Raw genomic sequence first — 49,852 nt, 5'->3', positions numbered from 1 at the left:
GGGACAGGGCTGCGCGGACTGCGCGAGCGCCTCGCCGCCCACGACGGCGAGCTGACCGTCCCGGACACCGGGACGGGCCGGTTCCGAATGCTCGCCAGCGTCCCGCTCTGACCCCCGCCGGCCCGCCGGGCCCGGGGCCGCTGCCCGTTCATCTCGCCGGTCACTCAAGAAGACCTACGAGAAACTCCCCGAACCCGACCTCGAACCGGGTCCACGGGTCGGCTCCATACCCTGGCTGCCGCTTGAAGACAACGATCTCCCAAGTCTCGGGGTCGACTGACTCGCATATCCAGAACGCCACATCCCCATTGACGGTGGTTGCGAAGGGAAGCAGCCTTGCCTCCGAGAGGCTCGGCGAAGGACCTCCGCCCCCAGACAGTGGCTCGTCCCGCGGTTCGAACCCCAATTCGTCGCCAGTGCGCCGGACCGGATCAACTGACCCGCCCCGGGGACAGGATCCACCCTCGACCCTCTACCAGTCACACCCGGGGGACTCCCGCCCGGTAGGGGCGGGTCAGTCGACGTCGATCGGCGCGGCGAAGATCCCGCGGGGCCGAAGTCGGTGTACGCCGCGGTGCTGACGGACGAGGCGCCGTCAACGGGACCTTCAGGGTCTGCTTCGCGACCAGGACGGCAGGTCGGCCAGCGTCACCGCGTGCAACGCCGCCCCGACGTCCTCCTCAGCCCGCTACGGCAGCGCGGGTCGGCAGCAAGCGCCGGTGCGGTGCCGGCGGAGTGCCGCGGCCAGCACCTCGGGATCGATCGCGGGTGTGCGCCCGAAGTCCGGGTCGTGGCTGGTGGGCAGGGCCGCGAGGGCCTGGCGGACGTCGGCGCACAGGCCGTGGCCGGGCCGGAACCCGGCGAAGGCGGCCAGGACCGCCGAACGCACGTCCCGCACCCCCGCCAGCCGGCGGGCCTGGTCCTGCCAGTGCCGCGCCTCGCGCTGGTCCCCCCTTCCGGCACACAGACAGGCGAGGGCGTAGGCGGCCTGGAAGCATCCTGCCCCGGCCCCGAGCTGCCACCACGTCCGCGGCCCGTCCGCCAGCGCCCGGCGCATGACCGCGCCGTCCTCGTCCTCCCCCTCGTGGACAGCCAGGTGGCACAGCGCTCCGAGAACGAGCGCCCCGTACGGCTCGATCGCCGACGCGTCCGTCAGCGCCGCGATCCACCCCGGCGACCGGGCGTCCTCCAGCACCAGGTGACACAGCGCCAGCAGCTCGAACCCGGCCCGGTCCAGACGGACCGCGACCGACGGTGAAGGCCGCTGCGAGGCCCACGTCCGCGCCGCCAGGCGCGCCGCGACCCTGGCCGGCGCGCCGTCGAGACAGGCGGAGGCCCGACCCCTGGCCTCGGACTGCGGCAGACGCACTGACGCGAGCGGCGACCAGGCCGGGCCCGGGTCCGAGGCCCCGCGGACGGCGCCGGACTGCGCGTCGACGGCGCCGTGGATGTCGATCACTGCTCTTCCGCCGTCTCGGCGCTCTGTTCGTCCAGACCCAGCGCCGAGGCGAGCCGGCGGCGGGCGTCGCGGCGCAGGCTGTACACCCCGCTCTTGGTGATACCCATGATCCGTGCGGCGGTGACGACCGGATAGCCGAGCACGTAGGTCAGCACGACCACGTCGTGCTGCCTGTCCGGCAGGTCGCCGATCGCCGCGAACAGGCCGATCCCGCTCTCCAGCGCCCGGAACGCCTCCCGGGCGTCGGCCATGGCGAACGCGAACGCGGCGGAGGTGAAGGCCGACGGCCGGACGACACGCTCCGGCGTGTCGTCGACCGTCGCCCGCAGCACACCCCAGCAGAACTGCCCCGCGTTCTCCTGGCGCAGCACCAGGTTCCAGTTGGCGGCGAGGTCCGCGAAGACGTCGTCGACCAGCGCGTCGGCGGCGTCGGGATCGCCGAGGTGCAGGCGCGCGTACTCCCAGTACGCCTCGCCGTGCATCACCATCAGGGCGACCAGGTCGTTGGGCAGGGAGGTCTCCGGTACGAGGTCCCCGCCCTCGGGTACCTGCTCGGGAGGGTCCTGGTGATCCTGAGGGATCGGGGCGTCATCGTGCGCATCAGCGCGACCGCCGCCGTCGATGCCGACCATGTGGCGTCCGTCCTCCCGCCCCGGAAGCCTGGGCCGACGGTCGGTCCCGGCCTCGTGGCCTGTTCGGGACCAGGAAACCGGCTGGGCACCGTGGATCTGCAGGCCGGGCAGAAGTTGACCGGATCTGCCGCAAGAGCACGCACCTTGACCGGCTGCCTGGTATTAAGCCCGATCATTCGGTCACCAAGCGTCCTGCCCTGCCTCCGGGAGCGTGCCCGGCGACGCCCCGCGTCCGGGGCCGCATCCCACGCCTCCGCCTCCCGACCCGGGCGTCCGGAGCCGAGGGGATGCCGCGCCCGATGGTGGACTTGCTCCTGCCCCTGGGGCAGGGGGCACAGTGATCCGCGTGCAGGAACAGACGATCACCATCGGGGAACTCGCCGCCGCGACCCGGCTCAGCCCCAAGGCGCTGCGGCTCTACGACGCACGGGGGCTGCTGCCGCCCGCCCACGTCGACCCGCGCACCGGGCTTCGCCGCTACGGCCCCACCCAGGTGGAACGCGCCCGCCACATCGCGCTGCTGCGCGCCTTGGGAATGCCACTGGCCCGGATCGCCGCAGTACTCGACGCGGACGCAGCGGATCGCGTCCCCCTGCTCGACGCGTACTGGCACGAACAAGCGCGCACACACGCAGCCCGCCGCGCCACGGTGACCTACACCCGGGCGGTCCTGGCAGGAAGGCCGCAGACCATGTACGAGATCGCCGAACGGGACGTCCCCGAGCAGAAGGTGCTCAGCATCCAACGCCACGTGAGCGCCGCGCACCTGCCGGCCTTCCTCGCCGAAGCGGCCGAACTGCTCCTCACCCACCTGCGGCATGCCAACGCCTGCCTGTCCGGACCGCTCTTCGCCGTCTACCACGGACTGGTGGACGACGACTCCGAAGGCCCGGTCGAAGTCTGCGCCCCCACCGACAGTCCGGTCGAACCGGCAGGGCACATCGGGGTTCGCATCGAGGCCGCGCACCGCGAGGCGTACACCGCCCTGACGAAGCGCGACGACGCTCCCGCGTCGGGCGCCGCCGTCCACGACGCCGTCGGTGCCTGGCTCGCCAGCCACAGGCACACCCGCAGCGCCTCCAACCGGGAGGTCTACTACCCGAACTGGGCAACCGCCGAGCCGGGCGAGCACGTCATGGACGTCGCCGTACCCTTCCACCCGGGCTCCGCCACGTAGAAGCCCGGGCGACCTCCGGGCCCGTGGACGGCCCGGCCATGGCCGCCCCGGACCTGGTCCGGGGCGAGCCGCCGGAGGCGGCCCCGGCCGACCGGGGCCGGGGCCTGGGCCTGGGCATGGGCCGCTACGGGCCGACCTACTTGAACGTGTCCAGCGCGGTGTCGGTGTTGTCGAGAGCGGTTACCAGTAGCTCTCGGCCCGCCCTCAGCATCCCGCCCTGGTTGATGATGTTGACGAAGTCGACGGCCGGGTCCGCCTCCTCAAGTGTGCCGATCACGCCCAGCATGATGTGCAGCGCCTCGGCAGCCTTCGCGGCCGCGTCCACGATGGCCCCGGTGTCCGGATCGTTGGCGAGGAGGAAAAGCGGGATACCCACCCGCCGGACCTGCCAGCCCAGGAACGATATCTGCCTGACCGGGTCGTCCCCGGCTCCAGCCCCGTTCAGCTGCTCCAACCATGCGGTGAAGAGGTCCTCGCCGTCCTCCTCCGCCTCGTCGGCGAGCTTCGCCTGTCCCTGCACCGCGCCCAGCAGGGTGTTGAGCAGACGCAGCCGGTAGACGTCGGGGCTGGCGAACTGCGCGGCCCTTTCGACGTGCTCGACCGGCGTGTTGTTGCCCTCGTAGACGCCCAACGCGGCCAGCGCAGCGCCGATCTGTTCCACCGTCACAGGAATGTCATCACTCGTCATACCGGCAAGCTACCCGCCCGGCCCGGACGCGGGGGCCGAAGTAAGGACAATCAGTGCCTGGCAGCGAACTCGTCACGAGTCCCGACGGCTGATCAGGAGCCCTTCCGGGCTCTGTGGGGCCGGCAGAAGCGCAGGCAGAGCGGGTCCTGGCCGCGGGTGGTGCAGATCCGCGCGAATCCCCGGCTCAGCCCGACTCTGCCGTCGCGGCCAGATAGAGCTCCTCGGGATCGACGGCCTCCGTCGGCGGGTCGAGGATCACGTCCGTCAGCACCGCGGTCTCGGGGAAGGGTACCGGGCGAAGAGGTCCTCGAAGGGGGTCTTCGTGCCGGCGGAGTGGAGCTCGATGTGGACAGGACGGCGGGTCCACTACCGCCCGAGTTCTCACGGCGTGCCACCGGCGGACCACTCGTCGATGATCTACCAGGCAAGATCGAAGGCGTGCTGGATTCCATGGTCGCGACGACGGGCGAGCCGGTCGAGGTGGCGCCGGGCTCGGAGGACCTCGGGCAGGTGAGCTCGTCCGTGCACGCGTGCGGCGCCGGGCCGTTGAGAGGTCTCACTCGCGATGCCGCGCGGGCCTCGTCCCCCGAAGGGGTCGAGGCCGTTGAGGGCGACTTCGCCGAGCCTGCTTCGCTCAAGCGCGCGCTGGAGGGGGTGCGCTCGCTGTTCCTCGTGTCGCGCATGGGCCCAGATGCCGACATCCTCGACGCCGCCCGGCAGGCAGGTGTGGAGCACGTGGTGCTCGTGTCGTCCATTACCGTCCAGACCCATCCGCACCTGGGCCCCGCCGACGAGAACCTGGCTGTCGAGCGACTACTCAAGGACAGCGGCATGGCCTGGACGATTCTGCGGCCGACGCAGTTCGTCTCGAACGCCCTGTGGTGGGCGGCGTCCATCCGCGAGCACCAACCGGTCAGGGTGCCGTATGCGGACATCGGGCTCCCCACGATCCACCCTGCGGACATCGCGTCGGTGGCGCGGGTGGCGCTGATCGAGTCCGGTCACCGGAGCCGGACGTACGCCCTGACCGGTCCGGAGCGGGTGACCGCCCGGCAGCAGGTGGCGGCCATCGCGGCAGTACTGGAGCGGGAGGTGCCGTTCGTTGAGATCAACAGGGAGGAGGCCCACCGTCACATGGCCGCGTTCCTGGGAGACGAGGCCGCGGATGCGGTGCTCGATGTGACGGGCGGGGACATCGACGACGAGCTGCTGAAGGTGCGCGACACGGTCTCGCGGGTGACCGGCTCCCCGGCCAGGCCATTCCGTCAGTGGGTTTCGGAGAATGCCTCCGCCTTCCGTTGAGCCCCGGTGCCGGCCTCGTTCATCTGTACTCAGCTGGGGCTACGACCTCGGCGCGAGCCTTGAGGGCGTCCTCGGCGTTCGGTGCGCGTTCGGTGCACGTTCGAGCCAGGTCGCCTCGGGCTCGCCGTAAAGGAAGGTGCGCCACCTCGCCGCCCTCATTACTCCCTCGCCACCAACATGAGCTGCGCGTCATCAAGAGGCGGCCCCGGAAGAAGCACCCCTTGGCAGGAATTGGCCCACTAAACTCACCGCACGTCCTCTGGTCAGACAAAGTCTCGGGATCCTTCGGAGTGCTAGCCACGCTCTCCAACGCTCCTCTCCCACTCCGAAAAGTCATTGGCACAAGTCCGCCTGTCAATCCAGTCACCCTCGGGCAAGGAGACCGTCAAAGACAGCAGACGCCCGGACCGGTTCAGCGCGAGGACGACTTCACAGCTTGCAAGCAGATCCAGAAACTCCAGAACCCTATGGACAGGCACGGCATCGAACAGGTAGTCCTCGAAGAGGATCCGGGCCTCACCCCTGTCCTCTCGCACCATCACAATGAACTCGTGTCCGGCAGAGTGCTCCAGATGAATATCAACCACCCGAGGATTCGCGACAGCCTCGGCCGTATCAATCTCCAAGAATTTTCCGGAACGAGCGGCCGCAGCGATGAAATCCTCTACCGAACGCATAGAAAAACCCTCTGGCCGAATTAGTCACACTACCTCCATTGACCACTGCAGAGATCGATCTTACGCCCACCGCACCCAGGGACGATCTGCTCTTCCTCACCGGCAGCCCCGGCCGGCCCGGCGGCCCGGCGATCAAGCGGACGGCAACCAGGCTGGAGGCCGTTCTCAAGGACTACCGCCTGGTGATGTTCGACCAGCGCGGCACCGCGGGGACGAACAACCGCGGCCGGTGCGCCGGGCGCGCTTTCGGTGGCGGGCGTGCGTGCCCGGTGGTGGACTGGAGGACGGACGAAGCGGGCGGGCGCGCGTCGCCGGGAAGCACCTGCTGGAAGGAGCGCTCCGGTGGAGCCATTGATCGCGCTGGTCGTCGGGTTCACCGCGGCCCGACTGGCCGGTCTACTGGGAGCGGACGCGCTCGCCGGCTGGCAGCCTGCCCTGCGGGCCGGGCTGGTGGCCATGTTCCTGCTCACCTCGATCGCGCACTTCGCCCCTGCCCTGCGGCCCGATCTCGTCGACATGGTCCCGCCGTGGATGCCCCGCGCCGGCCTGCTCGTGACGATCACCGGCCTGCTCGAAGCCGCCGGAGCGATCGGCCTGATCATCCCCGCCACCGCGCGATGGGCAGCCGGCGGACTCATCGCCCTCATGATCGCCGTGTTCCCCGCCAACGTCTCCGCCGCCCGCAGGAACACCGCCCAGGGAGACCGCCTCGGCCCGCGCACCCTCCTCCAGATCCTCTACATCGCCGCAGCCGCCGCTATCCTCGTCCGCACGCCACGACACCCCGCGGCCGCCATCCGCACCGCATGACAGCTGATCGACGACCGCCGACCGCCGATCGCCGGAACGGATCACAGAACGGCGACACGAGGAGATCAGCATGGGCACCTGGGGCATCGGCCCTTTCGAGGACGACACGGCGGCGGATTTCGCCGACACCCTCGACGAGACGTCCCTGGACGAACGCGAGAACCTCATCCGCAGCACGCTGAAGCGCGCCGTCGAGGCCCAGGACTATCTCGACGCTTCCGAGGCCGTGGAGGCTGTCGCTGCCGCTGCCCTCATCGCAGCGCAATGCCCGGACGGCGAGCCGGTCACAAGCAGCTTCGGCCCCGACGAGGCCCTGCCGCTCCTCGCCACCGACCTCCGGACACTTGCCGCCGAGGCACTCGACCGAGTCCTCGCCGAGGAGTCCGAGCTCGCCGAACTCTGGGACGACACCGATGACGGCCCACGATGGCGCCAGAGCATCAGTCACCTCCGGGGAATCCTTGATCCACCGACCAAGCCTCAAGAAGACTCGCTGTTCGAAATCTGATCTGCTGACTCAGCGTCACCCATCACGAGAGATATGAGAAGCCGTCGTCGTACCGATCTTGGTGAGTACGGGCTCGGATGCGGCGGCTCAGTCGGGTGACCTTGGGGCGTGCCGTGCGCGGACGGTTCGAGTGATCGTTTCGAGCCGACGGGTTCACCAATGTCTCGTCATCATTACGCAGCGTAACCAAGCGGGAGCATGCCAGAGGTCAGACGTACCGGACACGGCAAAGGAGTGGCGACGTGGCGGAAGGTCAGCAGAGGTTGGAGACCAAGCAGATCAGCGGGCAGGTCATCACGCACGCCATCGTCAAGCCGACCGACGACTACGCCCTCTCCGAGAAGGAGTGAGGAGAAGCGTGCTGCTGCGCTGGACGAGGCGGACACCACCTCGGAGTGACGGTGGGTGATGTCCGACGCCGCACGGCCGCCCGCTTCGTCGGTCAGATGCCGAAGCGGCGCTTGCGCAACTCCTCGGCCGGGCCCTGGTACGGGTCGGGCCCGGCGTGCGGGGTCATCCCGCCGACACCCGGCAGGGGCTCCGGCGCGGCGACGACGGCCAGGACCTCCGCGTACTTGCGCCCAGCTGCTTTCGTCACAGCCCTGGATTAGGGCGGTCCGACCTGGGGGCCGTCCACCGCTGCACCCCGAACAGCAGAAGTACCCGGCACGACGAGCCGGCCGGGGTGCGACCCTCCCCCGTCTGTGAGCAGGTCGGGACGAAGGAGAATGGACGAAGGAGAATGTCAGCGTCCGCGCCGGGGGTGGGGTGTGCCGGTCCGGTCAGGACGGCGTGCCGCGACGATGGACCGGCGGGCAGCAGGGGTCGCGGCTGCGGAGTGGGAACGGCGCGCGCCGGCCGTTCCGCGCATGCCCCATTGGTATAGACATATCCGCTCCGCCGCTCCATGATGGAAGGCACTTCCCGAGGTCGCACACACCCCGTCGCCATCCTCACCCGAAGCCACCGTGTGACACCTGGCCGTAGCCGATCCCACCCCGGACGAATGCGCGGCCATCGCGCACCGAGCCGTCCAGGGCACCGCCCGGCGGCGTGCGCCACACGCCTGCCGTACCGGCGAGGAGCGACGATGACCATCATCCACGAGCAGCCCACCCTGATCGGGAGCAGCGCGGTCTACCTGCGCTGCTACCCCTACGACCACTGGGACATGGCCGCTCACCGGTGGGCGCTGGAGGACCACGCCCGGCAGCTCGGCCTCGGCACCCCCAGGCTCTACCTGGACAACGGCACCTCGTCCTCCGCACTGCGCCCCCAGCTGCGCATCCTGCTCGCCCGGGCCTCCAAGGGTCTCGTCGACACCGTGCTGGTGCCCGGCCTCTGGGTCTTCTCCCTGGAGGGTGCCACCGCGGACTCCGTCGCACAGTTCCTCCGTGCGGCCGGCACCCAGGTCGTGGAACTCCCCCGGCGCCGGACCCGCGCCGAAGCCCGCGCCTGACCGCACCGCCCGGAGGAGACTTCGGGGGCGCCCTGGGGCCCCCTCTGGACACGTCCCGAACCCTTTCGGTGATCCGGGCGCGCGACCCGCACGCTGGCGACTGCGACCGACCGGACCCTGATCGTCTCCGCCCGCGCCGAGCCGTTCGGAGCGTCCTCGGCCGCGGGCGGTCAGTCGCCGGGGTGGGCCATGGCGTCGATGGCGATGGCGGCTGCCAGAACGGTGGCGTGATCGGTGTCGGGACCGATGCCGAGACCGTAGGTGTCGCGCAGCCGGAACCACTTCTTGGAGACCTCGGCGACCTTGTAGCCGTCCCGTTCGATCGTGTACTCGTGGTCGACGATGTTGCCGTTGACGGTCAGGTCGCCGCCCTCCTCCTGCTTGATCCGCCAGTGGTCCCGCACCGGCCCCACCAGGCCCTTCTTGACCAGCGCGATCCGGTGGCCGTCGGCGTCCTCGATCTCCATCGAGTCCTTGATCCGCATCGGCCGGCTCTGCACGGCGGCGACCCGGTGGCCCTCGCGGTCCTCGATGGCCCACGTCCGGCGCAGGCGCAGTGCCTTGCCGTTGACCTTGTAGACGTGGTCACCGGCCTCGTCGTCGATCCAGTAGTCGTCCCCGATGGAGAAGACCTTCTGCTGCATGCGGTAGCGGGTGACGCCCTCGCCGTCGTCGAAGGCGTTGTTGGCCCGGTGGCGGGCCCGTCGTTCGCCGAACATCCTCGGCTCCCTTCCCCGGTGGGCGGGCGGTTCACCCCGCCTCGGCGCCGGTCGTGATCAACGGCCGCTCGCCCCCGCCGGCCGGCAGGTCCTTCCGGTACTGCCATCGCACCCCGCCGGGACCGGCCGGGCCACCGACGGCCGGGCGCGCTGCGCCGTACAGGTGAACGGCGTGCGCATGGGACCGGGGCTGCCCGGCCCGCAGCCGGGCGGCGGGGGCCGGGCCGGTCCCGGCGGGGCGGCGCCCGGCCTCCGGGGCGCGAGGCGGACGGGGCGCGAGGCGGACGGGGCGGGCGCCAGGAGAAGGGGGCCGAGCCGACGCGGGCCCGCGCCTGGTTAGGCCGCCGGTGGGAGCTCCGGCGGCCGAACGGGTTCGGGACGCCGAGCCTGTCCGGCGGTTCGCCGCGGGGCTGTTACTGCTGCCGCATGGACGATTTCGTACGCAGGGCGGCGTTCCCCGTCGCCGGGGCGGTCACGGCCGCCGGCCTCGCCAGCGTGGTGCTCCTCGGACAGGGCCAGACCCCCGCAGCGGCAGCGCTCCCACCGGGCGCGCTCGCCGGCGCGAAGCTGGTGCAGCTGACCACCCCCTCGGTGCCGCCCCTGGGCTTCACCCCGTACAGCGGGACCTACGGCACGGCGCTCAGCACGTTCGTCGGCGACACCGACGACGGGGACTTCAGCGACCCGGACGGCATGCTCAGCCGCATCACCATCAGCACCATGACGACCCGGACCGCCGCCGACGCCGCGAAGTACTACGCCCAGGCCCAGCTCACCGACCTCGTCGTCCGGCTCGGCAGCAAGGACCTGATCCGCATCGCGCCCAGCGGCACGGTCGCCTCCATGGACTCCTACGCCGAGTGCGTGCCGCCGCCCGTCGGGCCCTACGCCCTGGCCTACAACCGGACGGACGCCGGCCGGATCACCGTCCTCGGGCAGCTCGTCCCCATCGGCACCTCCACCCTCGCCGTCACCGGCGCCGACCTCGACAGGCCCGAGATCGGACCCAGCACCCTCACCGTGACCGTCGCCCCCCATCAGGACCCGGCCGCACAGAACCGGCAGGACACCGCGGAGGCCTGGCTCGACATCGACGTCCGGGGCACGCTCAACGACACCGGCGGCAACCAGCTCTACCAGGGCGAGGTGACGAATCTGCGCCTGGGCGCGGTCGAGGTCAGCTGCCGGGTGGGCACTCCCTCACCCACCCCGACACCGTCGCCGAGCCCGTCCCCCACACCCTCACCCTCACCCACCCCGACGCCGTCGCCGAGCCCGTCCCCCACACCCGCACCGTCTCCGTCTCCGTCACCGTCCCCCTCGCCCTCCGGGTCGCCCACTCCCCGTCCGACGCCGACACCGGCCCCCACCCCGACCCCGACCCGGGTCCCGCATCCGTCTCCGAGCGGGGAACTACCGGAGACCGGAGCCGGGCCCGGTCTCCCCCGGGTCGCAGGCGCCTCGGCGTTCCTGCTGGTGGTCGGCGGTGCCGCGGTCCTGGCGTCCCGGCGCCGTCCACGCCACTGAGCCGAGCGGCCGCGCGCCGGGGTCCGCCCGGCGCGCGGTCGTCCGGTCGCTGACGACACCGGGGGCGTCGTCCCGGGGCGAGAGGGGAGCGCCGGGCACCGGGCGGCCTGCTCGGCGAGGGGCAGCACGCCCGGGCGGTCGCGTAGGCTCGCCCGGGTGCCGCCCGGGGCGGGGATGGCCGGGGGAACGGGGGTGGGCTGGGTGTTGTCGGATCGTACGCGGGCCGAGTCGCTGCTGCGGGGCGCGGCGGCCACCTGCGAACCGCAGTTGCGGCACTGGGTCGGGCAGTTGGGCGGTGCGCTCGGGGAGGTGGCGGCGTACCACTTCGGATGGTCCGGCGGATTCCCGGCTACAGGGCGCGGCGGCAAGAACGTCCGGGCGGCCCTGACGCTGAGCTGCGCCCGGGCTGTGGGAGGGGAGCCGGACCTCGCGGCACCCGCCGCCGTGGCGGTGGAGATGGTGCACAACCTGTCGCTGCTGTACGACGACGTCCTGGACGGCGATGCGGTCCGTCGTCACCGCGCCTCCGCCTGGGAGGTGTTCGGGCCTGCCGCCGCGACCAGGTCGGCCGACGCGCTGCTGATGGTGGCGTTCGAGGTGCTCGCGGGCCCCGGCGGCGAAGCGGTCTCAGGCGGGGCGGTCTCGGGCGGGGCGGTCTCGGGCGGGGCGGTCTCGGGCGAGGCCACGGCAGCCCTGCTGGACACGCTCGTCCAACTCGCGGTGGGTGAGGGCCTGGACGTGCTGTTCGAGGGTGAGCCGCGCATCGGGCTGCCCGAGTGCCTGGAGATGGTGTCGGGCAAGACGGCGTCCCTGATCTCCTGTGCCTGCCGGCTGGGCGCCCTCTACGGCGGCGGCGGACCGGCGCAGGTCGAGGCCCTGGCCGCGTTCGGTCACGACCTGGGCATGGCATTCCAGCTGGTGGACGACGTGCTCGGGATCTGGGGCGACGGTGCGGTCACCGGAAAGCCGGTCTTCGCGGACCTGCGGGCGCGCAAGCTCTCGGTACCGGTGGTCGCCGCGATGGCCTCGGGCACCGCGGCGGGCAACGAACTGGCCCGCCGCTACTCCCTGCCGGCCTCCCCGGACCGCGCCGAGGAGGCGGCGCTGGCTCTGCTGGTGGAAGAAGCCGGCGGCCGGCGCTGGACGGTGGAGCGCGCCGCCGGGCACGCGGAGGAGGCCCGGCTCCGGCTGCGGCAGCTCGCCGACGAACCGGGCACGGTACCCGGAGCCGTCGACGACCTCGACGCGCTCTGCGAACTGATCGTCACCCGGTCGTACTGAAGCGGTCCTCCCCCGCGCGGGAGGACCACGGCGGCGGGGTGTCGAGGATGTGCGCCCGGCCCTGCCGGTAGAGCGCGGCGTCCACCTCCTTCAGCCGGCGGAGCTCCTCCGCCTCGTACAGGGCGTGGACGACGGCCGGCTCACCGCCGTGACCAGCGGCCCGCAGCAGCGCGTTCGTCGCCGCCCGGCCGCTCTGGTTCGCGCCCTCCATCGTGGCCAGGTTGACCGGGCAGCGGACGAAGTCGCCGGCCATGAACAGGTTCACCGCGGCCGTCTCCGCCGTCGGGCGCAGCTCCCAGGAGCCGGTGGTGTTGATCAGCAGGGCCTCGTCGTTGGTGGCGGGCCCGGGGCCGTCGAGGTTCCTGACGGCCGGGTCCAGGTGCCAGGAGTGGAGCAGGCCCCCGTGGAGGGTCCGCCGACGCCCGTCGTCGAGGGCGTCGGTGAGCTGGGCCCAGACCTCGGCGACGACCTCGGCCCGGGTGCACTCGCGGGCCGGCTTGCCGTAGAGGATGCCGGGGGTGTCCCAGGAGGAGATGTCGACCGACAGGCAGTCGGCGACCGTCCCGTCACCGTAGGTGGCGCGGAAGTCGGTGTCCCAGAACTGGGCCTGGCTGATGGAGGTCAGCGCCCACGGGGAGTCCTGGTAGATGACGTGGCCGCGGGTGATCGGGGTGGGTTCGGTGAGGTAGAACTGCAGGCCGACCATCCAGTCGGTACGCAGGCCCGCCGTCTTCTTGAGCTCGGGGTCGGCCTCGGCCAGGCCGCGTTCCAGCAGCGCCCCGATCCGGTCGACGGGGAGCGCGCACACGTACCAGTCGGCGTCCACCTCCCGCCGCCGCGTGCCCGGGCCGCGCAGCACCGCGCCGACTACGGCGCGCCCCCGCACCCTCAGGCGCTCCACCCGCCAGCCGAGTTCGAGCCGCACCCCCAGCCGCTCCAGGTGCCGCACCCAGGGGTCGATCCAGGCGGTGCTGGTCGGCGCGTTCAGGACCCGGTCGGCGGCCTGTGCCTCACCCCGGCCCAGAAACCCGTAACCGAAGGCCTCCAGGAACCCCCCGACGGTGTGCGCGCTGCACACCTCCGCCCTGGCCGCCACCACCGTGCGGGTCGCCCCGACGACGCACACCTTCCGGTACTCCTCGGAGGCGCCGTCCGCGGCCGTGAAGTCCCACCAGGAGGTCCGTTCCCACTGTCCCAGCCGCCGCTCGGCGCTGCTGGTCATGTAGACCAGCATGCGGTTGGCGAAGTACAGCAGCTCCTCGTTCAGCTCGCCCTCGGCGCCCAGCCTCATGCCCCGGGCGCGGAGGATCTGCAGGGGTGTCCTCGGGCCGGTGGCCATGGACACGTCGGCGACCGTCTCGCCGATCCTCCCCGACCGTGCGGACAGCATCTGCGGCGCTTCCCGCAAGTTTCCCTCCACGCCCGAGGACGAGCCCTCCAGAGGGATCCGCCGCATCGTGTCGGGCAGGCTCCGGTAGAAGCCGGGGAAGAACCGGAACCCGTGCTCGCTGGGCAGGTCGAGCCGCCCGCCGGTCCCCGTCCCGGGGACCGAGGCGCTACGGGCCTTGCCGCCCCACCCGGAGGGTTCCACCACGGTCACCTCGAAGCCGCGCTCCGCCAGCTCCATGGCCGCCGTCAGCCCGGCCACCCCGCCACCCAGCACCACGACCGTCCGCCCCGAACCCCCCGACACCCCGCACCCCTTCCGGCCGGCCACCACTCACCGGCCCCACCCGACCCGTACGGGAACGATAGAGCAGACGGTTCGTCAGCCGTCCGCCCGGCCCGCGACCCGCGGGCGCGCGCGACGGGACGAGTGGACACGGTCGCCGCGTGGGAGTGCGGGCGCCGGGGCAGGCGAGGGCGCCTCTCCCGGCCGTCAGGCCGCCGTCCCTGGCGCTCGGCGGGTGTCAGAGCTGTATGGAAGGCTTCTTCGGACAATTCCGGTTCGTGGGAGAGGCGACGGCTGTGTTGCTGGTGGGCGAGATCTGGCAGCTGCTGAAGAAGGGTGAGGTTGTCGGCGAGATCGTGATCGAGGACGCCGACTTCCCCTGGTTGTCAGGCCGCTTCCTGCCCGCTCCCGGCTTCGCCGCGGTGAAGCCGTTGTTCGATCGCGAGCTCGTGCTGGTCGAGGAGGAGGAGATGGGCGAGTGGGAAGCCGTCACCGATGAGATCCGCCGGACCCTGGAGCTGGCCGCCCCGGCGGGCCCGGTGGCCGAGTTCCTGCTCCATGTCGACGGTGACCGTGCCTGGTTCCGCTGGAGCGATGAGCCGTTCGAGCAGGAAACGTCGTAGTGCGAAGCCGGGCTTCTGTCCTTCCGGAATCCCAAGCCGGCCCACGAGCAATCGGGCGATCATGGGGGGATGACTGAACCGCGCACGGTCCGACCGCCGCTCCAGCCCGATCCGAAGCTCTGTCCCCGTACACGGACCTGGAGATGATCCGCGGACGCCGTGCAGGACCAGGCGGCCCCCGCCCGGTAGCTCCCCACCACTGGTACGTCCGCCAGGACGCCGGCATTCTGCCCGACCAGCAGGCCGCGCGGTGAGCGCGGTGGTCCGGCGCACTGAGGGGCGGTCTTCCTGAAACCGCCCCGCGCGGCGTGCGGCCGGCGAGGGCACGTCGACGGTCACCTCTGTGCGCCCTGGGACTGGCGGTGACTCTGAGTAGTCGCAGCCGGGCTGAAGGAGGAAACGCCGCACCGCCGGGACCTGTGGTTCCCGGTCGCCCCGCTCCGGCGTTTCGGGCGCCGCGCGGCCGGTCTCCGCCGACGGGGGTGGCGAGGCGGTGGAACGCTTACCGGAGGGCGCCCGGCCGGGTTCGGGGCCGGTGGCGCCGTCCGGCACCTCACGGCCCACCGGGGTGTCTCGGGCGGGGCGGTTCCCGCTCCCGGTGCGCGTCGATCGCCCCGTTCCTCGGCCGAACCGTGACGAGAACGATAGCCGGTGGGGCTGGCCCCGGCGGGTCCCCGAGCGGTTTCCTGTCGCCATGACCGATTCCGGGGCACTGTCCCGGATTATCCGGATTCCCGGGGCGTGACACATGAAACCGGTTCGCACCGATACTTCCGCAGCCGTCTACCTGCGCTGCTACCCCTTCGACCCGAGCGGGATGGGAACGCACCTGCACGCACTGCGGCACCTCGCGAACGAGCTCGGGTTCGCGCCTCCGGCCGTGTTTCTCGACAACGGCTGCCGCTCCCGGGGCCCGCTTCCCGCCCTCCAGCGTCTGATCGGGCTGCTGACCGCGGGCGCGTTCCGCGCGGTGCTCGTCCCGGGCCCGTTCGTCTTCTCCCTCTCCGACCTCGAAGCGCGCTCGATCTGGTCCCAACTCACCAGTTCGGGAACCCGTGTGATCGAACTCCCGGCGTCTGCGCTGATCGCCCAATGGGGGTGGGGGCGGTGATCACGAGCTCGGATCCGGCCTGGTCCCGCTGGGTGGGGCGCACGGTCGACCTGCCCGGCGGCGGCCCCGGAATCGTCCGCATGGCCCGGCGCGAGGTCGCCGCGGACGTGCTGTGGGCCGTGGACGCACGCGGGACCGTACACCGGATCACCCGGCACCACACTCCGCCGGGCCCGTGCATCCACGCCGCCCACCCGCCGGCCGCCCGGCCACCCGCGCACGCGCCGCCCGCCGAACCCGGCGTGGAGTGCGCGTGAGGCGCGCGCAGTGTGGGCCGGGGCAGAGGCCGACCCACCATGGGGTGGGTCGGCTCTTCGGTCATGCTGGTGGTGTTGCTGGTACCGGCATTGTTTCCGTCGGTGCTGGTCAGGATCTGGTAGTCGGCCATGGTGCCGTTGGTGCCGCCGTCTTGGCGTGGAAGGTAGTCGAGCCTTCCCACGGTTCGGGACCGGCCCAGGTCGATGTCGATCCAGTGCGGCATGGGGGTGATGCCGGTGCCGTACTGCGTGTGCCGGATGGTGGAGTCGTTTCCGTCGATGGCGTTGGTGGCTTGGCCGTTCTCCCGTACGGTCTCGATGCTGTCGGCGGTGGCCGTCCAGCCGTCGCGCGGGATGGCGGTGTAGGCGGTGGTGCCGGTGATGGGCGCGGCCTCGAACACGGCCACCTCGTGCGGCTGCAGTGTGATGCCGGCCGGTGTGCCGCGTTGAGCGGTGAAGGCGGCGCGCAGGCCGTCCTTCTCGGTGAAGCGGTACGTGCCCTGGGTGCCGCCGGGCAGTTCGAAGATCTGCTGAGGGTCCACCGCGAAGGTCTTCGGTGTGGCTGAGGGATTGCGCAGCATCAACATGCCCTTGGACGTGCCGGCGGTGGACTTCCAGGCGGCGGTGCCGTAGATGTCGCCGGCTGCTGCGTCGCCGCCGATCCAGCGGACGTCGGCGAGCAGGTCCTGGTTGGTGCGGGCCCACTTGGCGTTGGCGGCCAGGGTGTCCCAGAACCAGGGTGCTCCTCGCAGGTTGGGGCGGACCAGTGTGTTGCGGACGTAGAGTTCCTGCAGTCCCATTCCTTGTGCGAAGTAGGAACGGATGTCGTTGGAGACCTCGTTGCGGACCGACTGCTTCGTGAGGTCGTGGTCGGCGCTGAACTGTGGGGCCCGGTCGGAGAAGATGATGCCGTGGTTCATCACAGAGGGGATGGGGAAGAGGGGGTTCTGGTTGGCGATGTTCCGGAATGTCTGGGAGTCGCGGTAGTTGACGTACTTCTCCTGGGGGGAGCCGTCGCCGGTCTGGCCCGCGTCCTCGCCGTCGCGCCAGATGGAGTCCACGTACCAGAGCCAGTAGGGGGATCCCAGGTTCCTACGGTGGCGTTGACCCAGACGTCCTTGTTGCGGCCGCGAAGATCCGTTGGGAGATCCAGCAAGGCTTCGTAGTCGGTGAGGTAGTTGCTGTTGGGGCCGGACTGGTTGAGCCGGCTGAACAGGAGCAAGCCGGCCGCACAACAGTACGAAACCCACAGCAGCGGCAGGTTCAAACTCGGTGACCCCGCCTACGACGACCGCTTCCGTTCAGTGGCCATCGACATGATGGACAACCAGGGCGTCAGGGGCTTCAAGTTCGACGGCATCGGCGGGGGTGTCAAGAGTTGATAAAATCCAAAGCATTACGAGCAACTTCGAGCAATCCACTGCGTGGTCATGCGCATTGTCGAGTTGCACAGTTCACCGGAGCCCGGCGTGGGCGACGCCTCGGTGGTACGGCCCTCCGCGGCGGGCCGTCAGGAGGACGTCGGAAGGCTCCGGCCTCCGGCGCGGACGCGCTGGGCGGAAGCCTTGCCGCAGATCCACGAAGCTCTGCCGCATCATGAACGGGTCACGGAGGGAGATTCATGCCGCAGCCTGGTCCACGGAGCGGCGGATGGCGCCCCTCGGCACCTGCACTCCCCGGGCTCGCCGTGCTCAGGGGCTACCGGCGCGGCTGGCTGCGCGGTGACCTGCTGGCCGGCGGCACCGTCGCGGCGTACCTCGTGCCGCAGGTCATGGCCTACGCGGGCGTCGCGGGTCTGCCACCGGTCGCAGGGCTCTGGGCGATCCTCCCGGCGCTGGCCGTGTACGCCCTCCTCGGATCCTCCCGGCTGTTGTCGGTGGGGCCCGAGTCGACGACCGCACTGATGACCGCCACCGTGGTCGGCCCGCTGGCCGGCGGCGACGCGGACCGCTACGCGGTGCTGGCCGCCACGCTCGCCGTGGTGGTCGGCGTACTGTTCGCGCTGGCGTGGCTGGCGCGGCTGGGATTCGTCGCCGACCTGCTCTCGCGGCCGGTCCTGATCGGCTACCTGGCCGGGGTGGCGCTGATCATGATGGTGGACCAGCTGTCCAAGCTCACCGGCGTCGAGGTGGAGGGCGAGGGGTTCGGTCCGCAGCTGAACTACTTCGTGGGACACCTCTCGCAGGCGGACACCGCCACCATGGTCTTCAGCGCGGCGGCACTGCTCTTCCTCTTCGCCCTCGACCGCTTCGTTCCCCGCTTCCCCGGGCCGCTGCTGGCCGTGGTCGCCGGCACCGCGGTGGTGGCGGTGTTCGGACTGCAGGACCACGGAATCGCCGTGATCGGCGAGATCCCGGCCGGGCTGCCCAGTCCCTCCCTGCCGGACCTGGGCGAGGTGCACCACCTCGTGCTGCCCGCGCTCGGGGTGCTGCTCGTCGGCTACACCGACGTGATCCTCACCGCGCGGGCCTTCGAGTCCCGCGCCGAGGGCGAGCAGCTGGACGCCAACCAGGAGCTGCTCGCCCTCGGCGGGGCCAACCTCGGCGCCGGACTCCTGCACGGCTTCCCGGTGAGCAGCAGTGCCAGCCGCACCGCGCTCGCCCAGTCGGCGGGCGGGCGCACCCAGGCGTACGCACTGGCGGCCGGCGTCGCGGTGCTCGCCGTGCTGCTGTTCCTGAGCCCGCTGCTGAGGTACACGCCGGCGGCCGTGCTGGGCGCGCTGGTCGTCTTCGCCGCGATCCGGATGATCGACGTGGCGGGGCTGCGCCGGCTGAAGGGGTTCCGGCGCCGGGAGTTCCTGCTGGCCGTCGGATGCCTGGTCGGGGTACTCGCGCTCGACATCCTGTACGGGGTGCTGGTGGCCGTGGGGCTTTCGGTGGCGGAGCTGCTGAGCCGGGTGGCCCGCCCGCACGACGCCGTCCAGGGAATGGTGCCCGGTGTTCCCGGGATGCACGACATCGACGACTACCCGCAGGCGCACACGGTCCCGGGTCTGGTCGTCTACCGCTACGACTCGCCGCTGTTCTTCGCCAACGCGGAGGACTTCCGCAGCCGGGCGCTGGCCGCAGTCGCCCAGGAGGCCGGGGCCGTCCGCTGGTTCGTCCTCAACGCGGAGGCCAACGTGGAGGTCGACATCACCGCGCTCGACTCGCTGGAGGCGCTCCGGGCCGAGCTGGCCGGACGCGGCGTCGTCTTCGCCCTCGCCCGGGTCAAGCAGGACCTGCGGGCCGACCTGGACGCGTACGGGCTGACCGACTCCGTCGGCACGGACCGGATCTTCCCCACGCTTCCCACCGCCGTCACCGCCTACCGTGTCTGGGCCTCCGGCGGCGGCCCCGGGCCGCGGACCACCGACCGGCCGTGAGGCGGGCGGCTGCCCGGACGGCGGCGCCCGGTTGGACAGGCCCTCCGGCCCGCCGAAGGGTGACAGGTACCGGTGTCCACCGGACCGGCCGGGTCGCCGTGCCGGCGTCGGCGCACCGGCCAGCACCGGGCCCGGCGCCCGCACCGGACGGACGATCCGAACCCGAACCCGTGACCGTGACCGTGACCTGGAGGAGGCGGTGTCGGCGATGACACACAAGCAGGCCAGGCGGATCGCGAAGTTCATCGAGCCGCTACGCGTGGAACCGGGCTCACGGGTCGACCTCGCCGAGGACTTCGACCCCCGCTACAAGGCCCGGATGAAGAAGCGGGACGGCGTCGAGCTACTCCGGACCGGCGTCGGCCTGCTGGCCGAGTACCAGGCGAAGCTGGCCGCGCAGGACAGCTACGGGGTACTGCTCTGCCTCCAGGCGATCGACGCGGGCGGGAAGGACGGGACGATCCGCCACGTGATGAGCGGGGTCAACCCGCAGGGCGTCCACGTCAGCAGCTTCAAGGTGCCCTCCACCGAGGAGCTCGACCACGACTACCTGTGGCGCTACGCGCGGCGCCTGCCGGCCCGCGGGGACATCGCGATCTTCAACCGGTCGCACTACGAGGAGGTCCTCGTGGTGCGGGTCCATCCCGAGAACCTCGACCGGCAGAGGCTGCCCGGGTCGGCGAAGGGTCCGGACGTCTGGGACCGCCGCTACCGCGAGATCAACGACTGGGAGCGCTACCTCTGCGACAACGGGTTCAGGATCGTGAAGATCTTCCTGAACCTCTCCGAGGAGGAGCAGCGCACACGCTTCCTGAAGCGGATCGACCTGCCGGAGAAGAACTGGAAGTTCTCCGCGGCGGACCTGCGGGAGCGCGAGCGCTGGGACGACTACCAGCACGCCTTCTCCGAGATGCTCTCCGCCACGAGTACTCCGTGGGCGCCGTGGTACGTCGTGCCGGCCGACCGCAAGTGGTTCGCGCGCATCTGCGCCGCCGCGGTCCTCGCGCACACGCTGATGGAGATCGACCCCCGGTACCCGACCGTCGGCAAGAAGGCCCGCAAGGAACTGCGGGCCGCCAAAAGGCTCCTGGAGCAGCAGGCCCCGGAAGGCGCCGAGCGCGACCCGTACGAGGCCGAGCACCGTGACTGAAGGCCGGAGGGGCCTCGCCTCCGCGACGAACGGGATGGTTCGGAGGTACGGACATGGCGCCGCAAGCTGACCGGTCCGACACGGGCCCGGCCATGCGGCCCTGGTACGCGACACCGCCGGACGAGGTGGCGGCACTGCTCGGCGTGGATCCGGAGGCCGGACTGCCCGCGGCCCGGGCGGCGGAACTGCTGGCCGCGGACGGCCCGAACGCGCTGCCGGAGGAGAGTGCGCGGCCGGGCCGGCTGCGATTCCTCGACCAGTACCGCAGCTACATGCAGATCATCCTGGTCGCCTCCGCCGTGGTGGCGCTGGCGATCAAGGAGTGGAGCACCGCGGTCCTACTGATCGTCCTGACGCTGTTCAACGCGGTCGTCGGCCTGAGGCAGGAGGGCAAGGCCGAGAGCGCGATGAACGCGCTGCGGTCGATGATGAAGACCACCGCCCGGGTCCGGCGGGACGGGGCCGAGGCGGAGATCCCCGCCGAACAGCTGGTGGTCGGCGACGTCGTGCTCATCGCCGCCGGCAACACCGTCCCCGCGGACGGGCGGATCGTCCGGGCCAGTTCGCTGCAGATCGACGAGTCTGCGCTGACGGGCGAGAGCGTGCCGGCGGTGAAGGGTGCGGGAACCCTGACGGGCGACCGGCTCGGCCCGGGCGACCAGTCCACCATGGCGTTCATGAACACCCCGGTCACCCACGGCAGCGGTGTGCTGATCATCACCGGCACGGGCGCCGGGACGGAGCTCGGCAAGATCGCCGGGATGCTCTCGGCGACCGAGAAGGAGCAGACGCCGCTCACCCGGGAGCTGAACACCCTGACGCTGTGGATCGCGGCGGCGGCCGGACTGACCATGGTCGTGATGTTCGCCCTCGGCCGCAGCCGCGACCAGGCCTGGGACGCCCTGTTCGTCAGCGCCGTGTCGCTGGCCATCGCCGCCATCCCCGAGGCCCTGCCCACCGTCACCCAGGTGATCCTCTCCGTGGGCAGCCTGAACCTCGCCAAGCGAAACGCCATCGTCAAGGAACTGCCGTCCGTGGAGACCCTGGGCTTCACCTCGGCCATCAACTCCGACAAGTCCGGCACCCTGACGATGAACCAGATGACCGTCGTCGAGGTCCTCACCCCCACCGACCGCTACACGGTCTCGGGCAGCGGCTACGGCCCACCTTCGACAGCAGGCCGATGAACCTGGCGGCCCTGGGCGAATTCGTCCTCGCGGTCCTGGTGACACAGACGGACGCCTTCCGGCGCATCCTCGGCACGACCGAGCTCACCCTCGCCCAGTTCGGCTGGGCGCTGCTCGCCCCCCTCGCCCTGCTGCTCCTGTGGGAGCTGGGCAAGGTCGCGGCCCGGCAGGGCCGGTCCGCACTGTGACACCAGGCCGGGGCCGGCGTTGCCCGCTCTGTCGTCAACGGCAGACATCCCGTCCCCGCCCGGCGAGTACGGCCTCCGCCACGTCGGCCATCGCGCGGGCGTGGCTGTCCTGCTTCGCCCTGTCCGTCGGAAGCAGGTCCATGTTCTCGTACACGAAAGAGCCCGCCACCCGGGTGCGGTCGTCGGAGCAGTACTCGATCGCCGACGACCCACTGGAGCTGACCACCGTACGACCGACCAGGTCCTCCAGGGACAGGTCACCCTCGGGCTGGTCGGGTTCGACTCCGGTCATCTCGAACATCGAGATCGAGAGGGCCTCCTGGCCGTCCACCGTGATCTGGCAGGACCAGCGGATCCGCCCCTCGTCCCCCCGCGGTTCCACCGCCCATTCCCCCAGACCCGGACGACCGGGCGGCAACAGGGTGCTCAGCGGAGTGCCGGCCGCCCGTTCCAACCCACAGATCGACTGCTCGACCACCGACTCGTCCTCACCGAGCACCAACACTGTCGCCACAAGGGCCGCCGACAGCGCGGCGGCGCCGCCGAGCAGCCACCAACGCCCCCAGCGCCTGCCCGCAGGACTCTCGGGCGCCGCGACCGGCCCGGCGGCCTCCGTCGGCCTGACCTCCGCATCCGATCCCGCAGGATCGGACTCGATTGCCTCGTTCATCGGTCATCCCTCACCCCGGGTCGCACCCGAACATCCGTACTGATCATGATTCTGGCAGCGAGAGCGTAGCGTTTCCGAGGGGTGGTCGGTCTCCGGTCAGGGGCCGCCGGACAGGGGTGCCCCCGGCGGTCCGGGACCGCTTTGAGACCGGGAGTCTCCCGGCCGCCTCGCTCAACGGGGACGGGACCTGCTGCGGAACTCCATGTACGACACGTCAGGATCAACGCCTGGAGGGTGGCGGGGGTCGGTGCCGCCGTTGCCGAGGTCGTCGATGACCCAGTCGTACACGGCTGGCGGGGGTCGGCCTGCACTATGTTCCCTATTGAATCTTCGTGTTGCAGCGGTACGTGTTGCGAGCGGAGAGGAACATGTTGAGCAAGACCTGGCAGGTGCATTGGGTAACGAGGGGCCAGTCCGCAATGGTGAGTGATCACCCTGTGTTACGAGGCTGGATCGACCTTGATCAGCGGAAGGAGGCCAGCCGGATCGACCCTGGGACGTCTTCATGACGGACCCGAACTACAGGGTGGACCCACGGCTGACGCACTTCCTGACGCGCTCTTCCTTCGCGCATCTGGCCAAGGAAGCGCGGCGGAACGACGCCGGGGACTGCTGCCTGTTCTTCAACTTCCTTTGGCAGCACGAGAGGAACTGGTACGGGGCCGATTCCGAGGACCTGCTCAACTTCGAGGACTGGCGACGCTGGTCGCCCCGGAACCCGCAGCGGATCGGTGGGGCGAAGTGGAGCCGCGAGCTCGCGGCGCTGACCCGGCTCTACAAGTGAGCCGTGGCCAAGGGGTACATGGCCGTCAACCCAATCGTGGAACACGAGGTGATGGGCCGACGCGGCGACGTGAGGAAGGTGCCGGCGGCCCGGGCGAAAGACGTGCGGTCGAGCAACGTGAAGTGGCTGGCGCCCCGGGCCTACCGGCTCTGGAGGGACGTGGGTCTGCGTGGCTACACCGCAGACGGCCGCCGTGATCCGTCGTGGCTAGGCCGCAACGACGACCGCAACGCGGCCTGCTTCGACCTGCTGTTTTCTTCGGAGATGCGGCGCTCGGAGGGCCGATCGCTGCTGACGATCGAGGTCCCGGTGCTGGAGGAGAGCGTCAAGCGCTATCTCGACGGGCGTCTGGCGAGGGCGACGACGAAGAGCCGGCGCGAGCGGACGTCCTACGTCGCGGTCGAGTGCCTGCGGGCGATCGACGCCTACGTGAGGACGACGCGGCGGGCAGTGGTCGCCGGGCCCAGGCCAAGGGGCGCTACGAGGCGATGGACGGCATACGGGTGGTGGAGAAACGTTCCGGCTGGCGCCCGGTCCGCTCTGACGCAACGTACTTCGTCGCCTTTAATAATGCACACGGAGTACCTCCGTGCAGTCAAAATGTAATGGCGCTCTGCCTGGGTGCACTCGAGTTCTAGCGTTCCACTGGCTGACGGCTGCCGCAAACTGACGGCTGGGGTGCGACAACGGCGCCTGGTGTCGGACCGGCCGCGGAGAAAGAACCGTGTCGCCAACGCCTGCTCCCGGCATCAGGCCAGGTCAGGCAGCGACCCTGAGCTCCTGACGCGTTCGGTGGACGAACTCCCGAACGGCCGTCTCCCGGCGCCAGGGGGCGAGGGCCGCGGTGAACTCGCGGACGTAGTCCAGAGCCCGGGAGGACTGCACGCGGGCAAGGATCTCGACGGCCTGGTTTCCGAGCGCGAGGCCTTGGTCGAGGTTGCGGCCCTGGAGATGGGCGGTCCCCACGATGGCCAGACGCATCCCCACTGAGCGGGTGAACACGCCCGGCTGCATGGCTGCGGCCTGCGCGTTCCAGACGAGAGCCTCCTTCGGCCTCCCCAGGTCGCGGAAGACCTCGGCGGCGTCCGCCGAGAGCCGGGCGTGGTGATAGAAGTCGATCCAAGCCGGTTCGCCAGCGCCGCCGCGGGCCTGGTCGAGAAGCGTCTCGGAGGCGGTCAGAGCGGCGGAAGCCGCCTTGGCGTTGCTGTCCCGGGCATGGGCCCGGGCCTCGATGAGCTTGCTGAAGGCCAGCACCCTGGGGGCGGCCCGGCCCTTGGCACGCTGGAAGGAGCCCTGAGTCATGTCGATAGCCTCGCTGGCGAAACCCCGCAGCAAGGTCTGCATCGCCATGGTCGTCAGCACATAGCAGCCGAGCTCGATGTCACCACCGGCCCGCGCGAGACGGAGGGCCTGGATGAAGTGCCGCTGGGCGGCGTCGTGCTGGCCGACGTCGAAGGCGGTCCAGCCGGCCAGACGGGACAACTCGGCGGTCACCGAGAACAGCTCGCGACCCACCCCGTCGCTGAACGAACCGTTCAACAGCGGCACCGCGCGTTCCTGTAGGCAGGCCGTGACGGAGTTGGCCTTCCAGTTCCCGCCGCCATACTTCGAGTCCCACCGCCGAGCATCATCGGCAGCCTCCCGCAGCTCGGCGAGGTCCGCGGCACCGACCCGGCCACGGCCTCGGTGGGCGGCATCGTCATCGGCGGGCGTGACCAGCCAGCGGGTGACCGGGGTGGTGAACGCGGAGACGGCGAAGCCCGTTCCGGTGAGGAAGTCGCGGCGGTCCACAGTGCTCCAGAACGAAGTGGCGACGCGCACGGCGTCGGCGGGGTCTCGCGGGAAATCCAACCCCACCGCAGAGTCCGGTGTCTCCGCATCCGCCATACCGATCTCCGCCAACTGCACAGGCCGGCCGAGGCGTTCGCTGATGGCCTGGGCCAGGAGCTTGGGCACCGGCCACTCGGGGACCATGCCGCGGCGGCACCAGTTCGCGACCGAGGTATGCGTATACGTCGTGGTCAGCCCGGCTTCGTGGGCGAGCTGGTTCACACGGAGGGCCAGCGACTTGTTGCTGGCGCCCTCGCACTTGTCGATCATCCGGGTCAGAGCGTCGTTCGGCGGCTTGGCCCGGCGCGTGGTCAACGCCACAGCGTCCCCCTCAATCGGTCCCCGACTGGGCACGGGGAGTCGTACTCGACTGGGCACGAGAATTCGTACACCCGGCACCTGACGCCGGATCACCGAGGGTATTGCCTTCGCTGCACGCAGCGAACCGCTTTCGCGAGTTGTGGGCCCCCCTGCGAGCCCTGCCCCGGCCTGACCGGACGCGGTTGTCTGATGCCCCGGGCCTCTGCCGGACCGGACCACAGACCCTCCGGCGGGGGCCTCCACCGATTCACGCTCGGGGGTGACAACCAGATGTGCGGACTCGCAGGACTGGCCGGCGCTGACGCCGTCCGCCACCACACGACCGTCGCCGCGATGGGGCTCGCTCAGCACCACCGCGGCCCCGACGGCACCCGCCACCTCACCTCGGCCGACGGCCGGGCGGTGCTGTCCATGAACACCCTGCTGATCGTCGACACCACCGCCCAGCCCGGCCCCTACCAGGACCCGGCCAGCGGTGTCGTCCTCACCTTCAACGGCGAGATCTACAACTACCTTCAGGCGGCAGCCGGTTGGGGCATCCAGCTGGAGGCGGGCGAGACGGACGCCCACCTGGTCCTGCGGGCCTGGGTCAAGCTCGGCCCCGGCTGCCTGGCCGGCCTGGACGGCATGTTCGCGGTCGCCGCCTACGACCCCCGTGAGGGCCGGCTCTTCCTCGCCCGGGACCGGCTCGGCGAGAAGCCCCTCTACTGGCGCTTGGACGGCGGCCGCCTCGCGTTCGCCTCCGAGGTCACCACCCTGACCGGCTACGGCACCGCACCCCTGGTCGTCCGACCGGAGATACTGTCCATCGAGACGCCGACCGGCGTCGACACCCCGTTCCAAGGTATCCAGCTCCTGCCGCCGGCCGGCCTGCTGGCCTTCGAGATCGCCACCGGATCGCTCGTCCAGCGGACCTGGTGGCAGTTGGAGGGCCTGGAGCCCTGGCAGGGCGACTACCGCACGGCACTCGCCCGGTTCTCGGCCCTGTTGGCCGATAGCCTCCCCCTGCGAGCCCCCGGCTCGGACTTCGCACTCCTGCTCTCGGGCGGGTTGGACTCCTCGGTGCTGGCCTACCTGATGCGGCCGCAGGTCTGCGTCACGGTCCGCTACCAGGGCCAGGACCGGCTGGACGAGTCCGCGACAGCGGCCGTCGTCGCGCGGGACATCGGCGCCGAGCTGGTCGTCATCGAGCCGACCGCCGCCGACTTCGCCCGCTGCCTGCCGGAGATCATGCACGCGCTGGACTACCCGATGGGCAACGCAGCCACCTTCTCCGAGCACATGGCCTACCGGGCGATCGCCGAGCGAGGGCTCCGGGTCGTGGTCGGGGGGCTGGGTCCGGACGAGTTCCTGATGGGCTACGTCCGCCACGCGCTCGTCCTGTTCGGTCCACAGGCGGTGCTGGACGCCGGGCTGGAGACCTACCGGCCGCTGGCCTCCAAGCTCCTGAACGCGGCGGGCGGCCCGCTGGATCCGGCCGAGGCGATCGTGAAGCTGATCCTTCGGGGCTCGGACCCGGACGGGTGCATGCGCGAGGTCGTTGCCGACGCGCTCCGGCGGGCTGGCGGGGACTTGGCGCGCGGGCTGACGCTGGCGGACCTGGCCACCGCCTGGCGCCCGCTGGTGATGACGAGCGACAAGCTGGCGTCGGCGTTCGCGCTGGAGCGGCGCTCGCCCTTCCTGGCCCGGGACCTGGTCGAGTTCTGCTACCGGCTGCCGGTCGAGCACAAGATTGGTGACCCGGCGGCCGGCAAGCGGATCCTGCGGGACGCCGCGAAGGCGCTCGGGCTTCCGCCGGAGGTCTGGGGCAGCCGGGACAAGCTCGGTTTCGCCTCCCCGGTCCCGAGCTGGCTGACCGGCCCACTGGAGCCCTGGGCGACCGCCCAGATCAGTGCCGCCTTGGACCAGGCGCCGCGCTCGCTGCGACCGCTGCTGGCCGGCGGCCTGAGGCCCGGCGGGCGGTTCGACCGCACTCGGATGCAGTCGCTGATGGCGGCCGCCTGGTTCAACGACCAGCCGGTGGAGACAGCGGTATGACGGCCCGTCGGCTCACTACGGTGAGGGGATGGACTCCCAGACTCTCCCCGACGAGCCGTCCGCCGCCGAACCGCGCGGAGCGGTCGCGATCATCACCAACCGGCGCGGCGAACTCCTCCTGCACCTGCGCGACGACATCACCGGCATCGCCTGGCCCGGCCACTGGAGCCTGCTGGGCGGCGGCTGCGACCCCTGCGAGGACCAGGCCACCGCGATCGTCCGCGAACTCGACGAAGAGGCGGGCCTGGCCGTCGACGACCTGGAAGAGCTCTTCGAGACGAAGGACACCGTCGGCTCCGGCCAGATCATCACCTTCTTCGCCGCCTCCTGGGACGGCGACGAACAGGCGCTGCCCCTCGCGGAGGGCGTCAAGCTCCAGTTCTTCGCCCCCGAGCACCTGCCCGTCCTGACCGTCCCGCCGTTCATCCGCCACGGCATCCACCGCTACCTCGCCGCCCGGCCCGCCTGACGCCCCGCCCTCCAGAGGGTCGGGGGCGCCGGCCGGGCGGCCCCACCCCTTCCGGAAGGACACGTTCGTGAAGCTCACCGTCATCGGCTGCGGCTACCTCGGCGCGACCCACGCCGCAGCCATGGCCGAACTCGGCCACCAGGTCCTCGGCATGGACATCGACCCCGACAAGGTCGTCTCCCTCAACGCCGGCCGGGCCCCGTTCTTCGAACGCGACCTGGACGACCTCCTGGCCAAGCACACCGCCACCGGGCAGCTGCGGTTCACCACGTCCTACGCGGAGACCGCCGCCTTCGCCGACTTGCACTTCATCGGCGTCGGCACCCCGCAGAAGCCCGGCGAGATGGCCTACGACCTCAGCCACCTCTTCTCGGCCGTCCGCCAGCTCGCCCCCCGCCTGACCGGCCCCGCCGTGATCGTCGGCAAGTGCACCGTCCCGGTCGGCACCGCCCCCCAGGTGATCGACATCCTGCGCGAGTTCGCCCCGGCCGGTGACCAGGTCGACGTCTGCTGGAACCCCGAGTTCCTGCGCGAGTCCTACGCGGTCGAGGACACCCTCCACCCCGACCGGATCGTCCTCGGCTTCACCGGCCAGGGCACGCGCGCGGAGTCAGTGATCCGCCAGGCCTACGGCAAGATCATCGAGTCCGGAACCCCGGTCATCGTCACCGACCTGGCCACCGCTGAGCTGGTGAAGTCCGCCGCGAACGCCTTCCTCGCCACCAAGATTTCCTTCATCAACGCCATGGCCGAGGTCTGCGAGACCTCCGGCGCCGACGTCCAGCTGCTGGCCGAGGCCCTCGGCCACGATGCCCGGATCGGCCGCCGCGGCATGCGGCCCGGAATCGGGTTCGGCGGCGGCTGCCTGCCCAAGGACATCCGCGGCTTCATGGCCCGCGCCGGCGAACTCGGAGCCGACCAGGCCCTGACCTTCCTGCGCGAGGTCGACGTGATCAACAACCGTCGCCGCGAGCGCATGATCGACCTCGCCCGCGAACAGTGCGGCGGCGTCATCAACGGCAAGAACATCGCCGTCTGGGGCGCCGCCTTCAAGCCCGACACCGACGACATCCGCGACTCCCCGGCCCTCGCCGTCGCGCAGAAACTGCACCAACTCGGCGCGACCGTCACCGTCTTCGACCCCAAGGCTCTGGACAACGCCCGCAAGGCCCACCCACAGCTCGAATTCACCGACCATCCGCTCGGCGCCGTCTGCGACGCCGACCTGCTGCTTCACCTGACCGAGTGGCCCGAGTTCGCACGCCTTGACCCCAAGGCCGTCGCCGCCCGCGTCGCCGTTCCCCGCGTCATCGACGGCCGCAGCACCCTCGACCCCGACCGCTGGCGGGCCGCCGGCTGGACCTACCGCGCCCTCGGTCGCCCCTGACTCCAGGGCCTCAGCGGGCGGTCACGAAGCGTCGGGCCGCCCCTCCTTTGGGAGGGGCGGCCCGACGTAAATCACAGGCCAGTCGAACCGCGCTTGGGAAAAAGCACGGCAGGGACGCCTAGCGCCGCCGAAATGCTGCTGCATCTAGCCGAGTTGACGGGCCCGCCGACAGGACGTGAGGCTAGTAGTCGGCCACGAGGACGGGTGTCCTCACCGCAGTGCGGTCCCAGCCTGAGACCAAATGGCCTCGTTCCGGCCAGCACGTGATCACGAGGCTGACCAGGTGGCTAACCATCGACCCGACGAAGCGATCGAAGGCATTGGATGAGTCCTCAGGAAGTCCCACAGAACCTGCCGGCGCCCGTGGCCTCTCGGGCAGCGGCAGGCCGCGGGGAGCGGAACTGGAGGCCTTCGAAAGCCTCATGTTCACAGTGCTGGACTCCTGGGGTCTGCCGACGGACAGCATCATCGTCAGCGCACGCCAGCGCGAAACCCTGCTCAGGAACACGCCCGACGTCATTCTCGAAGAGATGAGCGATGAAGCGAGGTCGAAGGCCCCCTATCTCACCAAGATGATCATGGCGGGCTCGGTCGGACTCTTCGACGCCGCGTTGAACTACCTCTGGATCGAGACGATCAACCGCCTTCGCGATCACGTTGCCGCGTTCGATGTCGGCTACTTCTTCGACCTGGCCGAGCTCGACCCGGCCCGCCGGAGGAATCTGAGCCGATCCGCCTCCGGACGTGGCGGACGCGGGGCGTGGGTGTCGTGGTTCTGCACGGTCGCTCCTTTCTGCCGCCGCGACGGCGACGGCCCGTCGATGTGCGGAGCGGTGGGGGCGTGGCACCGGCGGCGAGGCCGGACGACTCTCATGCCCGCCCCCGCGGGGTGCCCGGAAGCCCGAAACCGAGCCTACCGAGCGGCGCGCCCGCGGTGTTGCCCGTGCGTGCACGGGCACGCGCGCAAGACCCAGAAACCGGTCGCCGCTCTGCGGGATCCGTCGTGCGTGGTGGGTGACGACCCACCAACCACCGGCGGCGGCTCGTGTCGCGAGCACACCGGAATAGGACTCGGCGCCCCCGTCGTTCCCAACAGTCGATTCAGAGACACGGTGAACCGTTCTCTGTCAGACCCGTGCCGCACACTGAGGCCGAACACTCGGCAGACCGAAGGATGAACCCCATGACCGACCGGCCCTTGACCCTCATGGCCGTGCACGCCCACCCCGACGACGAAGCCACCGGTACGGGAGGTGTGCTCGCCCGCTACGCGGCCGAGGGCATCCGGACGGTGCTCGTCACCTGTACCGACGGCGCCTGCGGGGACGGACCGGGAGGAGTCAAGCCCGGCGAGGCGGGACACGACCCGGCCGCCGTCGCCGCGATGCGCCGTCAGGAACTGGAGGCCAGCTGCGAGGTCCTCAAGGTCAGCCACCTCGAAATGCTCGACTACGGGGACTCCGGGATGATGGGCTGGGCCGCCAACGACGCGCCCGGCTCGTTCTGGACGACACCGGTGGACGAGGCGGCCGCCCGCCTCGCCGACCTGGTGCGGCAGTACCGGCCCGACGTGGTCGTGACCTACGACGAGAACGGCTTCTACGGCCACCCCGACCACATCCAGGCCAACCGCATCACGTCGAGGGCGCTGGAGCTGGCCGGCACGGCGCCGAAGGTGTACTGGACGACGGCCCCGCGTTCGATGATGGCGCGGTTCGGGGAGGTCATGCGCGAGCTCGGCGGGGAATGGGAGGAGCCGGGCTCCGAGGAGTCGGAGATGCCCGAGATCGGCCTCCCCGACGAGGAGATCACCACCTGGGTGAACACCACCGGGTTCGGAGGCCAGAAGTTCGACGCGCTGGCCGCGCACGCCAGCCAGGGCGAGAACATCTTCTTCCTGAAGATGGGCAAGGAGAAGTTCACCCAGCTGATGGGTGTCGAGACTTTCCTCCGGGTCCACGACACCACCGGTGCGGAGCTCCCCGAGAACGACCTCTTCGCCGGCCTTCGCTGAGCCGCCCCGTCCGGCGGAGCCCCGCGACACCGCGTGGTGTCCACAGCAACACCGACCCGGCGGCGGTGGCGATCCGTTCCGCCGGCTGCGCCGGGTCGGTGCTGCTGGATCCTTCTCACTGAGCGGCGAACGGCGAGCGCGCGAGGACACCGCACCCGGCCGGCAGCCCCGAGAACCGCCCCACACCTCGACCACACCCCCGGGGCGTCACCGCCCCGGCCGGTGCACCGTGGTCCACAGAGAGCCGTCACTGGCGGACTGTCATCTTCCGGACAGTGCAAAAACTGTCCGGAAGATGATCGTCAGCCCGCCAGACAGGCCCGCGACCTGCATCGTCACAGAAACACCACACTGCTTCCGGTCGGAATTGGTCTCTACCATTGCCTCGCCGACACATTCGGAGGAGGCTCCTCGGCGAAGCGCAGGGGCACGGAACCCCGGCGCTCACCAATGGGAGGAAGACCACCATGTCGCTTCGCAAGGCATTCTCCACCGCGGCCGTGGCCGGGATCGTGGCCGGCGGCGCCCTCATCGCCGCCCCGACCGCCCAGGCGGCCACCTACACCTACATCGGCATCTACCCGACCGCCGCTTCCTGCCACGCGGCCGGCCAGGCCTACGTGAACAGCCACCAGGCCGTCGTCTACTTCTGTGACACCACCACCGAGACCGGCCCGGCGCGGCTCTCCGTGGTCTTCTACTGAGCCGCCGAGACGCACTGACGGTGGGCCGCACGGCCGGCGGCCCACCGTCGTTCGACGTGGTGGAGAAGGGATTCGAACCCCTACGACCGATCGTTTCAGGATGAGGTGCGGAGTCGTCGCAGGGTTCGCCTGCGCCGCCCCGGCCGGGTGACATTCGGCCAATCCCCCCACAACCGGCGCGGCGAGCCGTAGATTACTGCAACGACTGACGGCTGAGACGGTGGGAGTGTTGTGGGAATCGAGAGCGCCTTCGGTACGGAAAACGGTGTGGGATCGACGATCGCCCTGCTTGAAGAGCGACTGCCCGCCGTGTTGGAACGGCGTCGCCGAGCGGAGGAGGACGTCGCAGCCGCCGTGCGGGAAGAGGAGGCCATCACCAAGGCACTTGAGGGGTTGCGCCTTCTGACCGGAACGCCACTCGGCGGGCAGCGAGAGCCGCTCGCAGACGAGTTGACCCCTGTCCCGGCCGAGGCTGCGGCCGACGGCCACGACAATGCGGCGACGACGGACACCCCGGAGGCGGAACCCTCGCCGGTCCCTGCGGCCCAGCCGGTCCCGCCGATCCCTGCGGCCCGGACCCCGAGGAAGGCCGCCGTCCGGAAGCCGGCCGTCCCGAAGGCTGCGGCCTCACCCGTGCAGGAGGCCAAGGCCTCCGTCCCCCGTGCGAAGAAGATCGCGAAAAAGGTGGCGAAGGACACCGGGCCCGCCACGTCAAAGCGGGCGTCCACGGCCACGCCCGCAGCGCCCAAGAAGACCGCGCCCGCCAGCCGGACAACCGCCGAACCGGCCGAGCCCACGGCGGGCGGGCGGCGCCAGGAGGTCGAAGCGGACAGCGTCCTGACGGTGCTGGCCCAGGCCGCGGAGCCCCTGCGAGCCCGCGAGGTGACCGAACGGCTGGGCCTGGACACCCTTCAGGGGAACATCAACACCATCCGCACCAAGCTGGAACGCCTCGCCAAGGCCGGTCGCGCGCAGCGCCCCGGACGCGGCCTGTACACCGTGGTGCCCGCCCGGAGCGAGACCGCGGGCTGAGGTTCCGGAAGCGGCCCGCTGCCCGAACCCCGTCGGGGTCGGTGCGAAAGACCGGTCCCTGCGCGGGCGGCGGGCTCGACGCACGCTCCGTTTCACCGGCCGTCGGCCGCAGGCCCTTTGCGCCTGCGGCCGGGCCGTACCCGCCAGGGAGAGGCGTCACCTCCCGCACCCCACTCGACCGGCCGCAGGCCCACTCCGTACCCTTGGCGGCCCACGCCACACGATGGTCGACGGCACGCGCTCGACGTGGTCAGATGCCGGTCTTGGCGGTGACCCAGAGCCGGTAGGCGCCGGTGCTGGTGCAGACGGAGGGGTAGTTGGTGCTGCAGTTGGCGGAGCCCCAGCTGACGATGCCGATCTGGCGGCCGCTCTGGACGAGCGGGCCGCCGCTGTCCCCGGCGCACGCACCGGCCGCAGCGCCGCTGTAGCTCTCGTGACTGACCGTCTCCTGAACCGCGTAGGCGGTGCCCGCCGGGATCAGAGTGTTCGACCCGGCCACCACCCGCAGGCCGGCGGCTGCCGTCCCGGTCAGGCAGTGCGCCGCGGTCAGCACCCACCGCTCTGCGATGACCGACCCACCGCAGGCGTGGTACCAGGTCCCGGAGCTCTGCTTCTGCAGCGACACCTGGTACGGGTACGCAGCCGCAGGAGCATCCGCCCCGCCCACCACCTGCCCGACCGGAGGGCTCGTCGGCACCGCCGATGCCGCACCCGCGCCACCGACCTATCCGGCCACCACGGCACCGACCAACCGCCCGGCCAGGCGCCACCGATCGCCCACCGACGTCATCTCGCCCCCGCCCCACCACGCCCCGATGCCCCTCGCTCCGGGCTGCACCGCCCCGAAGCAGGCCGGCCCCGATGACGACACAGCCGACCTGCGAACCCGCCGTTCACGATCACCGGCCGACCACCGCGCCGAACCGGCCCCACACCCTTCGAAGGCTCCACTCCGACGAACCACCGCCCTGACGCCGCTCCGCACGCTGCGCCTGCCGACGGCTACCGCAGTCGAACGTCGTAGCCGTCAGTCGGCCGCCAGGATCTCCACTCCGTGCGCCCTGAGTTGCTCGACGACCGTGTCGTGGGGGTCGGCGTCGGTGATCAGGCCGCTGACTTTCTCCCAGGGCAGGACGCGGAACCGCGAAGCCGTGCCGATCTTCTCGGAGGAGGCCAGGATGTAGGTGTCCGCGGCCCGGGCGGCCAGGGCGCGCTTCATAGCGGCCTCATCGGCGTCCGCGGTGGTCAGTCCCGCTTCGGGGTGCACGCCGGTGACACCGAGCAGGCACAGGTCGGCGGAGACGTTCTGCACGGCCTCGACCGCGGCGGCGCCGCAGGTGACCGCCGAGTGCTTGAAGACGCGCCCCCCGATCAGGAAGAGCTCCGCCTGCGGGTGGTCGAGCAAGGCCGCGGCGATCGTCGGGCTGTGCGTGATCACGGTGCAGACGAGATCACGCGGGAGCGCGTGGGCGACGGCGAGCGCGGTGGTGCCGCCGTCGAGGATCAGCGTGCTGCCCGGTCGTACCAGCGCGGCAGCCGCCGCGGCGACCTTCCGCTTGCCGTCCGGGGCCACGCTCTGCCGGGCGGCGTAGTCGACCACCGCCGGCGAAGCGGGCAGGGCGCCGCCGTAGACCCGCTGACAGAGTCCCTCGGCGGCGAGGTCGCGCAGGTCGCGCCGCACGCTGTCCTCGGAGATGCCCAGTTGGGCGGAGACCTCCTTCGCGACGACCTTGCCCTCGCGGGCGAGCAGACCGAGCAGGTGGTCGCGCCGTTCAGCAGCCAGCATCCGCATTATCTCCTGTTCTTGCACGTTTCTGCATGTAGTGTAGCGCCCATGACCGACAAGCCGATGCTCATCCTCATCGCCGGCCCCTACCGATCCGGCACCGACGGCGACCCGCAGGCCATGGCCGCCAACCTCGCCCGCCTCGAAGCCGCCGCCTGGCCCGTCTTCGCCGCCGGCCACCTCACCGTGATCGGGGAGTGGATCGCCCTGCCCGTCCTGCGCTCCGCCGGCGCGGGCCCCACCGACCCCCTCGCCGACCAGGTCCTCTACCCCACGGCCGAGCGCCTGCTCGCCCGTTGCGACGCCGTACTGCGCCTGCCCGGCGAGTCCACCGGAGCCGATCAGGACGTCGCCGTCGCCCGCCGCCGCGGCCTGCCCATCTACCACGACGTCGTCGAGATCCCCCGCCTCACCCCGCAGGAGACCGCGTGACCGGCCGCCCGGGTATCGACACCCCCGACCACCGCGGCCGCACCGGCCTCGACCGGGCCGGACGCGGCCTGGACCGCAACCCCGACATCCTGGTCCGCGACGTCGAGCTCACCTCCCGGGGCTGGCACGTCCTACGCCGCACCACCTTCGACTACCGCCGCCGCGACGGACGCTGGGAGACCCAGCAGCGCGAGACCTACGACCGCGGCAACGGCGCCGTCGTCCTGCCCTACGACACCGAACGCGGTCGCGTCCTGCTCACCCGCCAGTTCCGCTACCCCGCCTACGTCAACGACCACCCGGACGGCATGCTCGTCGAAGCCGCCGCAGGACTGCTCGACGCGGACGACCCGCCCACCGCCGTCCGACGCGAGAGCGCCGAGGAACTGGGCGTCGCCCTCGGCCCGCTCACCCACGTCCTCGACGCCTACATGAGCCCCGGATCCGTCACCGAACGCCTCCACTTCTTCGCCGCCCCCTACACCCCGGCCGCCCGGTCCGGGAGCGGCGGCGGACTCGAGGAGGACGGCGAAGACATCGAGGTCCTCGAACTGCCCTTCGCCGAGGCCCTCGCCATGACCCGCGACGGACGCATCACCGACGGGAAGACCATCCTGCTCCTGCAATGGGCAGCACTCGACGGGCCCTTCGCCCCCGCCGCGGGCGACCGCTGACCTCCCCTGCCCGGTGGCCCGGAACCGAACCGGGCACCCGCAGTGCTGTCCCGGCCGATCCGCGGCGCCGTGCTACTACCTGCCTGCCGGGTCAGGGTCCCCGTCGTGCCGCGCGCGAGTGGTCCGGCAGCGGCGTCCGCTGCCCCGGACAGCCGCGCTCCACCGGCCCGGGGCCGCGTCTCAGGGCACGGGGACCACCCCGAGCAGCTCGCCCAGTCGACGAAGCGTGGTGGGCGAGCTCTGGTACAGGAAGGTGAGGTCGAGGCCCTCGTCACCCATGACCGTCAGCAAGGCCTGCTCGCCGATCGCCATCACCACCACGTAGCCACCGTGGCAGCGGGTGACGATGTCGCGCAGGCCACCCACGCCGACCTCGGCTGCGGCGTGCCTTCCGAGGCCGAGCATGGCAGCCGACAGCGCCGCAACCGACTCGGGGTGGACGGTGTCCGTGTCGGAGGCCACCAGGAGGCCGTCCGCCGTGGAGATGAGGCTCTCCGAGATGCCCGTGACCCCGTCGCGAAGGGCCTTCAATTCGTCGACCAGCACGGCGGTCGGTGTCTGGCTGCTCATTTCGTACTCTTCTCTGTCGACCGGTTCACTCGGTACGGCGAGCGTTCGACGGGCCGGCGGAAGCGACCTTCGCTTCCCCGGGCCGGCCGGGCCGCCGGTCAGGTCGGGAGGCAGGCTGCCTGCGGTCCGGTTCCTGGCGGGGTTGCCCGTCGGACGGGCGGCCCTGTGTCAGGGCAGGGTCCGGGCGTGCTGAGCCCGGCGCCGGGCGCTGCTCCTGCGGAGACGGTGGGTGAGGACGAGCCCGGCGGCCAGCAGCGCGCCACCCGTGGCGAGGACGAACGACGAGGGGGCGGAGAAGGGCGCCACCGCCGGACGGCGTGCGTCATCGTCCGAGCCGGTGTCCGCCTCCCTCGGGACGTCCTCCATGACGGCGGGCGTGGAGGAGGGCGCCACCGCTGCGGCAGCGGCGGCGAAGACCCGCGCCGCCGACGGCGCAGGCGTCGGTGCCGCTGCGGAGGGCCGGGCCGGCGAGGGCGGCGTCACGGCTTTCGCGGACGTGCCGGAGGGTGGCGCGGCGGGCGCGGCGGGCGCCGGGGAGGTGGTGGACGCCGCAGCGGCGGCGAGGCCCACGGACGCGGCTCCCACCGCCACCGCGGCGGCCAGGAGCGCACCGACCCGACGGCCGTGGCTGTGATGCTGGAACATGAACCATCCTGGCGTGGAGGAGCGACGGCGGACCTCTCACCGATGCCGTGGTCCACGGCAAGGGTTGAGGGAGGCACCGGCCCTCCTGCATGTGCCGAGTGCGACGGGGGCCGGTGACAAGTAACCGAGTCCCGCACTGCTTCTCCGTCCTGGTCCGACATCCACTCGTTACGGAAGCCGGGGAGACGGTCTCCGGGGTGAGGGCCGGCGCGGCCGACGCAGCCGGGGGCCTCCGCCGCCACGCTGCCGACCGTGGAGGGCCGCCGTCCTTCCCCGGCCCGGCACGGCACAGCCCAGCTCAAGGAGGCCCGGAAAGTCGTCCGCGCGAACCGGGAGGAGGCCGTTCCACCGACGTGACGACGCCCGCTGTCCCCCGGGATCGGCCTCCGGCCGTCGGGTGCTGCGCAGGCAGACATCGCTGCACGCTCCGGCCGAGGTCCACGCCCGGAGCCAACGGCCGGAGTCAACGGCCGGAGGCGGTTGAACCGGAGTGGCGTCCCGGGCACGGGTCCGGGCGCTCCCGTCGGGCCTGATTATCCACAACTTCGCTACAAGGAAGACGGGTTACTCCCCCAGCCATGGACCTTCCTGGAATCATTCCTGACGGGCATCGGGGAGGTGCTCGTGGACGCGATCGATGGGGGTTGCGATGAACGCTCGGATCAGGGACACGAAGCCGCCGACCCGGCCCCGGCCCCCAGGCGCGGTCGCCCGCGCACGGACGCAAGGCCTGTTCCTTCTGGCAGGACTGGCCGCCACGGTTCTCGGCTTCGGCTGGTTCGTCGACGCCAACGACGCGGCGAGCGCCTACCGCAACGCCCCGATCTGCGGCAGGGCCGAGCACACGCCCGGCACGGACTGCGCACAGCGCGCGAGTGGCAGGGTGACGGCCAGGTACGCCGCCACCAGCGGCGACTCGACCATCTACACGCTGACCGTGGCGCGCGAGACGGCCGTACCCGACGAGGCTCCCAGGCGCAGCTACACGGTCGACTCGGCCTTCTACAACGCCACGAAGACCGGCACGGACGTGGACCTGACGGTCTTCCGAGGGCGGGTCGCCGAGGTCTCCTACCAGGGGCACCGCGCCCAGAATGCGGGCACGCCCTGGCTGATCTCCCTCGAGATCGCCCTCCTGGCCGCCCTGGGATCGGCACTCACCGCCCACGGACTGACCTGGTCACGCACCGGCGCGCAAGCGACCCCCTTCTACGCCGCCATGGCCGTCTTCGTCGCCGCCATGGCGTTCTTCGGCTGTCTCACCCTCATCTCGTCCCAGCTGCCCCTCGCCGCCACCCTGGCCGTTCCCGTGCTCGGCTGGCTCCTCATGACCGCCTCCATCACCACGATCACCTGGCGCCCCCGGCCGGCCGGCTGACGCCCCTTCCCGTGGCGGGGTGTCCGCCTGCCGCTCACCACGCGCCGAGGACACCCCGTCATCGGGAGGCCGTCGGTCGGTCCGGGCGACGCGGGCCGCGGCCACGGCCACCAGCAGTCCCAGACCGACACAGGCCGCGCAGACGAGGAACATCGTCTGGTACCCGGCGGCCCGGGCCACCAGCCCGAGGGCGCCGCTCCCGGCGGCGAGGCCCGCGGTGAAGCAGGCCCCGAAGGTGGACAGCGCCGTGGCGCGCCGGCGTTCACTGACCGAGCGCACCACGAACAGCCCCAGCACCGGGTAGATCTGCCACATGCCCACACCGATGAGGACACCGCCGATCACGCCCACGGCAAGGCCGTCCGCCACCCCGAGGAGCGCGATCCCCAGAGCCTCGACGAGGAACAGGCCGGCCAGTGCCACCGGTCGTGTGGCCTCCCAGCGGATCCAGGTGCCCGCCACCCGCAACAGCACCACGGTCAGGGAGTACGCGGTGACCACCGCCGCTCCCCCGGCGATGCCGAGGTCGTCGAACTTCGCGACCGCGAAGCTGGAGACGGCCGCGAAGCCGAACGCGGTGAAGATCAGCGCGACGCCGGGCAGCGCGGTGCCGAGCAGGGCCCGGCCCTTGTCGGTGCCGGTCCGCTCCGTCTTCGGCGGGACGCGCACCTCGGGGACGCACAGGGCGATCGGGATGACGAGCAGGGCGATCAGCCCGGAGATCACGAACGTGGCCGCCGTGCCCACCAGGTGATCGATCAGGCTACCCAGCGGAGCGCCCAGGCCGATGGCCACGTAGTTGACGGTGCCGCCCAACCCCAGCGCCCAGCTCTGGCGGTCCCTGGCGACCAGTTGCACCGGCCAGACCCCGGCCGCAGCCAGCATCACGCCCATGCCGACGCCCACCAGCATCCGCAGGCCGACCAGCTCGGCGATCGACCCGGCGAGCGGGTAGCAGACGGTGGCGAGCGTGGTCAGCACCGTTCCGCCGATGGTCAGGGCCCGGGTGCCGAGGCGGTTCATCAGCGCGCCCGACACCGGGCGGGACAGCAACGCGGTCAGCGCGTACCCGCTGATGACCGCGCCGACCTCCGCCGGACCACCGTGCAACCGACCCGTGACGTAGCCGGGCAGGACCGGGATGGTCAACGCGAACGGCATGTAGCCGATCCCGTTCGCCAGCGCGATCAACAGCGCGTACCGCAAGGAGCGCTTGTCGGTGGTCTCGGTCTCGGGTTCCAACTCGGTCCGCACAGATTCACACCCTCATGTCCGGTAATGAGCCCAGGCGGTAGACGCGCTCGGAGCCTTCGATCTCCCCGAGTGGCTGTTGTCGTTCCGATCATGAGGGTTGGTGGTCGAACTGGACTCTCGATCGAGTGACTGTGGCGGGTTCCGGACCTGAAAGCACGGCCTCCTGACAACCCGAAGGGTATCTACGCCAACCAGCAGTCCGGAAGGACCTGTCATCGCATGCGTACGGCATCGCGGAGGACGTCGGTGTTTCCGGAACGGCGCCCGCGAGGGGGCTTCGGCGAGCCCCTGCCCTGCGGCGACCGGTCGCCGAGACCAGCTCGGACTGTCCGTGCCGACACCGGAGGTATCAGGCGCCGCAGGGAGTGTTGTTGATCCTCAGCGAGTGCGTGACGTCGTTGAGCTGGTACGAGCGCAGGTCGTGGATCGAGCCGCCCTCGCTCCCCACGCACACGTGCCGCCCGAAGTAATTGTCCTTCTGGTAGACCCGTGCGGTCCGGCCGCTGTTGTTGATCACCGAGCTCCCCGCCCCTCGGATGTAGTCCGGCAGGTGCCGGACACTCCCGTCGACGGCGCGTTTGACGTACGGCTGGCCGACGAAGTCGATGTCCGGGTAGATGCACACGAACCCACGGGGACAGGCGATCTTGTCCCGAGGCCGCGCGACGGCCGCGCTGCTGCCGGAATCGGCCTGAGCGGGCGAGGTACCGGTCAGCACCGTGGCCAGGGCCACGGTCGCACCGGCGACCGCCAACGTCGTACGGGCACATATGCTGCGCATGCGATGTTCCCTTCGTAGTTCTCCGTGCGAGGGGGTGATGACGCGTCGGGCCGAACGGGCGGCGGACCGGTGGCACACGGCACCGCGCTCGTCGGCAGATGCGGAGGGGCTACAGAGGGTCTGTCCAGCCGAATCGTTTCCGCATGCGACCGACTGTGCGAGTTCACACGAAAGGGTTACCTACGAGGCTCTTTCCTCGAACACGGGGCCGACAAGAATCGGTCGGCCGCTCGATTCGGTCGAGAGAAACGCAGCCATTCCCGACCCGGGAACCGGAGTCGGGTGGTCGGTGGTCGATTACGGGAGCCGGACAGACGACCCGGCCGGACGTCAGTCGCCCTCTCGCTCCACAGCGGTGCCGATCGCGAGCGAACCGGCGCCGATTCCGGGGAAGAGCCGGTCGACCTCCGGCCCGTCGGCGCCCTCGACGTCGACGGTGCCCCGCACGCCCAGAGCGAGATGGGCGAAGCTCGGTGCCCACCGGGCCAGGACGGCCAGCGGCTCGCCCTCGCAGTCCGATCGCCCGATCCGCAGGTCGGGAAGGGTGAGGCTCTCCAGCTGAGGGAGGATCGGCGATTCGGCGAGGGCCGACACCAGCTCGAACGAGGTCGCGTCGAACTCCGACCCGCCCAGGTCGAGGTGCTTCAACGCCGGGAACCCCGCCGTGGTCAGCTCGCCGAGCTGCTCGACAGGACAGCACCCTCCGAAGACGTCGCACTCGGCCTCCACCACCAGCGACTCCACACCCCGCGTCGACCCGAGGTCGAAGTAGGCCCCGTCGCCGGTCGCGGGACCACGGACACGAAGACGCGTCAGGCCGTCGTGGAGGATCGAGCCGAAGAGGAAGGCCCCCTGGAGTTCGAGGGAGCGCAGGGCGGGCAGCGAATCCCACGGAGCCGTCTGCACGAGCCCGTCGCCGTGGTAGTCCATGGGATCGATCCGGCCGCCCGTCGACGTCCTGCCGTCCTCGTAGAGGAACTCGAACCCGTAGCCGAAGGACAGGTGCTCCAGCCGGGGGCGCGGAGCGCCGGCGAGCGAGCGGGCGGAGTGCTCGGCGGAGTGGTGGTAGTCGGTCAGGAACAGCTCCAGCACGCGCAGCCGGTGGGCGACGGGGTGGGACAGCACCGCGTCGATCAGCGCTCCCTCCCAGCGCTCGGGGTCGGTGAGATCGACGGCCGCAACCCACGGGTGGTCCGCCAACAGCCCCTCGACCAGCGCCCGACGCCCCGCCCCGGTGTCCTCGGCCGGGGCGAACCGCGCCTCGTCGAGGAAGCCCCGCCTCCAGGTGAACCGCCAGGAGCCGTCCGTGCGCAGCCCGTCGAGACCGAGCTGCCGTTCCACCTCCGCGTAGAGTCCGGCGAGCCGGGCCCGGTCCTTACCCTCGGCCCCGCCGTCGGCGTCGCACGCGTGCTCCAGACGGATCGCCGCTCCCCGCGGGTCACCCGCCGCGGTCAACACGTCCGCGTAGGTGAGCCACGCCTCCGCGTCGTCCGTCTCGGGAACGTCCGCCACCACGAAAGAACGCATACCGGTCTCCAGATCCTCGCGGCGAGGTAGGTGGGACAGGACCCGGACTCGCCGTCGTCGCCAGCACCCTAGACGCAGCCACCGACAGACGAGCCATCAGGGGAGCCGGCCGTCCGGCGCGGCCTCCGCGTGCACCCGACCGGGTGCGAACGGGACGGCCGCACCCGACCCCACAGCCGTGTCGGCGATGCCCGCACCGGTCTGCCCGCACGCCCGTGGCGGCGCGGCGGCAGCCGGGCCCCGGGAATCCCCGGCGCGTCGCGCGACGCGCCGGGGATTCCCGGGGGGCAATCCTTGCCCGCCCCCTTACCGGAGCACCCTCACCGGAGCAGCCCTACCGGGGCTCCCGCCGAGGAGCCGGCCGGTGTCAGCGCTTCCAGACGGTCGCACGCCAGGTCGTCGCGTTCCCGGCGCCGTCGGTGCCGACGGCGACCCCGGCGATCACTCCGGCGTCGTTGATCGCGGAGGCCGAGCCGTAGGGGCCGAGGGGAGACGGCGGCAGCGGGACGACCGTACCGTCGGGCTTCCACAGCAGAGCCTTGTCCAGCGCGGCGTTGCCGACCGGCGGCCACGCGTAACCGACCGCCGTCCCACGGTTGTTGATCGCCAGCGCCTCGCCGGCCGCTTCCGCCGGATTGGCGAGAACCGTCCGCGTGCCGTTCGCGTTCCACCGGGCCGGGTCGCCGTTCGGGGAGTCCTGCAGCGAAGCCCCCACGGCGGTGGCCGCCCGGTTGACGTCGTATCCCCGCCCGCGCCCGGCGTCGCGGACGGTGCCGTCGGCCGCCCACACCAACACCCGGTCGTACTCCGTGCTCCCGGCAAGCCGCCCGTGACCGAGGACGACGCCGTTGTCGGTGATCTGGCTCGTCCGGGCCCCGACGAACCCGGCCGGGAGGGGCAGTGCGCTCACGACACCCGCCGCGTTCCAGCGCACGGGGTGCGCGGGGCCACCGGCGCCGTCGCGCTGCTCGGTCCACCCGACCACCGTGCCCGCGTTGTTGATCGACGTCGCGGTGCCGCTGCTGTCGCCGGGCAGCACGGGCAGGTCGGTCCTGCTGCCGTCGGACCGCCAGCGCAGGGGGTGGGAGCGGTAGTCCTCCTCGTAGGCGTCGCCGACCGCGACCCCGGCGTTGTTGACGGCCGACGCGTTGCCGCCGCGCGACCCGCCGGGAAGCGCCAACCGCGTCGGGGTGCCGCCCGGTGTCCAGCGGACGGGGTGGAAGGCGGGCAGGGCGTCGTAGGACAGGCCGATCACCCATCCCGCGTCGCTGAGCGCGGTCGCGCGGCTGTACTTCTCACCGGACAGCGGCGCGAGGCGGGTGTAGCCGGGGCGGCCGGCGTTCCACCGGATCGCGAGCGGCCCGTCGGAGCCCTCCACGTAGTACTCGCCGATGACCGTGCCGCTGCTGTTCAGCCCCTTGGCGAGGCTGTGGATCGCTCCCTGCGGGATCGGGAGCAGCCGTGAGGCCGGCAGCAGTTCGGAGGGCTCGGCCACCGCGACGGGCGCCGAGCCCAGGAGGAACAGGGCAGTTGCCGCCGCAGCGGCGAAGGTTGCAGGTCGGGGAACGCGCAAGCGGGCCATCCGGACACTCCTGTCTCGTCAATGACATTGACGCGCAAGGGCATGGGTGTGGGGTCTGTTCCAGGCCGGCAGGGAACCCGCGCTGCAGCTCAATTTTTCCGATTCTGTTCACCGGTTGGCAGCTTGATCTCCGAAACGACTGGATTCGTACACCCGTTCACCTTGCTCCGTGCCACCCGCCGTCCGACGCGTCCGCCCCGTCCCGCAGGCGGGCCCGCTCTCCGGGTGACGGCGCCCCAGCAGCAATTCCTGCCCCACGGCGGCGGTCGCGTCGGGGCGTGCGGCGAGCACCCTCGCCCGCCCGTACACAGCGGGAGACCGCAGCGGCTTCCGGCCACCCGCGCGACGCCGCTCGGGTCACAGACCTCCGTTGATCGCGGCAGCCTGGGCGGCGCCGGCGCTGACGTCCCACTTCGCGAGGATCGTGTCGTACTCGCCGCTGCGCATCAGCTGGTCCAGTCCCTTCACCACCGCGTCGCGCAGAGCCGTGTCGCTCTTGTTCAGCGCGATCCCGTACGGGCTGGACTGTGTCTGCATGCCCGTCACCTCGAAGCGGTTGCCGTCGTCGGTGGTCCTGGCCGCGTACGCCGCCACCGGCAGGTCGTTGAAGTCGGCCACCGCCGTGCCGGCCGCCACCTCGGCGAGGGCCTGGCTGTCGTCGTCGAAGCGGCGGACCTGCAGCGGCTTGCCCCGCCGGTCGCAGGCGGCGACCTGGCGGCCGACGATCTCGTCCTGGGTGGTGCCACGCTGCACCGCGACCGTGTGCCCGCAGATGTCGCTCAGCGTCCGGATCCCCTTCGGGTTGCCCTTCTTCACGATGATCGAGGTACCGGCGATGAAGTAGTCCACGAAGTCCACGCCCGGCCCGCCGGTCGGTATGCCGTCCTCACCGAGCGCGTTGCGGCGCTTGGAGGTGTCGCTGATCCCCGACATCGCCACGTCGAACTCCCTGGCGTTGACGCCCGGTATCAGTTTCTCGAACGGCGTGTCGACGATCTCGACCCGCAGACCGAGGACCTTCCCCAGGGCGTAGGCCAGGTCGGGGTCGAGGCCGTCCGGCCTCCCGCCCACACCGCGGAACGCCACCGGCGGGTAGTTCAGGTCGGAGCCGATGCGCAGCACCCCGGCGGCCCGCTGCGCGGCGGGGACGGCCGCCTGGACCTTGTCGACGGCGCTCTTCGGGGCATCCGTGCCGGCGCACGCGGTGAGCAGCAGGGCCGAGGTGGTGGTGAGGGCGGCCGGCAGGGTCCGGCGGTGGGGGAACAGGCAGGAGAGATGTCGCACGACGGGTGCTCCTCTGCTGGGCGGGGCGGCGCGACCGGCATCCGCGAGGAGTCGGAAGTGGCCGGGAACGGGATCCTCCCATCCGGTTCGGAGGTGACCGGCGGCAGGCGTGTCACGATCTGCTATCGGTTGACCGTGCCCTGGGGCTCCCCCGGGTGCCCGCCGGGTCGGGATCAGGATCTTGTCGTTACCGGCAGGGTGCCCGAGGTGATGGTGCAGGTGCAGGTCGTACGTGGTCGGCACGAGGGGCGTATGCGCGTCACACGCACCCGGGTCTTCCCGACGTGTCCGGAGCATCGGTCGGGGCGGTCGACCTGCGGCTCAGCGGGCCGGGTGGCAGTGCACGGCGGCGCGGTGGACCGTGGCGGCGACCCTTTTGAGAAGCAGGCCCGGGATGGGGATGTTCACGGAGTGCGGCAGGGCGGTGACCCTCGGGTCGGCCATGCCCGGTGGCGGGTCGGCCGACGGGCGGGGGCGGACGGGGTGAAGGTCCGCCGCCGCAGGCCCGCGCTCGACCGCGGCGGACCCGTCACCGGTAGGCGGCCGGAGTCTGCGCAGTTGCTGCTCCAGGTAGCTCCTCCGCCGGTGGTGCTGTTCGGATTCGAACGACCGCAGACCCTGGATCCCGGCCTCAAGAGCGCTCCGGGTCGCCTCCAGGCCGCCGATCACCTCCTGGATCCAGGCGCGGGTGTCGTGTTCCAGGGCATGGGCGCCGTCCCGTGCGGCGCCTTCGACGGCCTCGGCGCGGGCGCGGGCCGCGGCGATGACGCTCCGGGCCTCGGCGTGGGCACCCTCGACGGCCCGGTCGGCGATCCGCTGGGCGAGTTCGAGGGCCCGGGCGGCCTCCTCGGCGCCGTTCGGGGCGCGGCGCTCGGTCTGACGCGGAGACGGGAGCACCGGGCCGGGCGTGCCGGTGCTCGCCGCCGTGGCTGCGGGGCGCAGGAGCGCCGCGGCGATGGCGGCCCGCAGGTGCTCGTTCTCGTTCGACAGGCGGACGAGCTCGGCTTCGGCGCGGTCGAGGAACTCGTCGACCTCGCCCTCGTCGTAACCCTGGCGGAGACGGACGGTGCTGAAGGTGCGGGCGCGGAGCTCGGCAAGGGTCAGGGGCATGGGGCAACCTCAACTGTCGGCGTACCGGGTGGCCCGCTCGCGCCCGGCGCCTTCGACGAGACTGCGGACGGCGGGCTGCGGGCGGACTGCGGGAGCGGGGCATCGGCGCGGGCATCGGTGACCGGGCGCCGGATGCGCGGACGAGGCGCGGCAAGCGACCTCGCAAACGGCGGCCGCGGGTGTACGGATTGCCGTTGCGCGTTTTCTATCCGCTTTGCACACGTCCCGTCCAGGGGTATCGGCAGGTTCTGTGCTTTTGCCCGAATCGCGGACCGGCGGTGCGCCGGGCCCCTGCCCCGAGGCCGTCGGCGAACCCGGGAGGACCGGCGCCGGACAGTTGGAACGTCGCACCGCGCGCGTCGGCGATCCGGCCCGAACGCCCGAGACGCCGGCCTGGCCGGCCGTGCACGCCGGGGTGCGGCCCTTCCCCCTCACACAGGGTTGTCCGTTGTTTCATGTTCAACTATGGTGGCGACCGGACGGGCGCGATCCACCACGTTCGCCACCCAGTCCCGTGAGTCGTGGTGCTTTCCTGCGCCGACCGTGGTGGACGCCGGCAGCGGCGTGGAAAGTCGGAGTGAGATCGTGGAGGACACGGGGCTGCTGGCGCCGCAGCGAAGGGCGCTCATCCTCGACCGCGTACGCCGTGACGGCGCGGTACGCGTGGCGGAGCTCGCCGACCGGTTCGGCGTCTCCGACATGACCGTGCGCCGGGATCTCGAAGCCCTCGCCCGCACCGGCGCGATCGAGAAGACCTACGGCGGAGCCGTCGTCAGCACCCTCGTCGAGGAACCCGACTTCGAAGCCAAGTCCCGGCTGGAACCCTCCGCCAAGGAAGCCCTCGCGAGCGCCGCCGCCGCACTCGTCGAACCCGGAAGCGTCGTCGCCGTCGGAGCGGGGACCACCGCCTACGCCGTCGCCCGCCAACTCCTCGACATCCCCGGCCTCACCCTGGTGACCAACTCCCTCCCCGTCGCCGACCTCGTCCGCACCGCCGCGGAGAACGGCAACGGCAACGCACCCGTCCTGCTGCTCACCGGAGGCACACCCACCCCGTCGGCCGCACTCGTCGGCCCGCTCGCCGACCAGGCCATCAGATCCCTGCACACGGACACCCTGATCATCGGCGCACACGGCGTCTGCGAACGCGCCGGGCTGACCACCCCCAACCTCGCGGAGGCCCAGACCAACCGGACCCTGATCGCCTCGGCCCGCAGGGTGGTCGTCGTCGCCGACCACAGCAAGTGGGACGTCGTCGGCCTCAGCGCCTTCGCCACGCTCCCGGAGATCGACTGCTTCGTCACCGACGCCGAACTCGCCCCCGCCGCACAGGCGGTGCTGAGCGAGACCACCGGGCGGCTCGTCCTCGTACGGACCTCGCCCCCGGCCCCGGCAACCTGAGCAGAAGCGCCACCGCGCCCTTGATCCTTCCCGCTGCCGACGCGGTGCTAGGGTGCCCTGAATGAGGCAGTACAGCCCGTCCCGTCCTCCGTGGAAACTGCCGGTCCGATGGGAGCTGGGTGTGCACGACCTCGGTGGTGAACCCGCCCTCCCCGGGGCACGGGAGTCCTCCTTCGCAGGACGCACCGCGGAACTGCGGACACTGCTCGGCGCGGTGTCCGACGTACGCCCGGCGGTGGTCCTGGTGGAGGGGGAGGCCGGGATCGGCAAGTCACGGCTGGTCGCGGAGGCCACGTCGGTCCTCCGCCGACCGCGGCCTGCGAGTCCTGACGGGCGGCTGCCATCCACTGCGCGAGCCGCTGGCGTACGGGCCGGTCATCGACGCGCTGCGCCGGGTCGGACCGTGGCTGCCGCCGGCGGAGCGACTGGGCGCGTCGACGGGCGCCCTCGCACCGCTGCTGCCGGACCTCGCCGGCGCCCTGCCCCCGGAGCCGCCACGAGTGGAGGCCGGGACCTCCGGGGCCGGTGTGCAGCGGTTCCGGGTGGTGCCGGGGGTACGGACCCTGCTGGAGGCGGTGGCACCGGCGGTCCTCGTGGTCGAGGACGTCCACTGGGCGGACGAGGCCACCCGGGAACTGCTGCTCCTCCTCGCGATGGACATGCCGACGGACTCGGCGCTGGTGATGACCTACCGGGCGGAGTTGCTCCCGGCCGGCCGGCCGGTGCTGGGGGCACCGTTCCGACGCCCACCCGGGACGGGCGGCGCGGAGATCCGGCTCGGCCGACTGGGCGAGACCGAGCTGAGAACGATGGCCCGGGACCTGCTCGGCGGCGAGCCCGCGCCGCAGCTGGTGCGAACCCTGCTCGAACGCAGCGGCGGCCTGCCGCTGGTGATCGAGGAGGACCTGCTCACCCTCGCGGACTCGCCGGCCGGCACCGACCCGGGCGCGCTGCGGGTGCCGCGAAGCCTCAACGAGGTACTCGCCGAACGACGAGCCCGGCTGGGCCCGGACGCAACCGCCCTGGTGGACGCCGCGGCGGTCCTGGCCGTTCCCGCCGGGGAGTCACTGCTCGCCCTGTCGGCGGGCCTGGACGAGGACCGCACCGCCGCCGCCCTGCAAGCCGCGACGACCGCCGCCGTGCTGCGTCAGACCGGCCCGGACACCTACACGTTCGCGCACGTCCTCGCCCAGGAGGCGGTCTACGACTCCCTTCCCGGACCGGTGCGCCACCGGAACCACCGGCGGGTCCTGGCGGCACTGCAGACGCTCGACCCACCGCCGCTGGTGCAGATCTCCCACCACGCCCGCGCCCTGGGCGACCGGGCGGCCTGGCTGCCCCGGGCCCAGGAGGCCGCCGACCAGGCCCTCGCGGTCGGCGACCACGGCACCGCCGCCGCACTGCTCCAGGAGATCCTCGACCAGCCCGGCCTCACCCCCGAACAGCTCAGCCGCGCGGCGACCGCCCTGGCCTTCTCGGTCTCCGCCGGCACGCAGTACACCGCCACCACCGCCGCCCTGCGCCGGATCATGCGGCTGCCCGGCCTGAGCGTGCCGGTCCGCGCAACGATCAGGACGAGCCTCGGAGCCATCATGATCTACCGGGGCGGTGATTTCTCCGGCGAGGAGGAAGTGCTGACCGCCCTGACGGAGTCGGGGGACGGCGATCCGGTCGCCGACGCCAGGCGGCTGGCCCTGCTGGCCATGTCGGAGACTGGACGGTTCGCCCTCGCGGAGCAGCGGGCCATGGTCGAACGGGGCCGCTCCCTCCTGGCCGCTCACGGGGACCGCCAGGCCCGGGCGATGCTCGACCTCGCGCAGATGTCCCTGCTGAGCACCGCCGCCGACCCCGCGGTCCCCGCACTGCTGGCGGCGCTTCCGCGCGAGAGCACCGACCTGCAGGTGCTCCAGAGCACCGCGATGATCGTCTGTGGCACCGCCGGCCGCTCGATCGCGGTCGGGAACGACGCCCGGGCCGTCGCCGCCATCACCGGGACGAGGGCCATGGCGCCGGGCAGTCGGCTGCCCATGGTGGAGCTCTACCTGGACTGCCATCAGATCATGGCCGACTGGCAAGCCGGGCGCTGGGACGACGCGAAACGTGGCCTCACGGCCTTCCAGAAGCGCTACCCCCAGAGCCAGGTGGGCTCCGGCGGACTGTCGGCCACCGTGCGCGGCCTCGCCGCCGCCGCCCGTGGGCGCACCGCCCAGGCCGCCGCCGAGCCGACGAGGTGCTCACCCGGGGTCTGCACCTGGACTCGCTCGGCGCCGCCGCCGGCGCCGCCCGCCTCCACCTCAACCGCGACGACCCCCAGGCCGCCTGGCGGGCTCTGACCGACCCGCACGACTTCCTCGCCTTCCTCGACCGCAAGGAAGCCTGGGCCCACGCC

General features: G+C 71.5%; 46 protein-coding genes and 1 pseudogene. 27 read left to right on the top strand and 20 right to left on the bottom strand.

Features of this window, described 5'->3' with window-relative positions; genetic code table 11:
• Positions 1-688: 688 nt before the first annotated feature.
• Positions 689-1,459 (bottom strand): hypothetical protein, encoded by a 771-nt coding sequence (locus tag PUR61_RS34770; RefSeq protein WP_329883527.1) that lies wholly within the window; start codon positions 1,457-1,459, stop codon positions 689-691.
• Entirely contained in the window at positions 1,456-2,091 is a 636-nt protein-coding gene (locus PUR61_RS34765) for a sigma-70 family RNA polymerase sigma factor (RefSeq protein ID WP_329883526.1), read from the bottom strand. Before PUR61_RS34765 ends, PUR61_RS34770 begins: the two co-directional genes overlap by 4 nt.
• A gap of 346 nt (positions 2,092-2,437) precedes the next feature.
• Here PUR61_RS34765 and PUR61_RS34760 point away from each other — a divergent pair, with 346 nt between their 5' ends.
• Positions 2,438-3,268 (top strand): MerR family transcriptional regulator, encoded by an 831-nt coding sequence (locus PUR61_RS34760; RefSeq protein ID WP_329883525.1) that lies wholly within the window; start codon positions 2,438-2,440, stop codon positions 3,266-3,268.
• Between the two features lie 136 nt (positions 3,269-3,404).
• On the opposite strand, the gene PUR61_RS34755 is transcribed toward PUR61_RS34760, so the two are convergent.
• Entirely contained in the window at positions 3,405-3,956 is a 552-nt protein-coding gene (locus tag PUR61_RS34755; RefSeq protein ID WP_329883524.1) for a DUF6245 family protein, read from the bottom strand.
• Positions 3,957-4,406: 450 nt separating this feature from the next.
• On the opposite strand from PUR61_RS34755, the gene PUR61_RS34750 reads away from it, so the two are divergent.
• The gene (locus tag PUR61_RS34750; RefSeq protein ID WP_443035291.1) at positions 4,407-5,258 is read left to right on the top strand and encodes an SDR family oxidoreductase; all 852 of its coding nucleotides are present in this window, start codon (positions 4,407-4,409) and stop codon (positions 5,256-5,258) included.
• Positions 5,259-5,551: 293 nt separating this feature from the next.
• On the opposite strand, the gene PUR61_RS34745 is transcribed toward PUR61_RS34750, so the two are convergent.
• The gene (locus PUR61_RS34745; protein WP_329883522.1) at positions 5,552-5,935 is read right to left on the bottom strand and encodes a hypothetical protein; all 384 of its coding nucleotides are present in this window, start codon (positions 5,933-5,935) and stop codon (positions 5,552-5,554) included.
• 342 nt (positions 5,936-6,277) lie between these two features.
• Between PUR61_RS34745 and PUR61_RS34740 the strand changes: the two genes are divergently transcribed.
• Together PUR61_RS34740 and PUR61_RS34735 are read left to right on the top strand one after the other, a co-directional pair.
• On the top strand, positions 6,278-6,745 hold the full coding sequence (locus tag PUR61_RS34740; RefSeq protein ID WP_329883521.1) for a DoxX family protein: 468 nt from the start codon (positions 6,278-6,280) through the stop codon (positions 6,743-6,745).
• Positions 6,746-6,815: 70 nt separating this feature from the next.
• Complete coding sequence (locus PUR61_RS34735) at positions 6,816-7,253, top strand: DUF4259 domain-containing protein (RefSeq protein WP_329883520.1); 438 nt, start codon at positions 6,816-6,818, stop codon at positions 7,251-7,253.
• A gap of 442 nt (positions 7,254-7,695) precedes the next feature.
• On the opposite strand, the gene PUR61_RS34730 is transcribed toward PUR61_RS34735, so the two are convergent.
• Entirely contained in the window at positions 7,696-7,851 is a 156-nt protein-coding gene (locus PUR61_RS34730) for a hypothetical protein (RefSeq protein ID WP_329883519.1), read from the bottom strand.
• A gap of 492 nt (positions 7,852-8,343) precedes the next feature.
• Between PUR61_RS34730 and PUR61_RS34725 the strand changes: the two genes are divergently transcribed.
• The gene (locus PUR61_RS34725) at positions 8,344-8,712 is read left to right on the top strand and encodes a recombinase family protein (RefSeq protein ID WP_329883518.1); all 369 of its coding nucleotides are present in this window, start codon (positions 8,344-8,346) and stop codon (positions 8,710-8,712) included.
• 170 nt (positions 8,713-8,882) lie between these two features.
• Here PUR61_RS34725 and PUR61_RS34720 read toward each other — a convergent pair whose 3' ends face one another.
• Complete coding sequence (locus PUR61_RS34720) at positions 8,883-9,431, bottom strand: LURP-one-related/scramblase family protein (RefSeq protein WP_329883517.1); 549 nt, start codon at positions 9,429-9,431, stop codon at positions 8,883-8,885.
• Between the two features lie 426 nt (positions 9,432-9,857).
• Here PUR61_RS34720 and PUR61_RS34715 point away from each other — a divergent pair, with 426 nt between their 5' ends.
• On the top strand, positions 9,858-10,958 hold the full coding sequence (locus tag PUR61_RS34715) for a hypothetical protein (RefSeq protein WP_329883516.1): 1,101 nt from the start codon (positions 9,858-9,860) through the stop codon (positions 10,956-10,958).
• Positions 10,959-11,162: 204 nt separating this feature from the next.
• Positions 11,163-12,239 carry a polyprenyl synthetase family protein gene (locus tag PUR61_RS34710; RefSeq protein WP_329883515.1) on the top strand — a complete coding sequence of 359 codons (1,077 nt, stop codon included), beginning with the start codon at positions 11,163-11,165 and terminating at the stop codon, positions 12,237-12,239.
• On the opposite strand, the gene PUR61_RS34705 is transcribed toward PUR61_RS34710, so the two are convergent.
• Positions 12,223-13,932, bottom strand: a complete 1,710-nt coding sequence (locus PUR61_RS34705) for a hydroxysqualene dehydroxylase (RefSeq protein WP_329883514.1) — start codon at positions 13,930-13,932, stop codon at positions 12,223-12,225. The two genes, PUR61_RS34710 and PUR61_RS34705, sit on opposite strands and share 17 nt — an antisense overlap.
• Before the next feature lie 227 nt (positions 13,933-14,159).
• On the opposite strand from PUR61_RS34705, the gene PUR61_RS34700 reads away from it, so the two are divergent.
• Positions 14,160-14,534, top strand: coding sequence for a hypothetical protein (locus PUR61_RS34700; protein ID WP_443035290.1), 375 nt, complete (start codon positions 14,160-14,162; stop codon positions 14,532-14,534).
• Between the two features lie 748 nt (positions 14,535-15,282).
• Entirely contained in the window at positions 15,283-15,645 is a 363-nt protein-coding gene (locus tag PUR61_RS34695) for a recombinase family protein (protein ID WP_329883513.1), read from the top strand.
• Here PUR61_RS34695 and PUR61_RS34690 read toward each other — a convergent pair.
• The gene (locus PUR61_RS34690; protein ID WP_329883512.1) at positions 15,572-16,963 is read right to left on the bottom strand and encodes a discoidin domain-containing protein; all 1,392 of its coding nucleotides are present in this window, start codon (positions 16,961-16,963) and stop codon (positions 15,572-15,574) included. The genes PUR61_RS34695 and PUR61_RS34690 overlap by 74 nt on opposite strands.
• A gap of 123 nt (positions 16,964-17,086) precedes the next feature.
• Between PUR61_RS34690 and PUR61_RS34685 the strand changes: the two genes are divergently transcribed.
• From PUR61_RS34685 to PUR61_RS34665, 5 genes are all read left to right on the top strand, one after another.
• Entirely contained in the window at positions 17,087-17,284 is a 198-nt protein-coding gene (locus PUR61_RS34685) for a hypothetical protein (RefSeq protein WP_329883511.1), read from the top strand.
• A 239-nt stretch (positions 17,285-17,523) separates the two neighbouring features.
• Positions 17,524-19,266 (top strand): SulP family inorganic anion transporter, encoded by a 1,743-nt coding sequence (locus tag PUR61_RS34680; protein WP_329883510.1) that lies wholly within the window; start codon positions 17,524-17,526, stop codon positions 19,264-19,266.
• A 208-nt stretch (positions 19,267-19,474) separates the two neighbouring features.
• Positions 19,475-20,416, top strand: a complete 942-nt coding sequence (locus PUR61_RS34675) for a polyphosphate kinase 2 family protein (protein WP_329883509.1) — start codon at positions 19,475-19,477, stop codon at positions 20,414-20,416.
• 53 nt (positions 20,417-20,469) lie between these two features.
• Positions 20,470-21,603, top strand: coding sequence for an HAD-IC family P-type ATPase (locus PUR61_RS34670; protein ID WP_329883508.1), 1,134 nt, complete (start codon positions 20,470-20,472; stop codon positions 21,601-21,603).
• Positions 21,600-21,791, top strand: coding sequence for a cation transporting ATPase C-terminal domain-containing protein (locus tag PUR61_RS34665; RefSeq protein ID WP_329883507.1), 192 nt, complete (start codon positions 21,600-21,602; stop codon positions 21,789-21,791). The genes PUR61_RS34670 and PUR61_RS34665 overlap by 4 nt, the downstream gene beginning before the upstream one ends.
• Positions 21,792-21,825: 34 nt before the next feature.
• Here the strand turns inward: PUR61_RS34665 and PUR61_RS34660 are convergent, their stop codons facing one another.
• Complete coding sequence (locus PUR61_RS34660) at positions 21,826-22,461, bottom strand: hypothetical protein (protein WP_329883506.1); 636 nt, start codon at positions 22,459-22,461, stop codon at positions 21,826-21,828.
• A 505-nt stretch (positions 22,462-22,966) separates the two neighbouring features.
• Between PUR61_RS34660 and PUR61_RS34655 the strand changes: the two genes are divergently transcribed.
• Positions 22,967-23,245: a hypothetical protein gene (locus PUR61_RS34655; protein WP_329883505.1), complete on the top strand. Its 279-nt coding sequence runs from the start codon at positions 22,967-22,969 to the stop codon at positions 23,243-23,245.
• A 3-nt stretch (positions 23,246-23,248) separates the two neighbouring features.
• Complete coding sequence (locus PUR61_RS34650; protein ID WP_329883504.1) at positions 23,249-23,851, top strand: hypothetical protein; 603 nt, start codon at positions 23,249-23,251, stop codon at positions 23,849-23,851.
• A 153-nt stretch (positions 23,852-24,004) separates the two neighbouring features.
• On the opposite strand, the gene PUR61_RS34645 is transcribed toward PUR61_RS34650, so the two are convergent.
• Positions 24,005-25,396 (bottom strand): sporulation protein, encoded by a 1,392-nt coding sequence (locus PUR61_RS34645; RefSeq protein ID WP_329883503.1) that lies wholly within the window; start codon positions 25,394-25,396, stop codon positions 24,005-24,007.
• A gap of 270 nt (positions 25,397-25,666) precedes the next feature.
• Between PUR61_RS34645 and PUR61_RS34640 the strand changes: the two genes are divergently transcribed.
• The 7 genes from PUR61_RS34640 to PUR61_RS34610 all read left to right on the top strand — a co-directional run bounded on the left by PUR61_RS34640 (position 25,667) and on the right by PUR61_RS34610 (position 33,039).
• Positions 25,667-27,433, top strand: coding sequence for an asparagine synthetase B family protein (locus tag PUR61_RS34640; RefSeq protein WP_329883502.1), 1,767 nt, complete (start codon positions 25,667-25,669; stop codon positions 27,431-27,433).
• Between the two features lie 28 nt (positions 27,434-27,461).
• Complete coding sequence (locus PUR61_RS34635; protein WP_329883501.1) at positions 27,462-27,902, top strand: NUDIX domain-containing protein; 441 nt, start codon at positions 27,462-27,464, stop codon at positions 27,900-27,902.
• Positions 27,903-27,969: 67 nt separating this feature from the next.
• Positions 27,970-29,289: a UDP-glucose dehydrogenase family protein gene (locus PUR61_RS34630; protein ID WP_329883500.1), complete on the top strand. Its 1,320-nt coding sequence runs from the start codon at positions 27,970-27,972 to the stop codon at positions 29,287-29,289.
• 422 nt (positions 29,290-29,711) lie between these two features.
• Positions 29,712-30,467: a hypothetical protein gene (locus PUR61_RS34625; protein ID WP_329883499.1), complete on the top strand. Its 756-nt coding sequence runs from the start codon at positions 29,712-29,714 to the stop codon at positions 30,465-30,467.
• A gap of 5 nt (positions 30,468-30,472) precedes the next feature.
• A complete protein-coding gene (locus tag PUR61_RS34620; RefSeq protein ID WP_329883498.1) occupies positions 30,473-31,303 on the top strand; it encodes a PIG-L family deacetylase in 831 nt (276 codons plus the stop codon).
• 467 nt (positions 31,304-31,770) lie between these two features.
• Complete coding sequence (locus PUR61_RS34615) at positions 31,771-32,007, top strand: hypothetical protein (RefSeq protein ID WP_329883497.1); 237 nt, start codon at positions 31,771-31,773, stop codon at positions 32,005-32,007.
• A 267-nt stretch (positions 32,008-32,274) separates the two neighbouring features.
• Entirely contained in the window at positions 32,275-33,039 is a 765-nt protein-coding gene (locus PUR61_RS34610; protein ID WP_329883496.1) for a hypothetical protein, read from the top strand.
• A 250-nt stretch (positions 33,040-33,289) separates the two neighbouring features.
• On the opposite strand, the gene PUR61_RS34605 is transcribed toward PUR61_RS34610, so the two are convergent.
• Both PUR61_RS34605 and PUR61_RS34600 read right to left on the bottom strand, forming a co-directional pair.
• The gene (locus PUR61_RS34605; protein ID WP_329883529.1) at positions 33,290-33,706 is read right to left on the bottom strand and encodes a trypsin-like serine protease; all 417 of its coding nucleotides are present in this window, start codon (positions 33,704-33,706) and stop codon (positions 33,290-33,292) included.
• A 360-nt stretch (positions 33,707-34,066) separates the two neighbouring features.
• Positions 34,067-34,825 (bottom strand): DeoR/GlpR family DNA-binding transcription regulator, encoded by a 759-nt coding sequence (locus tag PUR61_RS34600; RefSeq protein WP_329883495.1) that lies wholly within the window; start codon positions 34,823-34,825, stop codon positions 34,067-34,069.
• Between the two features lie 48 nt (positions 34,826-34,873).
• Between PUR61_RS34600 and PUR61_RS34595 the strand changes: the two genes are divergently transcribed.
• Positions 34,874-35,257: a DUF4406 domain-containing protein gene (locus tag PUR61_RS34595; protein ID WP_329883494.1), complete on the top strand. Its 384-nt coding sequence runs from the start codon at positions 34,874-34,876 to the stop codon at positions 35,255-35,257.
• Positions 35,254-35,931, top strand: coding sequence for an NUDIX domain-containing protein (locus PUR61_RS34590; RefSeq protein WP_329883493.1), 678 nt, complete (start codon positions 35,254-35,256; stop codon positions 35,929-35,931). The genes PUR61_RS34595 and PUR61_RS34590 overlap by 4 nt, the downstream gene beginning before the upstream one ends.
• 180 nt (positions 35,932-36,111) lie before the next feature.
• Here PUR61_RS34590 and PUR61_RS34585 read toward each other — a convergent pair whose 3' ends face one another.
• From PUR61_RS34585 to PUR61_RS45605, 8 genes and pseudogenes are all read right to left on the bottom strand, one after another.
• Positions 36,112-36,501 (bottom strand): roadblock/LC7 domain-containing protein, encoded by a 390-nt coding sequence (locus PUR61_RS34585; RefSeq protein ID WP_329883492.1) that lies wholly within the window; start codon positions 36,499-36,501, stop codon positions 36,112-36,114.
• 168 nt (positions 36,502-36,669) lie between these two features.
• On the bottom strand, positions 36,670-37,146 hold the full coding sequence (locus tag PUR61_RS34580) for a hypothetical protein (protein WP_329883491.1): 477 nt from the start codon (positions 37,144-37,146) through the stop codon (positions 36,670-36,672).
• Between the two features lie 1,180 nt (positions 37,147-38,326).
• The gene (locus tag PUR61_RS34575) at positions 38,327-39,778 is read right to left on the bottom strand and encodes an MFS transporter (protein WP_329883490.1); all 1,452 of its coding nucleotides are present in this window, start codon (positions 39,776-39,778) and stop codon (positions 38,327-38,329) included.
• A 349-nt stretch (positions 39,779-40,127) separates the two neighbouring features.
• Positions 40,128-40,559 carry a peptidase inhibitor family I36 protein gene (locus PUR61_RS34570; protein WP_329883489.1) on the bottom strand — a complete coding sequence of 144 codons (432 nt, stop codon included), beginning with the start codon at positions 40,557-40,559 and terminating at the stop codon, positions 40,128-40,130.
• 330 nt (positions 40,560-40,889) lie between these two features.
• Entirely contained in the window at positions 40,890-42,086 is a 1,197-nt protein-coding gene (locus PUR61_RS34565) for a hypothetical protein (protein ID WP_329883488.1), read from the bottom strand.
• Positions 42,087-42,453: 367 nt separating this feature from the next.
• Complete coding sequence (locus PUR61_RS34560; protein WP_329883487.1) at positions 42,454-43,668, bottom strand: hypothetical protein; 1,215 nt, start codon at positions 43,666-43,668, stop codon at positions 42,454-42,456.
• 357 nt (positions 43,669-44,025) lie between these two features.
• Positions 44,026-44,952, bottom strand: coding sequence for an ABC transporter substrate-binding protein (locus PUR61_RS34555; RefSeq protein ID WP_329883486.1), 927 nt, complete (start codon positions 44,950-44,952; stop codon positions 44,026-44,028).
• Between the two features lie 945 nt (positions 44,953-45,897).
• Positions 45,898-46,062, bottom strand: a pseudogene (locus PUR61_RS45605) (DivIVA domain-containing protein); the annotation flags it as partial.
• Between the two features lie 582 nt (positions 46,063-46,644).
• Here PUR61_RS45605 and PUR61_RS34545 point away from each other — a divergent pair.
• Positions 46,645-47,463, top strand: coding sequence for a DeoR/GlpR family DNA-binding transcription regulator (locus tag PUR61_RS34545; RefSeq protein WP_329883528.1), 819 nt, complete (start codon positions 46,645-46,647; stop codon positions 47,461-47,463).
• 500 nt (positions 47,464-47,963) lie between these two features.
• On the top strand, positions 47,964-49,796 hold the full coding sequence (locus tag PUR61_RS34540; protein WP_329883484.1) for a hypothetical protein: 1,833 nt from the start codon (positions 47,964-47,966) through the stop codon (positions 49,794-49,796).
• The last annotated feature ends 56 nt before the right edge of the window (positions 49,797-49,852 follow it).

This window comes from Streptomyces sp. BE20 (genome assembly GCF_036322525.1).
Taxonomy (GTDB): Bacteria; Actinomycetota; Actinomycetes; order Streptomycetales; family Streptomycetaceae; genus Kitasatospora.
The sequence above is the reverse complement of the archived record's forward strand: the minus strand, read 5'-3'. Positions and strand labels throughout refer to the sequence as shown.

Bases quoted from the DNA above. Each gene is read 5' to 3' on its own strand.
- PUR61_RS34595 (WP_329883494.1), top strand. From the start codon at position 34,874: ATGACCGACAAGCCGATGCTCATCCTCATCGCCGGCCCCTACCGATCC.
- PUR61_RS34745 (WP_329883522.1), bottom strand. From the start codon at position 5,935: ATGCGTTCGGTAGAGGATTTCATCGCTGCGGCCGCTCGTTCCGGAAAA.
- PUR61_RS34620 (WP_329883498.1), top strand. From the start codon at position 30,473: ATGACCGACCGGCCCTTGACCCTCATGGCCGTGCACGCCCACCCCGAC.
- PUR61_RS34660 (WP_329883506.1), bottom strand. From the start codon at position 22,461: ATGAACGAGGCAATCGAGTCCGATCCTGCGGGATCGGATGCGGAGGTC.
- PUR61_RS34680 (WP_329883510.1), top strand. From the start codon at position 17,524: ATGCCGCAGCCTGGTCCACGGAGCGGCGGATGGCGCCCCTCGGCACCT.
- PUR61_RS34725 (WP_329883518.1), top strand. From the start codon at position 8,344: ATGACCATCATCCACGAGCAGCCCACCCTGATCGGGAGCAGCGCGGTC.
- PUR61_RS34615 (WP_329883497.1), top strand. From the start codon at position 31,771: ATGTCGCTTCGCAAGGCATTCTCCACCGCGGCCGTGGCCGGGATCGTG.
- PUR61_RS34635 (WP_329883501.1), top strand. From the start codon at position 27,462: ATGGACTCCCAGACTCTCCCCGACGAGCCGTCCGCCGCCGAACCGCGC.
- PUR61_RS34765 (WP_329883526.1), bottom strand. From the start codon at position 2,091: ATGGTCGGCATCGACGGCGGCGGTCGCGCTGATGCGCACGATGACGCC.
- PUR61_RS34715 (WP_329883516.1), top strand. From the start codon at position 9,858: ATGGACGATTTCGTACGCAGGGCGGCGTTCCCCGTCGCCGGGGCGGTC.
- PUR61_RS34580 (WP_329883491.1), bottom strand. From the start codon at position 37,146: ATGTTCCAGCATCACAGCCACGGCCGTCGGGTCGGTGCGCTCCTGGCC.
- PUR61_RS34670 (WP_329883508.1), top strand. From the start codon at position 20,470: ATGGCGCCGCAAGCTGACCGGTCCGACACGGGCCCGGCCATGCGGCCC.
- PUR61_RS34565 (WP_329883488.1), bottom strand. From the start codon at position 42,086: ATGCGTTCTTTCGTGGTGGCGGACGTTCCCGAGACGGACGACGCGGAG.
- PUR61_RS34600 (WP_329883495.1), bottom strand. From the start codon at position 34,825: ATGCTGGCTGCTGAACGGCGCGACCACCTGCTCGGTCTGCTCGCCCGC.
- PUR61_RS34570 (WP_329883489.1), bottom strand. From the start codon at position 40,559: ATGCGCAGCATATGTGCCCGTACGACGTTGGCGGTCGCCGGTGCGACC.
- PUR61_RS34735 (WP_329883520.1), top strand. From the start codon at position 6,816: ATGGGCACCTGGGGCATCGGCCCTTTCGAGGACGACACGGCGGCGGAT.
- PUR61_RS34585 (WP_329883492.1), bottom strand. From the start codon at position 36,501: ATGAGCAGCCAGACACCGACCGCCGTGCTGGTCGACGAATTGAAGGCC.
- PUR61_RS34560 (WP_329883487.1), bottom strand. From the start codon at position 43,668: ATGGCCCGCTTGCGCGTTCCCCGACCTGCAACCTTCGCCGCTGCGGCG.
- PUR61_RS34700 (WP_443035290.1), top strand. From the start codon at position 14,160: ATGGAAGGCTTCTTCGGACAATTCCGGTTCGTGGGAGAGGCGACGGCT.
- PUR61_RS34720 (WP_329883517.1), bottom strand. From the start codon at position 9,431: ATGTTCGGCGAACGACGGGCCCGCCACCGGGCCAACAACGCCTTCGAC.
- PUR61_RS34665 (WP_329883507.1), top strand. From the start codon at position 21,600: ATGAACCTGGCGGCCCTGGGCGAATTCGTCCTCGCGGTCCTGGTGACA.
- PUR61_RS34675 (WP_329883509.1), top strand. From the start codon at position 19,475: ATGACACACAAGCAGGCCAGGCGGATCGCGAAGTTCATCGAGCCGCTA.
- PUR61_RS34625 (WP_329883499.1), top strand. From the start codon at position 29,712: ATGTTCACAGTGCTGGACTCCTGGGGTCTGCCGACGGACAGCATCATC.
- PUR61_RS34755 (WP_329883524.1), bottom strand. From the start codon at position 3,956: ATGACGAGTGATGACATTCCTGTGACGGTGGAACAGATCGGCGCTGCG.
- PUR61_RS34655 (WP_329883505.1), top strand. From the start codon at position 22,967: ATGACGGACCCGAACTACAGGGTGGACCCACGGCTGACGCACTTCCTG.
- PUR61_RS34640 (WP_329883502.1), top strand. From the start codon at position 25,667: ATGTGCGGACTCGCAGGACTGGCCGGCGCTGACGCCGTCCGCCACCAC.
- PUR61_RS34695 (WP_329883513.1), top strand. From the start codon at position 15,283: ATGAAACCGGTTCGCACCGATACTTCCGCAGCCGTCTACCTGCGCTGC.
- PUR61_RS34750 (WP_443035291.1), top strand. From the start codon at position 4,407: ATGGTCGCGACGACGGGCGAGCCGGTCGAGGTGGCGCCGGGCTCGGAG.